45 protein-coding genes (1 of these 45 cut by a window edge) are annotated in these 46,836 nt (G+C 71.9%); 24 read left to right on the top strand and 21 right to left on the bottom strand.

The genetic code is table 11. The features are described from left to right. Nucleotides 1–126: 126 nt before the first annotated feature. Both ACFW01_RS03040 and ACFW01_RS03035 read right to left on the bottom strand, forming a co-directional pair. Complete coding sequence (locus ACFW01_RS03040) at nucleotides 127–435, bottom strand: small hydrophobic protein (RefSeq protein WP_234954678.1); 309 nt, start codon at nucleotides 433–435, stop codon at nucleotides 127–129. Between the two features lie 208 nt (nucleotides 436–643). After that, on the bottom strand, nucleotides 644–2,254 hold the full coding sequence (locus ACFW01_RS03035; RefSeq protein ID WP_234954290.1) for an MFS transporter: 1,611 nt from the start codon (nucleotides 2,252–2,254) through the stop codon (nucleotides 644–646). 126 nt (nucleotides 2,255–2,380) lie between these two features. Here ACFW01_RS03035 and ACFW01_RS03030 point away from each other — a divergent pair, with 126 nt between their 5' ends. From ACFW01_RS03030 to ACFW01_RS03020, 3 genes are all read left to right on the top strand, one after another. Then, nucleotides 2,381–3,052, top strand: coding sequence for a TetR family transcriptional regulator (locus ACFW01_RS03030; RefSeq protein ID WP_234954292.1), 672 nt, complete (start codon nucleotides 2,381–2,383; stop codon nucleotides 3,050–3,052). A gap of 54 nt (nucleotides 3,053–3,106) precedes the next feature. Then, nucleotides 3,107–4,324: an alpha/beta hydrolase gene (locus tag ACFW01_RS03025; RefSeq protein ID WP_234954294.1), complete on the top strand. Its 1,218-nt coding sequence runs from the start codon at nucleotides 3,107–3,109 to the stop codon at nucleotides 4,322–4,324. A gap of 66 nt (nucleotides 4,325–4,390) precedes the next feature. Next, the gene (locus ACFW01_RS03020) at nucleotides 4,391–5,254 is read left to right on the top strand and encodes a DUF4429 domain-containing protein (RefSeq protein WP_234954296.1); all 864 of its coding nucleotides are present in this window, start codon (nucleotides 4,391–4,393) and stop codon (nucleotides 5,252–5,254) included. On the opposite strand, the gene ACFW01_RS03015 is transcribed toward ACFW01_RS03020, so the two are convergent. Then, nucleotides 5,251–5,733, bottom strand: a complete 483-nt coding sequence (locus ACFW01_RS03015; RefSeq protein WP_234954298.1) for a MerR family transcriptional regulator — start codon at nucleotides 5,731–5,733, stop codon at nucleotides 5,251–5,253. The two genes, ACFW01_RS03020 and ACFW01_RS03015, sit on opposite strands and share 4 nt — an antisense overlap. A 104-nt stretch (nucleotides 5,734–5,837) precedes the next feature. On the opposite strand from ACFW01_RS03015, the gene ACFW01_RS03010 reads away from it, so the two are divergent. Next, a complete protein-coding gene (locus tag ACFW01_RS03010; protein WP_234954300.1) occupies nucleotides 5,838–6,308 on the top strand; it encodes a GNAT family N-acetyltransferase in 471 nt (156 codons plus the stop codon). A gap of 19 nt (nucleotides 6,309–6,327) precedes the next feature. Continuing rightward, the gene (locus ACFW01_RS03005) at nucleotides 6,328–7,143 is read left to right on the top strand and encodes a serine hydrolase domain-containing protein (protein ID WP_234954302.1); all 816 of its coding nucleotides are present in this window, start codon (nucleotides 6,328–6,330) and stop codon (nucleotides 7,141–7,143) included. On the opposite strand, the gene ACFW01_RS03000 is transcribed toward ACFW01_RS03005, so the two are convergent. After that, complete coding sequence (locus ACFW01_RS03000; protein WP_234954304.1) at nucleotides 7,140–7,793, bottom strand: pirin family protein; 654 nt, start codon at nucleotides 7,791–7,793, stop codon at nucleotides 7,140–7,142. The genes ACFW01_RS03005 and ACFW01_RS03000 overlap by 4 nt on opposite strands. 58 nt (nucleotides 7,794–7,851) lie before the next feature. Between ACFW01_RS03000 and fasR the strand changes: the two genes are divergently transcribed. The 5 genes from fasR (at nucleotide 7,852) to ACFW01_RS02975 (ending at nucleotide 12,844) form a co-directional block, all read left to right on the top strand. Further along, nucleotides 7,852–9,057, top strand: a complete 1,206-nt coding sequence (gene fasR / locus ACFW01_RS02995) for a fatty acid biosynthesis transcriptional regulator FasR (RefSeq protein ID WP_234954306.1) — start codon at nucleotides 7,852–7,854, stop codon at nucleotides 9,055–9,057. A gap of 89 nt (nucleotides 9,058–9,146) precedes the next feature. Next, the gene (locus tag ACFW01_RS02990; RefSeq protein ID WP_234954308.1) at nucleotides 9,147–10,067 is read left to right on the top strand and encodes an ACP S-malonyltransferase; all 921 of its coding nucleotides are present in this window, start codon (nucleotides 9,147–9,149) and stop codon (nucleotides 10,065–10,067) included. A gap of 16 nt (nucleotides 10,068–10,083) precedes the next feature. Next, on the top strand, nucleotides 10,084–11,115 hold the full coding sequence (locus ACFW01_RS02985; RefSeq protein ID WP_234954310.1) for a ketoacyl-ACP synthase III: 1,032 nt from the start codon (nucleotides 10,084–10,086) through the stop codon (nucleotides 11,113–11,115). Nucleotides 11,116–11,217: 102 nt separating this feature from the next. Beyond that, nucleotides 11,218–11,466, top strand: a complete 249-nt coding sequence (locus ACFW01_RS02980; protein WP_234954312.1) for an acyl carrier protein — start codon at nucleotides 11,218–11,220, stop codon at nucleotides 11,464–11,466. A gap of 100 nt (nucleotides 11,467–11,566) precedes the next feature. Beyond that, nucleotides 11,567–12,844 (top strand): beta-ketoacyl-[acyl-carrier-protein] synthase family protein, encoded by a 1,278-nt coding sequence (locus tag ACFW01_RS02975; protein WP_234954314.1) that lies wholly within the window; start codon nucleotides 11,567–11,569, stop codon nucleotides 12,842–12,844. Nucleotides 12,845–12,996: 152 nt separating this feature from the next. Here the strand turns inward: ACFW01_RS02975 and ACFW01_RS02970 are convergent, their stop codons facing one another. Continuing rightward, on the bottom strand, nucleotides 12,997–13,491 hold the full coding sequence (locus tag ACFW01_RS02970; RefSeq protein WP_122620312.1) for a DUF3145 domain-containing protein: 495 nt from the start codon (nucleotides 13,489–13,491) through the stop codon (nucleotides 12,997–12,999). A 256-nt stretch (nucleotides 13,492–13,747) separates the two neighbouring features. Between ACFW01_RS02970 and ACFW01_RS02965 the strand changes: the two genes are divergently transcribed. Together ACFW01_RS02965 and ACFW01_RS02960 are read left to right on the top strand one after the other, a co-directional pair. Further along, on the top strand, nucleotides 13,748–14,671 hold the full coding sequence (locus tag ACFW01_RS02965) for an SGNH/GDSL hydrolase family protein (protein ID WP_234954316.1): 924 nt from the start codon (nucleotides 13,748–13,750) through the stop codon (nucleotides 14,669–14,671). 25 nt (nucleotides 14,672–14,696) lie between these two features. Beyond that, nucleotides 14,697–15,677, top strand: a complete 981-nt coding sequence (locus ACFW01_RS02960; RefSeq protein WP_234954318.1) for an aldose epimerase family protein — start codon at nucleotides 14,697–14,699, stop codon at nucleotides 15,675–15,677. 90 nt (nucleotides 15,678–15,767) lie between these two features. Here the strand turns inward: ACFW01_RS02960 and ACFW01_RS02955 are convergent, their stop codons facing one another. Beyond that, complete coding sequence (locus tag ACFW01_RS02955; protein ID WP_234954320.1) at nucleotides 15,768–18,218, bottom strand: glycoside hydrolase family 3 C-terminal domain-containing protein; 2,451 nt, start codon at nucleotides 18,216–18,218, stop codon at nucleotides 15,768–15,770. Nucleotides 18,219–18,377: 159 nt separating this feature from the next. Between ACFW01_RS02955 and ACFW01_RS02950 the strand changes: the two genes are divergently transcribed. Next, nucleotides 18,378–19,670 (top strand): pyroglutamyl peptidase, encoded by a 1,293-nt coding sequence (locus ACFW01_RS02950; RefSeq protein ID WP_234954322.1) that lies wholly within the window; start codon nucleotides 18,378–18,380, stop codon nucleotides 19,668–19,670. Here the strand turns inward: ACFW01_RS02950 and ACFW01_RS02945 are convergent. Further along, on the bottom strand, nucleotides 19,642–20,469 hold the full coding sequence (locus ACFW01_RS02945; RefSeq protein ID WP_234954324.1) for an EI24 domain-containing protein: 828 nt from the start codon (nucleotides 20,467–20,469) through the stop codon (nucleotides 19,642–19,644). The two genes, ACFW01_RS02950 and ACFW01_RS02945, sit on opposite strands and share 29 nt — an antisense overlap. A gap of 149 nt (nucleotides 20,470–20,618) precedes the next feature. Between ACFW01_RS02945 and ACFW01_RS02940 the strand changes: the two genes are divergently transcribed. Further along, nucleotides 20,619–21,767 carry a serine hydrolase domain-containing protein gene (locus tag ACFW01_RS02940; RefSeq protein WP_234954326.1) on the top strand — a complete coding sequence of 383 codons (1,149 nt, stop codon included), beginning with the start codon at nucleotides 20,619–20,621 and terminating at the stop codon, nucleotides 21,765–21,767. A gap of 35 nt (nucleotides 21,768–21,802) precedes the next feature. Here ACFW01_RS02940 and ACFW01_RS02935 read toward each other — a convergent pair whose 3' ends face one another. Both ACFW01_RS02935 and ACFW01_RS02930 read right to left on the bottom strand, forming a co-directional pair. After that, nucleotides 21,803–22,222, bottom strand: a complete 420-nt coding sequence (locus ACFW01_RS02935; RefSeq protein WP_122620306.1) for an organic hydroperoxide resistance protein — start codon at nucleotides 22,220–22,222, stop codon at nucleotides 21,803–21,805. Between the two features lie 106 nt (nucleotides 22,223–22,328). Continuing rightward, nucleotides 22,329–23,351 (bottom strand): NADP-dependent oxidoreductase, encoded by a 1,023-nt coding sequence (locus ACFW01_RS02930; protein ID WP_384502233.1) that lies wholly within the window; start codon nucleotides 23,349–23,351, stop codon nucleotides 22,329–22,331. A gap of 105 nt (nucleotides 23,352–23,456) precedes the next feature. Between ACFW01_RS02930 and ACFW01_RS02925 the strand changes: the two genes are divergently transcribed. Further along, nucleotides 23,457–23,900 (top strand): MarR family transcriptional regulator, encoded by a 444-nt coding sequence (locus tag ACFW01_RS02925; protein WP_234954330.1) that lies wholly within the window; start codon nucleotides 23,457–23,459, stop codon nucleotides 23,898–23,900. A 6-nt stretch (nucleotides 23,901–23,906) separates the two neighbouring features. On the opposite strand, the gene ACFW01_RS02920 is transcribed toward ACFW01_RS02925, so the two are convergent. Together ACFW01_RS02920 and ACFW01_RS02915 are read right to left on the bottom strand one after the other, a co-directional pair. Further along, the gene (locus ACFW01_RS02920; protein ID WP_384502232.1) at nucleotides 23,907–24,665 is read right to left on the bottom strand and encodes a GntR family transcriptional regulator; all 759 of its coding nucleotides are present in this window, start codon (nucleotides 24,663–24,665) and stop codon (nucleotides 23,907–23,909) included. After that, nucleotides 24,662–25,204, bottom strand: a complete 543-nt coding sequence (locus ACFW01_RS02915) for a UTRA domain-containing protein (RefSeq protein ID WP_234954334.1) — start codon at nucleotides 25,202–25,204, stop codon at nucleotides 24,662–24,664. Before ACFW01_RS02915 ends, ACFW01_RS02920 begins: the two co-directional genes overlap by 4 nt. Nucleotides 25,205–25,361: 157 nt before the next feature. Here ACFW01_RS02915 and ACFW01_RS02910 point away from each other — a divergent pair, with 157 nt between their 5' ends. After that, nucleotides 25,362–25,784, top strand: a complete 423-nt coding sequence (locus ACFW01_RS02910; protein WP_384502231.1) for an ATP-binding protein — start codon at nucleotides 25,362–25,364, stop codon at nucleotides 25,782–25,784. 31 nt (nucleotides 25,785–25,815) lie between these two features. Here ACFW01_RS02910 and ACFW01_RS02905 read toward each other — a convergent pair whose 3' ends face one another. From ACFW01_RS02905 to ACFW01_RS02895, 3 genes are all read right to left on the bottom strand, one after another. Continuing rightward, nucleotides 25,816–29,889, bottom strand: coding sequence for a hypothetical protein (locus ACFW01_RS02905; RefSeq protein WP_384502230.1), 4,074 nt, complete (start codon nucleotides 29,887–29,889; stop codon nucleotides 25,816–25,818). After that, nucleotides 29,886–30,284: a hypothetical protein gene (locus ACFW01_RS02900; protein ID WP_234954340.1), complete on the bottom strand. Its 399-nt coding sequence runs from the start codon at nucleotides 30,282–30,284 to the stop codon at nucleotides 29,886–29,888. Before ACFW01_RS02900 ends, ACFW01_RS02905 begins: the two co-directional genes overlap by 4 nt. 149 nt (nucleotides 30,285–30,433) lie before the next feature. After that, nucleotides 30,434–31,153 carry a hypothetical protein gene (locus ACFW01_RS02895; RefSeq protein WP_234954342.1) on the bottom strand — a complete coding sequence of 240 codons (720 nt, stop codon included), beginning with the start codon at nucleotides 31,151–31,153 and terminating at the stop codon, nucleotides 30,434–30,436. Between the two features lie 214 nt (nucleotides 31,154–31,367). Between ACFW01_RS02895 and ACFW01_RS02890 the strand changes: the two genes are divergently transcribed. The 8 genes from ACFW01_RS02890 to ACFW01_RS02855 all read left to right on the top strand — a co-directional run bounded on the left by ACFW01_RS02890 (nucleotide 31,368) and on the right by ACFW01_RS02855 (nucleotide 41,680). Beyond that, nucleotides 31,368–32,534 carry a mandelate racemase/muconate lactonizing enzyme family protein gene (locus tag ACFW01_RS02890; protein ID WP_234954344.1) on the top strand — a complete coding sequence of 389 codons (1,167 nt, stop codon included), beginning with the start codon at nucleotides 31,368–31,370 and terminating at the stop codon, nucleotides 32,532–32,534. Then, entirely contained in the window at nucleotides 32,531–33,541 is a 1,011-nt protein-coding gene (locus ACFW01_RS02885; protein ID WP_234954346.1) for an alcohol dehydrogenase catalytic domain-containing protein, read from the top strand. The genes ACFW01_RS02890 and ACFW01_RS02885 overlap by 4 nt, the downstream gene beginning before the upstream one ends. 146 nt (nucleotides 33,542–33,687) lie before the next feature. After that, nucleotides 33,688–34,659 (top strand): hypothetical protein, encoded by a 972-nt coding sequence (locus ACFW01_RS02880; protein WP_234954348.1) that lies wholly within the window; start codon nucleotides 33,688–33,690, stop codon nucleotides 34,657–34,659. A gap of 98 nt (nucleotides 34,660–34,757) precedes the next feature. Next, nucleotides 34,758–35,867, top strand: a complete 1,110-nt coding sequence (chvE, locus tag ACFW01_RS02875; RefSeq protein ID WP_384502229.1) for a multiple monosaccharide ABC transporter substrate-binding protein — start codon at nucleotides 34,758–34,760, stop codon at nucleotides 35,865–35,867. 32 nt (nucleotides 35,868–35,899) lie between these two features. Further along, a complete protein-coding gene (gene mmsA / locus ACFW01_RS02870) occupies nucleotides 35,900–37,459 on the top strand; it encodes a multiple monosaccharide ABC transporter ATP-binding protein (RefSeq protein WP_234954352.1) in 1,560 nt (519 codons plus the stop codon). After that, on the top strand, nucleotides 37,456–38,700 hold the full coding sequence (gene mmsB / locus ACFW01_RS02865; protein WP_234954354.1) for a multiple monosaccharide ABC transporter permease: 1,245 nt from the start codon (nucleotides 37,456–37,458) through the stop codon (nucleotides 38,698–38,700). The genes mmsA and mmsB overlap by 4 nt, the downstream gene beginning before the upstream one ends. A gap of 112 nt (nucleotides 38,701–38,812) precedes the next feature. Next, nucleotides 38,813–39,961 carry an aldose epimerase family protein gene (locus ACFW01_RS02860; protein WP_384502228.1) on the top strand — a complete coding sequence of 383 codons (1,149 nt, stop codon included), beginning with the start codon at nucleotides 38,813–38,815 and terminating at the stop codon, nucleotides 39,959–39,961. 111 nt (nucleotides 39,962–40,072) lie between these two features. Beyond that, on the top strand, nucleotides 40,073–41,680 hold the full coding sequence (locus ACFW01_RS02855; protein ID WP_234954358.1) for a histidinol-phosphate transaminase: 1,608 nt from the start codon (nucleotides 40,073–40,075) through the stop codon (nucleotides 41,678–41,680). 37 nt (nucleotides 41,681–41,717) lie between these two features. Here the strand turns inward: ACFW01_RS02855 and ACFW01_RS02850 are convergent, their stop codons facing one another. The 7 genes in view from ACFW01_RS02850 to ACFW01_RS02820 are tightly spaced (at most 48 nt apart) and all read right to left on the bottom strand, a layout consistent with a single transcriptional unit that may run on beyond the window. Then, nucleotides 41,718–42,959: a lytic transglycosylase domain-containing protein gene (locus ACFW01_RS02850; protein ID WP_234954360.1), complete on the bottom strand. Its 1,242-nt coding sequence runs from the start codon at nucleotides 42,957–42,959 to the stop codon at nucleotides 41,718–41,720. A gap of 47 nt (nucleotides 42,960–43,006) precedes the next feature. Next, nucleotides 43,007–43,768, bottom strand: a complete 762-nt coding sequence (locus ACFW01_RS02845; protein WP_384502227.1) for a hypothetical protein — start codon at nucleotides 43,766–43,768, stop codon at nucleotides 43,007–43,009. 48 nt (nucleotides 43,769–43,816) lie between these two features. Beyond that, nucleotides 43,817–44,365 (bottom strand): nuclear transport factor 2 family protein, encoded by a 549-nt coding sequence (locus ACFW01_RS02840; protein ID WP_384502226.1) that lies wholly within the window; start codon nucleotides 44,363–44,365, stop codon nucleotides 43,817–43,819. A gap of 23 nt (nucleotides 44,366–44,388) precedes the next feature. Then, on the bottom strand, nucleotides 44,389–44,997 hold the full coding sequence (locus ACFW01_RS02835; RefSeq protein WP_384502225.1) for a hypothetical protein: 609 nt from the start codon (nucleotides 44,995–44,997) through the stop codon (nucleotides 44,389–44,391). Continuing rightward, nucleotides 44,994–45,509 carry a hypothetical protein gene (locus tag ACFW01_RS02830; protein ID WP_234954367.1) on the bottom strand — a complete coding sequence of 172 codons (516 nt, stop codon included), beginning with the start codon at nucleotides 45,507–45,509 and terminating at the stop codon, nucleotides 44,994–44,996. Before ACFW01_RS02830 ends, ACFW01_RS02835 begins: the two co-directional genes overlap by 4 nt. Further along, entirely contained in the window at nucleotides 45,506–46,786 is a 1,281-nt protein-coding gene (locus tag ACFW01_RS02825; protein WP_384502224.1) for an MCE family protein, read from the bottom strand. Before ACFW01_RS02825 ends, ACFW01_RS02830 begins: the two co-directional genes overlap by 4 nt. Continuing rightward, on the bottom strand, nucleotides 46,783–46,836 hold the end of the coding sequence (locus ACFW01_RS02820; RefSeq protein ID WP_384502223.1) for an MCE family protein. 1,113 nt of this gene lie beyond the right edge of the window; 54 of the gene's 1,167 nt are visible here — the last part of the coding sequence; its start codon lies off the right edge, out of view; the stop codon is at nucleotides 46,783–46,785. Before ACFW01_RS02820 ends, ACFW01_RS02825 begins: the two co-directional genes overlap by 4 nt.

The following is a 46,836-nucleotide window of genomic DNA, read 5'->3' as shown; positions in this document are numbered from 1 at the left end:
GTGTTGTTTTTTTTTTTACCCGCGCGGGGGCGGGGGCGCGGGGGCGGGGGCGCGCCCCGCGGGGGGGGCCCCGCCCGCCCCCCCCCCCCCCCCCTCGTCACTTCTCTCGTCGCGGTGCGCGGTCCGTCAGAGCATTCCGTTGTTCATGCCCGCGGACCCGGCCAGCCAGACGACCGCCAGCAGCGTGTCGATGGCTCCCAGCGCGAGGGCCACCACAGCGGGCGCCGGGCGCGAGCCCGCCCAGCTGCGTCCCATGGCCCACCAGCCGCAGACCATCGCGACGGGGCCCAGGATGATGCCCAGCGTGAAGAAACCCGCCACCGCGCACACGACTCCGATGATCCCGAGCGTCGCCCGGTCCGGCCCGGTCCGTGCGCCTGTCCGGCCACGTGAGCGGGGGTACCCGCGCGATCCCTGTCCGAAGCTCGCCATCATCAACTCCCTCGATTCCTCGTGGAGTTCGGGTACCCCCGCACGGCGCCTTATGCCTGCCAAGCGCGCTGCCCCCCTCCAGCAGCGCGCCGCGGCATGCCGTCCTCCATGTCCTGCGGAGGACTTGACCCACTGTGACCTGCGCGGCCCGCCGGAGGGGAGGGTTCGCCGGTCCTGTCACCCTGATGGGCGAACGGGAGCCGGCGGACCGTCAGATGTGCCCCATGCCGGCGCCGCCGTCCGCGTTCACCCCGCGCTTGGTGAGGAAGGCGACCCCCACGGCCACGACCGCGACGCCGGCGGCCACCAGCGAGGCCAGGCTCATGCCGTCGATGAAGGTGTTGTGGGCGACGTCGGCGATCTTCGCGGCGATCTGCTCCGGGGTGCCCGGGGCCACCGGCGGGACGCCGACCTGGACCGCCTCGGAGGCCTGGTGGGCCTGTTCCGGCGTCAGTTCCGGAAGTCCCGCGGCCGCCCAGTTACCCGCCAGGTCGCTGTCGACCTTGGAGGCCATGACCGCGCCGAGGACGGCGGTGCCGAGGCTGCCGCCGATCTGCATCGCCGACTGCTGGAGACCGCCGGCCACACCGGACAGCTCCATCGGCGCGTTGCCGACGATGACCTCGGTGGCGCCGACCATGACGGGCGCGAGGCCGAGGCCCAGCAGGGCGAACCAGATCGACATGACGGCGCTGCCGGTGTCCGTCTCCAGCGTGGAGATGCCGTACATGGCGATCGCGGTGCAGACCATGCCGCCGGCCAGCGGGACGCGCGGGCCGACCTTGGTGATCATCGCACCGGCCAGCGGCGAGGCGACGATCATCATGGCGGTGAGCGGCAGCAGGTGGAGACCGGCGTCGACCGGGCTCATGCCGTGGACGTTCTGCAGGTAGAAGGTGACGAAGAACAGGCCGCCCATGAAGGCGATGGCCATCAGGACCATCAGGACCACACCGGCCGACAGCGGCACCGAGCGGAACATCGCCAGCGGGATCAGCGGCTCCTTCACCTTGGTCTCCCACAGGGAGAACAGGACGAAGCCCACCACCGAGCCGCCGATGTACAGCCAGGTCTCGCCGGAACCCCATCCCCACTCGGGAGCCTTGATGAGTGCCCAGACGAGGGCGAACATCGAGGCCGACAGCAGCGCGATGCCGAGGAGGTCGAAGGAGCGCGGCGCGTTCTCGGCCCGGTGGTCCAGCAGGATCATGACGCCGAGGACGACGGCGAGGATGCCCACCGGCACGTTGATGAAGAACACGGACTGCCAGTTGACGTGCTCGACCAGCACGCCGCCGAGGATCGGGCCGCCCGCGGTGGAGGCGCCGATCACCATGCCCCAGATGCCGATGGCCATGTTGAGCTTCTCGGCCGGGAAGGTGGCCCGGAGCAGGCCGAGCGCGGCCGGCATCAGCAGGGCGCCGAACAGGCCCTGGAAGACACGGAAGACGATGACCGCGGCGATGCTGCCGGACAGTCCGATCGCTCCGGAGGAGGCGGCGAAGCCCGCCACGCCTATGAGGAAGGTCTGCCGGTGCCCGAAGCGGTCGCCGAGCTTGCCCGCGGTGATCAGGGCGACCGCGAGGGCGAGGAAGTAGGCGTTGGTGATCCACTGGACGTCGGCGAGGCTGGCGTCCAGGTCGTTCTGGATGGCCGGGTTGGCGATCGCCACGATGGTGCCGTCCAGGGCCACCATCATGACGCCGACCGCGACGGTGACGAGGGTGACCCACGGATGGCCGCGCAACCCCTTGGCGGGCGCGGAACCCGACGGGACGCCGTCCCCCGGTCCGGTCTTGTCGATGGTGGTCTGACTAGTCATACGGGGAGGCTAATGACAGCCACTGACAGTTGACAAACCAATTCACGTGTCAGTAACTGACATGTCATCTGCGTATAGCCTGAACTGCGGAAACAAACCGCGGCACCCTGGTGGAGGAGCGAACTTTTGGGCCTGCGGGAACTCAAGAAGCAGCGCACCCGGGACCTCCTGCTGCGCTCCGCCCTCAGGCTGTTCACCGAGCGCGGGTACGAGGAGACGACCGTCGACGACATCGCCGACGCCGCCGACGTCTCGCAGCGCACCTTCTTCCGCTACTTCGCCTCCAAGGAGGACGCGGCGTTCTTCGTGTCGCGGCTCGCGGAGTCGCACTTCGTCGAGGCCGTCCGCGCGCGCCCGCCCGGGGAGGCGCCGCTGGACGCGCTGCGCCTCGCCCTCGTGGAGAGCTGGAGCACCATCGGGGAGGCCGTCGAGCGGCTGATCCCGATGGAGCTGCACCTGCGCTTCTACCGGGTGATCGAATCGACGCCCGCGCTGCTCGCCGCGCATCTGCGGCGCGCGACGGAGCTGGAGGAGGAGATCGCCCGCCTCATCGCCGACCGCGAGGGCCTGGACGTGGAGGAGGATCCGCGGCCGCGGGTGGTCGTGGCCGTCTTCGGCGCGGTGATGCGGGTGACCGAACGGATCTGGTCGGCCCGGGACGACGCCGGTCTCGCGGCGCTGCGCGACCTGACGGCCTCCTATCTGGACCAGGTGGCACCGGCGCTCACCGGCGACTGGCGGGAGCGCCCGCTCGCCGAGCGTGCCGGATCAATCTCGCAGCGCAGCAGCGAAACGTGATCCGTGTCACTGGATTCACGCGAGACCGTCCCGTTCTCCTAGTGTGTCCTCCCAGTGACTTCCTTCGACACCTCCCCGCAGCTGAACGTCTGGCGCGCGCTGCTCGCCCTGGCCGTGGTGTTCGTGATGCTGGCGACCACCGGCTGGACCGCGCTGCGCAACCAGCGGGGTCCCACGGCGCTCGAGGCGTCGGTCTCGGCCTGGGAGCACGGCCGGGTCGGCGGGCGGTCGCTGCCCGACGCGCACACCGCACCCGCGCGGCTGGCCCGCTTCTTCGCCTCGCTCGGCGAGTGGCAGCGCGAGAGTCTGGCCCGCCGCTATCCGCTGGCCGTCGGCAACATGAACGGCGCCCCCGTCCAGCTGCGCTACCTCGCCAACCGGACGGCGATCGAGAAGGCGCGGTCGGTGGAGCGCGGGCGGATGCACGACAAACGCCTGTCCCTGTCCGGCCAGCGCGAGGCCGCGAAGCGCATGAACCACTACGACTCGCTGCTCGCACCCGGCCGGCACATCCTCGCCTTCGACCCGGCGGGCGCGGGCAAGGTCGCCGAGGTGTTCGGGAACCTCGACCACGCTGAACGCGTGTCCGTGGTGGTGCCGGGTGTCGACACCGAGCTGGTCACCTTCGAGCGCACCGCACGCAAGTACTCGGCACCCGTCGGCATGGCCGAGTCGCTGTACGAGGCCGAGCGCGCCGCGAGCCCCGACACGCGGACGGCCGTGATCGCGTGGGCCGACTACACCTCCCCCAGCGGCCTCGGCATGGAGGCGGCCACGGCGACCCGCGCCGAGCAGGGCGCCGTCCGGCTGAACGGGCTGCTGCGGGCGCTGCCCGGCCGGGCCCCGGTCTCGCTGTTCTGCCACAGCTACGGCTCGGTGGTGTGCGGCCTCGCCGCCGACACGCTGCCCCTGCGGGTGACCGACATAGCGGTGGCCGGCAGCCCCGGGATGCGCGCCGAGAACGCCTCCCATCTGCACACCTCCGCCCGCGTGTGGGCGATGCGGGACACCGACGACTGGATCGGGGACGTGCCCTACCTGGAGGTCGGCGGGCTCGGGCACGGCGCCGACCCGGTGTCGGCCGCGTTCGGGGCGCGGGTGCTGTCGGCGCGCGGCGCCCAGGGGCACAGCGGTTACTTCGTGCCGGGCACGGAGAGCCTGCGCAACTTCGCGGAGATCGGCGTTGGCGCATACCGCACGGTCGCCTGTGCGGGAGAAGGTGACACATGCCGGGCGGGTTTGTCCGTGGCGACGGCGGCCGGACGCGCGTAGAGGCGGATAAATTCCGGTTTGCACGGGGAGGGGACGGAGAGGCTCGTGCCGCATACGATGAGCCGCATGGGTGACGTACTGGCCGGATTTCATGCCGCCTGGGAGTTCGAGTCCGACTCCGTGCTCATCCGCTACGAACGGGGGATTCGAACACCGAAGCTCTTTCAGGCCCTGGGGGAACGCCGGGTGCCCCTGGAGGCCATCGCCGGCGTGACGCTCACGCCGGGCCGGCGCGGCAGCGTCGTGCTGCGCGTCGAACCGCGCGAGGGCGCCGATCCGCTGATCGAGGCGGCGGCCGGACAGCTGAAGGAGGGCTGCGACCCGTACCGGCTGGTACTGCCCGCCGAGCGGGAGACGCTGGCGGAGTACTACGCCGACGAGCTGCGCGGACTGCTGGCCGACTCCGCGGCGTCCGAACCGGCGGACCGGTACCTGGTGGCCGCGCCCGACGCGCCGCTGCACTTCAAGGCGTACGACGGGAAGGCGTCCTTCGACGGGAAGGCGGTGTCCTTCCGGTGGTCCTGGACCGGCGCGTCCTCGGCGAAGTGGAAGGCCGGCGACCAGAGCTTCCCGGTCGCCGGCCTGGGCGGGGTGGAGTGGCGGTCCCCCGAGGTCTTCGAGGGGTATCTGCGGCTGCTGCCGCGCGACGCCGCGGGGGCCGCTCCGCAGGCCGACCAGGACCCGGCGTCCGTCGTGTTCGGGCTCGGGTACGGGCCTGTGCACGAGTCGCTGCCGTTCGCCGCGGCGGTGTTGGCGGCGGTGCGGGAGCGGGGCGCCGGCGCCCCCGTTCCGGTTCCGGTGCCGGCGCCTCGGCGGGATCCCGCGGACATCGCCGAACGGATCCGGCATCTCGGGGAGCTGCACCAGCAGGGGCTGGTGACGGACGAGGAGTTCTCCTCGAAGAAGGCGGAGTTGCTGGCGGAGCTTTAGCCCGGCCGGCGCCGGCGGGGACGTCCGGCGTCCTCGTAGAAGCTGATCTTCCGGTCGAGCACGGCGAGGGTGTCCTGGAGTTCGGTGATCCGCGTCAGTACGTCACGGCGCGTCGACTCGAGGAGTTCCCGCCGGTCCAGGTAGGTGCTCTCGCCCTCCCGCACCAGCTCCGCGTACCTGACCATGTCGGCGACCGGCATGCCGGTCATGCGCAGCTTGCCGACGAAACCGAGCCAGTCCAGGTCGCGGTTGCTGTAGCGGCGCTGGCCGGTGTGCGAGCGGTCGATGTGGGACATCAGACCGATCCGCTCGTACCAGCGCAGGGTGTGCGCCGTCAGCCCGGTGAAGGCGACGACCTCGCTGATGGTGTAGTGGTCCTCTCCGTCGGGGCGCGGGTGGCGCGGGGGCGGAGCGGAGCAGATGTCTGTGCTGGTGGCGTTCGGCGCGAGCGGCTCGGCCGTGGTCTGCATCACCGTCATGCCCTCCACGCTATGACCTTGGAGTGCACTCCAGGCAAGCGACGGCTTCGGGAGGAGAGGAAAACCGCGGGACACGTGACGGGCGGGGTCACTAGCGTGCGGGCATGAGTCCCGTACGCCGTGCCGCCGCCGAGGACGCGGAGGAAGTGCTCCGTCTGCGCCAGGTGATGATCGACGCGATGCACTCCGCGTCGCCCACCGACTGGCAGGCCGCTTCCCTACCGGGCCTGAAGTCCCGGCTGGCCGACCCGGACGGGGAGTTCGCGGCGTTCGTCGTCGACCACCCGGAGCGGCCCGGCACGCTGGCGGCGCTGGTGGTGGGGACCCTGGAGTACCGCATCGGCGGGCCGGACCGGCCGCCCGGCGGACTGATCGGTTACGTGTTCAGCGTGGCGACCGACCCGGACGCCCGGCGTCGCGGCTACGCGCGCGCGTGCATGGACAAGCTGCTGGAGTGGTTCCGCGAGCGGGGCGCGAGCCACGTCATGCTCACCGCCTCCGAGGACGCCGAGCCGCTGTACGCGTCGATGGGCTTCACGCGGGACACCACCCCCTCGATGAGGCTGCACCTCTGAGCCGCTTAGGCTCGGTGGCATGTCCTTGAAGAGCCTCGCGTTGATCGAGAACTGGCCGGTCCCCACCGCCGCGGCGGGCGTCGTCCGGGCCGACGGCACGACCCTGGGCACCCACGGCCCGGTCGCGCACCGCTTCCCCCTCGCCTCGGTCACCAAGCCGCTCGCGGCCTATGCGGCGCTGGTGGCGTACGAGGAGGGCGCGATCGAGCTGGACGAGGCCGCGGGCCCGGCCGGGTCGACCGTCCGGCACCTGCTCGCGCACACCTCGGGGCTGGCCTTCGACGAGCACCGGGTGACCGCCCCGCCCGGCGAGCGCCGGCTCTACTCCAACGCCGGCTTCGAGCAGCTCGGCGACCACATCGCGAAGGCGGCGGACATGCCGTTCGCCGAGTACGCGCGGCAGGCGGTCCTGGAGCCGCTGGGCATGACGTCCACGGCCCTGGACGGCTCCCCGGCCAAGGACGGCGTCTCCACCGTCGAGGACCTGCTGCGGTTCGCCGCCGAGGTGCAGGCACCGCGCCTCCTCGACCCGCGCACGGTCGCCGCGGCGATGACGGTGCAGTACCCGGGCACGAAGGGCGTGCTGCCGGGCTACGGCCACCAGAACCCCAACGACTGGGGCCTCGGCTTCGAGATCCGGGACGGCAAGTCCCCCCACTGGACGGGCGCCTCGTCCTCCCCGCGCACCTTCGGCCACTTCGGCCAGTCGGGCACCTTCCTGTGGATCGACCCGGACGCCGGCCTCGCCTGCGTCGCCCTGGCCGACCGCGCCTTCGGCCCCTGGGCGACCGAGGCGTGGCCGGCTTTGACGGACGCGGTACTCGCCGAGGTCTAGGCCATCTCCCACAGGAGCAGCTCGGCCGCCGTCACCGCCACCGCGTCCATCCCCTCGGCGTCCGTGATCCGTGCCGCGTCCCCCGGCCCCAGCGCCTCCCCGCTCAGCGTCACCTCGCCCCGCACCACGTGGACGTACACGTACGCCCCGTCCGGCACCGCCGTCCGCTCCCCCGCCCCCAGGCGGCGTACGTGGAGCATGGCGGCGGCCTCGGGGACGGCGTACGGGGTGGAGTCGGCGATGCCGCGGACGATCTCGTAGGCGGGGTCGCCGCCGGGGTCGCGGGGGGCCAGCCACATCTGGACGAAGGTCAGGGGGACCGCGGCGTCGTTGCGTTCGACGTGGCGGACGCCGCCCGCGGAGCTGAGGCGCTGCACGTCCCCGGCGCGGACGACCGTCTCGTGGCCCGCGGAGTCCCGGTGGGTCAGCTCGCCCTCGACCACCCATGTGACGATCTCCGTGTGGCTGTGCGGGTGCTCGTCGAATCCGGCGCCGGGCGCCAGGCGTTCCTCGTTGCAGGCGATCAGAGCCCCGAAGCGGAGGTTGCCGGGGTCGTAGTGGGGGCCGAAGGAGAAGGCGTGGCGGGAGGCGATGCCCGCCGCCTCGTCACCCCCGGGATAGCGCTCGTCGGCGCGCCGTACGTCCGTCACGACGTCCACGGTAGACCCGGCGGCGCGTGCTCCCGTCCCGATAAGGCAGTCTTGTCCCGTGCCCGAACCCGAAACCAGCAAGCCCGAGCCCGCGGCGCACGCCGTCCATTCGCACACCGCGACGCTGAAGCGGCTGGAGCAGTCCGCCGGATCGCTCGCCGCGCAGGCCATCGCGCGCATGGACGAGACACTGCCGTGGTACCGGGCGATGCCACCGGAGAACCGTTCCTGGATCGGGCTGGTCGCCCAGGCCGGCATCGCCGCCTTCACCGAGTGGTTCCGGCGGCCGGACGCGCCCCAGGCCATCTCCACCGACGTGTTCGGCACCGCGCCGCGCGAGCTGACCCGCGCGATCACGCTGCGGCAGACCGTGGAGATGGTGCGGACGACCATCGAGGTGATGGAGTCCGCCATCGACGAGGTCGCCGCGCCCGGCGACGAGTCGGTACTGCGCGAGGCGCTGCTGGTGTACGCCCGGGAGATCGCCTTCGCGACCGCCCAGGTGTACGCGCAGGCAGCCGAGGCACGCGGTGCCTGGGACGCGCGTCTCGAGTCGCTGGTGGTCAACGCCGTGCTCAGCGGGGAGGCCGACGAGGGGGCGGTGTCCCGGGCCGCCGCCCTCGGCTGGAACTCGCCCGACCACGTCTGTGTCGTGCTCGGCACCGCGCCGGACGGCGACTCCGAGCTGACCGTCGAGGCCATCCGGCGCGCGGCCCGGCACGCCAAGCTCCAGGTACTGACGGGGGTGCTCGGGGACCGGCTGGTGGTCATCGCCGGGGGCCGCGACGACCCGCTGGCGGTGGCCAAGTCGCTGATCGGGCCGTTCGCTCAGGGGGCGGTCGTGGCCGGTCCCGTGGTGCCGGACCTGCTGGCCGCGACGCGGTCCGCGCACGCCGCCGCCGCCGGGCTCAAGGCCTGCGCCGCCTGGGAGGACGCCCCGCGGCCGGTGCTCGCGGACGATCTGCTGCCGGAGCGCGCGATCGCCTCCGACCCCGCGGCCCGTGAGCAGTTGGTGGAGGAGATCTACAGACCGCTGGAGGAGGCCGGGGCCGCGCTGCTGGAGACGCTCAGCGTCTATCTGGAGCAGGCGAGCAGCCTGGAGGGCGCTGCCCGGATGCTCTTCGTTCACCCGAACACCGTGCGCTACCGGCTCCGACGTGTGACTGACGTCACCGGATGGTCACCCTCTGATGTACGGTCTGCGTTCACACTGCGGATCGCGCTCATCCTGGGGCGTCTGGCCGATGGAGATCCGCAACTCTAAGCTTTTGTGGGGGGTCCACAAAACCCCCTGCTGTTCTTCGTCCTTGTCCCCACGGGCGGTCCCGGCCGTCCTCAAGAGAGAGTGTGAGAGTGCTCGTACTCGTCGCTCCCGGCCAGGGCGCCCAGACGCCCGGCTTCCTGACTGACTGGCTCGCCCTCCCCGGCGCCGCAGACCGCGTCGCCGCGTGGTCCGACGCCATTGGACTCGATCTCGCCCACTACGGCACCAAGGCCGACGCGGACGAGATCCGGGACACGGCCGTCGCCCAGCCGCTGCTGGTCGCCGCGGGCCTGCTGTCCGCCGCGGCACTCGGTGACATCGCGGAGATCGCACCCGGCGCGGTCGCGGGCCACAGTGTCGGCGAGATCACCGCCGCCGCCTTCGCGGGCGTCCTCGACGACACCGCCGCGCTGACCCTCGTACGCCGCCGGGGCCTGGCCATGGCCGAGGCCGCCGCGGTCACCGAGACCGGCATGTCGGCGCTGCTCGGCGGCGACCCCGAGGTGAGCGTCGCGCACCTGGAGAAGCTCGGCCTGACCCCGGCCAACGTGAACGGCGCCGGTCAGATCGTGGCGGCCGGCACCATGGAGCAGCTGGCCGCGCTGAACGAGGACAAGCCCGAGGGCGTGCGCAAGGTCGTCCCGCTGAAGGTGGCCGGCGCCTTCCACACGCGCCACATGGCGCCCGCGGTGGACAAGCTCGCCGAGGCCGCCTCCGCGCTCACGCCGGCCGACCCGGGGGTGACCTACGTGTCCAACAAGGACGGGCAGGCCGTCGCCACCGGCGCCGAGGTGCTGGACCGCCTGGTCGGGCAGGTCGCCAACCCGGTCCGCTGGGACCTGTGCATGGAGACGTTCGGCAAGCTGGGCGTCACCGCGATCGTCGAGGTGTGCCCGGGCGGCACGCTGACCGGTCTCGCCAAGCGCGCACTGCCGGGCGTGAAGACGCTGGCCCTGAAGACCCCCGCCGATCTCGACGCGGCCCGCGAGCTCGTCGCCGAGCACGCCTGACAAGGAGCGCGACAGCATGTCGAAGATCAAGCCCAGCAAGGGCGCCCCGTACGCGCGCATCCTCGGGGTCGGCGGCTACCGTCCGACCCGGGTCGTGCCGAACGAGGTGATCCTCGAGACGATCGACTCGTCCGACGAGTGGATCCGCTCGCGCTCCGGCATCGAGACGCGCCACTGGGCCTCCCCCGAGGAGACCGTCGCGGCGATGTCGATCGAGGCGTCCGGCAAGGCCATCGCGGCCGCCGGGATCTCCGCCGACCAGATCGGCGCCGTGGTCGTCTCGACCGTCTCGCACTTCAGCCAGACCCCGGCCGTCGCCACCGAGATCGCCGACCGGCTCGGCACGGACAAGGCCGCCGCCTTCGACATCTCGGCGGGCTGCGCGGGCTTCGGCTACGGACTGACCCTCGCCAAGGGCATGGTCGTCGAGGGTTCGGCGGAGTACGTCCTGGTCATCGGCGTGGAGCGGCTCTCCGACCTGACCGACCTGGAGGACCGGGCCACGGCGTTCCTGTTCGGCGACGGGGCCGGCGCGGTCGTGGTCGGCCCGTCGCAGGAGCCGGAGATCGGCCCGACGGTCTGGGGCTCGGAGGGCGACAAGTCCGAGACCATCAAGCAGACCGTCCCCTGGGACCGCTTCCGGATCGGCGACGTCTCCGAGCTGCCCCTCGACTCCGAGGGCAACGTCAAGTTTCCTGCGATCACGCAGGAGGGCCAGGCGGTGTTCCGCTGGGCCGTGTTCGAGATGGCGAAGGTCGCGCAGCAGGCGCTGGACGCGGCCGGGATCAGCCCGGACGACCTCGACGTCTTCATCCCGCACCAGGCCAACGTGCGGATCATCGACTCGATGGTGAAGACACTGAAGCTGCCGGAGCACGTCACGGTCGCCCGTGACATCCGCACCACCGGCAACACCTCGGCCGCCTCGATCCCGCTCGCGATGGAGCGGCTCCTGGCGACCGGCGAGGCCAAGAGCGGCGACACCGCGCTCGTCATCGGCTTCGGGGCGGGTCTCGTGTACGCCGCCACGGTCGTTACCCTCCCCTAGGCACTCCGTGCCGGATCACGCGGTCCGGAACGGAGAGCAGCAACACTCGCCGCGACGCGGCGGGCCGCCACACCCTCTGGACAACAAAGAAGGAGCGCCACCATGGCCGCCACTCAGGAAGATATCGTCGCCGGTCTCGCGGAGATCGTGAACGAGATCGCCGGCATCCCGGTTGAGGACGTCCAGCTGGACAAGTCCTTCACCGACGACCTGGACGTCGACTCGCTGTCCATGGTCGAGGTCGTCGTCGCCGCCGAAGAGCGCTTCGACGTCAAGATCCCGGACGAGGACGTCAAGAACCTCAAGACGGTCGGCGACGCGACCAAGTACATCCTCGACCACCAGGCCTGATCCGCCGATACTCGGGCATGTCCCGAGTATCCGGGCAGACTGCCCCGCCACCCGGCGGTGGCGCCGTACGAATCCGTATCCCGTTGGAGAAAGAATTCCCGTGAGCTCGACCAATCGCACCGTGGTCGTCACCGGTATCGGCGCAACCACACCGCTGGGTGGCGACGCAGCCTCGACCTGGGAGGGCCTGGTCGCCGGCAAGTCCGGCGTCAAGCCCCTGGAGCAGGAGTGGGCCGCCGACCAGGCGGTCCGTATCGCCGCGCCGGTCGCCGTGGACCCCTCCGAGGTCATCCCGCGACCGCAGGCCCGCCGTCTGGACCGCTCGGCGCAGTTCGCGCTGATCGCGGCCCAGGAGGCATGGAAGGACGCCGGGTACACCGGCAAGGCCGGGGAGACCGAGGGTGACGTCGTCGACCCCGACCGGCTCGGTGCGGTCATCGCCTCCGGCATCGGTGGCGTGACGACCCTGCTCGACCAGTACGACGTGCTCAAGGAGAAGGGCGTCCGCCGCGTCTCCCCGCACACCGTCCCCATGCTGATGCCGAACGGCCCCTCGGCCAACGTGGGTCTGGCCGTGGGCGCCCGCGCGGGCGTGCACACGCCGGTCTCCGCCTGCGCGTCGGGCGCCGAGGCCATCGGCTACGCCATCGAGATGATCCGCACCGGCCGTGCCGACGTCGTCGTCGCGGGCGGCACGGAGGCGGCGATCCACCCGCTGCCCATCGCCGCGTTCGGCAACATGATGGCGATGTCCAAGAACAACGACGACCCGCAGGGCGCCTCGCGCCCCTTCGACACGGGACGCGACGGCTTCGTCCTCGGTGAGGGCGCCGGCGTCCTCGTCCTGGAGTCCGCCGAGCACGCCGCCGCGCGCGGTGCCCGCGTCTACGCGGAGGCGGTCGGGCAGGGCATCTCCGCCGACAGCCACGACATCGTGCAGCCGGAGCCCGAGGGCCGCGGCATCTCCAACGCCCTGCAGAACCTGCTGGACCGCACCGACCTGGTCCCGGCTGAGATCGTGCACGTCAACGCGCACGCCACCTCGACGCCGGCCGGTGACATCGCCGAACTGAAGGCGCTGCGCAAGGTCCTCGGCGACGACGTGGACCACATGGCGGTCTCCGGCACCAAGTCGATGACCGGTCACCTCCTCGGTGGCGCGGGCGGCGTGGAGTCCGTCGCGACGGTGCTCGCCCTGTACCACCGGGTGGCGCCGCCGACCATCAACGTCGAGAACCTCGACCCCGAGGCCGAGGCCAACGCGGACATCGTGCGCGGGGAGGCCCGCAAGCTGCCCGTCGAGGGGCGGATCGCCGCGCTGAACGACTCGTTCGGGTTCGGTGGGCACAATGTTGTTCTGGCGTTCCGTTCGGTCTGACCGGCGTCGCTGAACGTATTGATGGCCCGAGCCCCGGTTGAGGGTTCGGGCCATCGCCGTTGTTCGTCCGAAACATGCCGGGTGCGGGCCGTTTGTGGCTGGTCGCGCAGTTCCCCGCGCCCCTTACGGGGCTCGTTTGCGAGGCGGCGTTCTCACACGACCTGGTGGAGCCAGCGGACCGGGGCGCCCTCGCCCGCGTGGCGGAAGGTCTCCAGTTCGTCGTCCCAGGGCTTGCCGAGGAGTCTCGCGATGTCGGACTCCAGGTCGGTCTCGCCGCGCTGGGAGCGGACCAGGGCGGCGCGCAGGCGGTCCTCCGGGATCAGGATGTCGCCGTGGATGCCGGTGACGGCGTGGAAGATGCCGAGGTCGGGGGTGCAGCTGTAGCGCTCGCCCTCGGCGCCCGCGGACGGTTCCGCGGTGACCTCGAAGCGCAGCAGCTGCCAGCCGCGCAGCGCGGAGGCGAGCTTGGAGGCGGTGCCCGCCTGGCCCTGCCAGGAGAACTCGGAGCGCCAGGTGCCGGGTGCCGCGGGCTGCCGGATCCAGTCCAGGCCGACGCGCGTGCCGAGCACCCCGGCGACGGCCCACTCGACGTGCGGGCAGAGCGCGCGCGGCGCGGAGTGCACGTACAGGACTCCACGTGTCGTCACCGGAACCTCCGGGCTGAGCGGGACATCTCGGAACGGGCGGACGGCCGTGACCGGGCGGGTCACGTTGAGGGCGAGGCTACCGTGCGACGGGGCAAGGAGTGTGACGTACCGTCGGTCCCGGTGCCGACAAAGCCGCGCCATTCACCCGGCAGGACGCTTGTACGGGTGTGAGGCGTCGCACCACCGCCCCCGGGAACCCGCGGCGGGGTGTCATGGGTTGAGGACACGGAGGCACGAGGCGAGGGGTGGGACGCGTATGGGCCAGGGGACGGACCGGGGGAAGGACCGGGAGACGCGCCGTGTCCGGCGCCGGGCGCGTGCCGCGCTCGCCGTCCTGACCGCCGCCGTGCTGGGCGTGGCGGGCTGCGACGCCGTGGGCGGTGACTCCCCCGCCCCGTCCGGCAGCGCGTCGAAGCGTCCGAAGCCCGCCCCGGTCTGGGACCGCAGCCCGGACTCGGTCGCCGCGGTGGGCGACTCCATCACGCGCGGCTTCGACGCCTGCTCGGTGCTGTCGGACTGCCCCGACGTGTCCTGGGCGACCGGTTCCAGCGCCGAGGTCGACAGTCTGGCCGTACGGCTGCTGGGGAAGGCGGAGGCGGCCGAGCGGAGCTGGAACTACGCGGTCACCGGGTCCCGGATGGCCGACCTGTCCGGGCAGGTGACCCGGGCGGCGGCGCGGAAGCCCGAGCTGGTCGCGGTGATGGTGGGGGCCAACGACGCCTGCCGTCGGACGCCCTCGGCGATGACCCCGGTGGCCGACTTCCGGGACCAGTTCGAGAAGGCCATGAGCACCCTGCGCCGCGAGCTGCCCAAGGCGCAGGTGTACGTGGCGAGCATCCCGGACCTGAAGCGGCTGTGGTCCCAGGGGCGCACCAACCCGCTGGGCAAGCAGGTGTGGAAGCTGGGCCTGTGCCCGTCGATGCTGGCCGACGCGGACTCCCTGGACTCGGCGGCGACCCTGCGGCGGAACACCGTGCGGGACCGGGTGACGGACTACAACGAGGTGCTGCGGGAGGTCTGCGCGAAGGACCGGCGCTGCCGCACCGACGACGGCGCGGTGCACGCGTACCGCTTCGGCACGGACCAGCTGAGCCACTGGGACTGGTTCCACCCCAGCGTGGACGGCCAGGCCAGGCTGGCCGAGATCGCGTACCGGGCGGTCACCGCCGAGCGGCCCTGACCTGGGCGTGTCCTAGAGTTCGCACATGAACGAACTCTTCGGCACACTTTCCGACGGCACGCCGGTACACCGCTGGACCCTGGAGCGGGCCGGCGTACGGGTCCGGGTGCTGTCGTACGGCGGGATCGTCCAGTCGGTTCAGGCCCCGGACCGGGACGGGAACACCGCGGGCGTGGTGCTGGGGTTCGCGGACCTGGACGGCTATGTGCGGCATCCGGAGCCGTACTTCGGCGCGCTCGTGGGCCGGTACGCCAACCGGATCGCGGGCGGCCGTTTCCCGCTGGACGGGCGGACGTACACGCTGGCGCGGAACGACGGGCCGAACTCGCTGCACGGCGGTGAGCGGGGCTTCGACAAGCGGGTGTGGGACGTGGAGCCGGTCGGGGACGACGGGCACGGCATCCGGCTGAGCCTGGTCAGCCCGGACGGCGAGGAGGGCTACCCGGGCCGGGTGGCGGTCTCGGTGACGTACACGCTGGAGGAGCCGGGGGCGCTGCGGATCGACTACGAGGCGGTCACCGACGCACCGACCGTGCTGAATCCGACCAACCACAGCTACTTCAACCTCGGCGGCTCCGGGCACGCGGGCGGCCACGAGCTGCGGCTGGCGGCCTCCCGGGTGACGCGGGTCGACGCGGGTCTGATCCCGGTGGGCGAACCGGCGGACGTGACGGGCACACGGTTCGACTTCCGGCGGGCGCGCAAGGTCGGTTCGGGCTACGACCACAACTTCTGCCTGGACAAGGGTGTGACGGAGGCCGCCGAGGAGGTCGCGGAGCTGTACGACCCGGCGTCGGGGCGGGTGCTGACGGTGGCGACGACCGAGCCGGGCCTCCAGGTGTACACCGCCGACCAGCTGGGCGAGCCGCACGCGCCCGGTGACGGCATCGCGCTGGAGACGCAGCACTTCCCCGACTCGCCGAACCGGCCGGACTTCCCGGGCACCGTACTGCGGCCGGGCGAGGTGTTCCGCTCGCGGACCGTGTACGGGTTCTCGGCGCGGTAGCGGACCGGGTGGGCCCGGCGAGCCCCGGCCCGGCCGTCAGGTCCCGGGCCGGGGCTGTTCGCGGGGGAAGGCCCTCGCGGGCGTCCCGGTTCAGACGGTAATCGCCGATGTGATCCGGCGGTCGGCGATCGAGCGCCCGATGCCGAGTTCGTACGAACCCTTCACAAACGCCCACGAGCCGGTCGCCTCGTCCCAGACCTCGAAGGCGCGGCGCGGCAGCTCGACGGTGACCTCGGTCCGCTCGCCGGGCCCGGCCTCGGCCCCGGCGAATCCGGCGAGGGCGCGTGCGGGGCGGGTGGGGTCGGGTTCGACGGGGGCGAGGTAGACCTGGACGACCTCGCGGCCGGGGCGGTCGCCGGTGTTGCGCAGGCGGACCGTGACGGTGGTGCCGTCGACGTGGGCCGACTCGTAGGTCCACTCGGTGTAGCCGAGGCCGTGGCCGAAGGGGTACGCCGGGGTGCGGGCGGCCCGGTCCCAGGCGCGGTAGCCGATGAACAGGTCTTCTGAGTACGGCAGTTCGCCGCCGGACGGGGTGACCCGGGTGACCGGGGCGTCGCCGAGGTCGCCCCAGGTGGTGGGCAGTCGGCCGCCGGGCTCGTGGGCGCCGGTCAGGACGTCCGCGAGGGCCGCGCCGCCCTCCTGGCCGGGGAACCAGCCGAGCAGCACGGCGGCGACGTCCTCGCGCCAGGGCAGCTCCACCGGGGAGCCGGAGTTGACGACGACGACCGTGTGCGGGTTGGCGGCGGCGACCGCGCGGACCAGGTCGTCCTGGCGGCCGGGGAGCCGCAGGTCGGTGCGGTCGAAGCCCTCGGACTCGACCCGCTCGGTGGTGGCGACGACGACCACGGCGGTGTCGGCGGCGGCCGCCGCGCGGGCCGCCTCGGCGATCAGCTCGTCCGGGTCCCGGCGCGGCCCTGCGTGCGCGAGGGCGAAGGTGACGACCTTCATCCGGTCGTCGTCGGGGAGGTCGACGACGTACCGGAGGGACACGTCGACGGGCGCTCCGGCGGTGAGCCGGACCTCGGCGCGGGGTTCGGGGGCGCCGAAGAAGGACAGGAACGGGTCGTCCTTGGCGGGGCGCTGGACGCCGTCGTAGTACGTGGTGCCGTCGACGGTGAGGGTGAAGTGGCCCAGGCCCTTGATGCCGAAGGTGTGCGGGCCGGTCTCGTCCGGGGTGAAGGTGCCGGTCAGCTCGACGGTGTGCAGCCGGTCGTGGGTGACGCCCTCGGGGAGGTCGGAGCCCATCCACTGGATGTGCCCGCTCGGGGCCGACCCGGTGCCGGTGACCTCGCCGTCGGCGTCGCGGCAGACGGCGCGCAGCGTGAAACCCCGGCCCGCGACGGCGAGTTCGGTGTTCGGGTCGGCGCCGACGCAGTAGCTCAGGCCCCCGTCGGGGAGGGCCGCGGTGAGGCCGTCGAGCGGGGAGACGACGTGGGCGGGGAAGACGGTCGCGGAGCCGCCGCCGAGGACGCGGGCGTCGCGGGCGGCGGCTCCGGACAGGGCGACGGTGCCGGGCCGCAGGGGCAGTGCGGGGCCCGTGCCGCCGACGGGCTCGTTGCGGACCAGGACGAAGGAGCGGCGGGCGATCTCGCGGGCGAGGGCCGGGCCGTCGACGGCGGCGGGCGGGTCGGTGACGGCCGGTTCGGCGCCGTCGAGGGCCCCGACGCGGGCGGCGAGCCGCAACACGTTGCGCACCGCCGCGTCGACCTCGGCCTCCGTGACCTCGCCGTCGCGCACCGCCCGTGCGAGGGCCGGGCCGTACACGGTCCTCGGGCCCGGCATGGCCACGTCGAGGCCGCCCCTCAGGGCGCCGGTGGTGGAGCGGGCGGCCTGCCAGTCGGAGACGTTGAAGCCGTCGAAGCCCCACGCGCCGCGCAGCACCTCCTGGACCAGGTGGTGGTGCTCGGTCATCGTCGGGCCGTTGACCGAGTTGTAGGCGGTCATGACGCCCCAGGGGCGCGCGTCCGCGGTGATGGCCTCGAAGGGGGCCAGGTACAGCTCGCGCAGGGCGCGTCCGGAGACCAGGTTGTTCACGGTGAAGCGGTCGGTCTCGGCGTCGTTGGCGACGAAGTGCTTGACGGTGGTGCCGACGCCGCCGGACTGGACGCCGGTGACGTAGCCGGTGCCGATCCGCCCGGTCAGGTACGGGTCCTCGCTGTACGCCTCGAAGTGCCGTCCGCCGAGCGGGGAGCGGTGCAGGTTGACGGTGGGGGCGAGCAGCACGTGGACGCCCTTGCGGCGGGCCTCCTGGGCGAGGAGCACGCCGGCCCGGTGGGCGAGGGCGGGGTCCCAGGAGGCGGCGAGCGCGGTGGGCGAGGGCAGCGCGACGGACGGGTCGTCGGCGGTCCAGCGGACACCGCGCACGCCGACCGGGCCGTCGGACATCACGAGGGACCGCAGGCCGATCTCCGGCAGTGCGGGCAGGCTCCACATGTCCTGCCCGGACAGCAGGCGGGTCTTCGCGTCCAGGTCGAGCGCGGCGAGCGCCGCCCCGACCACCGCCTCCCGGGCCGCGTCCCGGTCGTCCCGTACGTCCGCCATCGCGGGCCTCCTCGTCGAATGCGTGAACGTGTGCATCCTTCCTCGCCCGCCCGCGTTCGAACCGGGACCGCCGCCGCGCCGTAGCGCGCGTCCCTCCCGTCACGCGATACTGCGGCCGTCCGCAGCGCACCCCACGGCGACGGAAGGACCTGGACTCCCTTGAGACCCATACGTGTTCAGATCGGCGTACTCGGACTGGCCCTGGCGGCGGGGCTCGCCGCCCCGGGAACGGCCACGGCGGCGCCCCCGGGGGCCACGGCCGCCTCCCCCGCTCCCACGGCCGAGGAGCGGCGGCTCGACGGGGACGTACCCCGGGAGATCCTGCGCGGCTCCGGATTCGCCGCCGTGGCACCGGCGTTCGCGCACGGGCTCGGGCGGACGGACTCCTACCGCGAGGCCCGGCGCCTGGTCGAGCGGGAGGGCTCCGCGCTGTGGCGGCGGGCCGTGGACCGGGCGCAGGGGCGCGGCCCGTCGCACGGGGCCATCAGCCGTGACGACGACCGGCCGCTGTACTGGGCGCGGCTCTCGATGACACGGGAACTGCGCACCTGGGAGCCCCGGTTCGGGCTCGGTGAACGGCAGCGGGACGCGCTCCTGGACGCGCTGGAGCGCACCTCGCGCGGGCAGTCCGACATCCGCCTGCCGCGGCGGCACGACGGCGACCGGGGCAAGGGCGTGAAGCGTGTCCTGCTCACCGGCTTCGACCCCTTCACCCTGGACCGCGACATCCGCATCTCCAATCCGTCCGGGGCCGCCGCGCTCGCCCTGGACGGCACGGTGATCGACACCCCGGACGGGCCCGCGCGGGTGGAGACGGCCGTGTTCCCGGTGCGCTGGCGGGACTTCGCGGAGGGGACCGTGGAACGGGCGCTGCGGCCGTATCTGCCGGGGGTGGACCTGTTCACCACGGTGAGCCAGGGCCGGGTCGGGAAGTTCGACGTGGAGCGGACCAACGGGGCCTGGCGGGGCGGCTTCCCCGACAACGAGAACCTGTCCCGTACGGAGACGGTGCCCGTCGCCGACCCGGCCTCGCAGCCGCAGTGGACGACGACCACGCTGCCGTACGCGGCGATCACGGCGGCGGCAACCGGCCGCTTCCCGGTGTACGACAACACGAGCGTGACCGAGATCCCGGCGGGCTCCACCCAGGCGGTCGTACGGCCGGACGGGCCCACGCCCGGTTCGACGGCCCGGGAGGGCGGCGGCGGGAACTACCTCTCCAACGAGATCGCCTACCGGGCGACGCTGCTGCGGGACCGGCTCGGGCTGCGCGGCGCGCTGCCGGGCGGGCACGTGCACACGCCGGTGCTCCAGTTCGGGGCCGGGAACACCGATCCGGCGACGGGCACGGTCACCGACCCCGAGTTCGTGCGGAACCGGCTGGACATCGTGGCGCAGGTGCGGGCGATCGTGGCCGTGGCGGTCAGTGCGCCGGGGCCGGACCGGGGCTGACCGCGGGGTCGGCGGGGCCGCCGCCGGAGCGGTCGTCGTCGCGGCCGTCGCGGGTCTCCTCGCCCAGCAGCTCACGGGCGAGGAGCGTGGCGCCGGCGACCGCGCCCGGCATCAGGAACACGGCGACGAAGGGCACCAGGAAGGAGACGGCCAGCGGGGTGCCGAAGCCCCAGACCAGCGTCTTGCGGGAGCGCAGCAGGGCGAGGCGCTCGCGCAGCTCGACCCCGCGGCGCTGGAGGGCGACGGAGGTCAGCTCCTCGGTGAGGAAGAAGCCGGTCACGAAGAGGCCGATCACCGGGACCACCGTCTGCCCGACGAACGGGATGAAGCCGAGGGCGAAGAGCAGCACGCCCCACAGGGCGGCGCGGACGAGGATCCGCAGGCTGTCGCGGCCGGAGAGCCACACCTCGCGCCAGAGCGGCAGGTCGGACTCGGGGGCGGTGCCGTCCGGGGAGACGTCGCGGTCGACGCGCTCGGACAGGGCCTCGTAGAAGGGCTGCCCGATCAGCAGGGTGACCGCGGTGAAGGTGAGGACGGCCAGCAGCAGGGCGAGGGCGAACAGGACGACGGTCAGGAAACCGCGGAAGAGCCCGAGCCAGGGGCTCGACCAGTCGTCGGCGAAGGGGGTCGTCCAGGCGACGAAGTCCGTGCCCCACATCGCGAGCGCGACCAGCGCGGCCGCGTACAGGACCAGGGTGATCAGGCCCGGGACGAGCCCGAAGCCGTAGCTCTTGCCGTGCCGGGCCACCCAGCGCTGGCCCTTCAGGAGATGGCCGAATCCCGCCCCAAGATCGCGCATGGGCGGAACTCTACCGGTCGGCGCCGCCACCGCCGCGCCCCGATTGAGTCGAACCCGCTCGTCCCGCCGTACCGATCGGTGGACGTCCGGTGGACGCACCGACCGGTGACGGGCCACGGGCGGTCCGGCGAGTGGGTGAGGAGAAGCGGATGACGCAGGAGATCCACGGCACCGTCGCCGACGGCTTCGAACGGGTGCGTGAGGAGTTCACGGCCGTCGTGACCGGGGAACCGGCCGACCACGAGGGCCAGTTGTGCGTGTACGTGCACGGGCGCCGGGTCGTCGACCTGTGGACCGGCGACGGCGCGGGGGCGGATTCGCTGTACGCGGTGCACACCGCCACCCTGGGCGCCGCGCACCTGGTGGCCGCCCTGCTGGTCCAGGAGGGCACGCTGGAGCTGGACCGCAGGGTGACCTACTACTGGCCGGAGTTCGCGGCCGAGGGCAAGGGAGCGCTGACCCTGCGGGACCTGCTGGCGCACCGCGCGGGAGTGATCGGCACGGACACCGGGTTCAGTACCGCCGAGCTGGCCGACGACCGGGTGATCGCGGAACGCCTCGCGGACCAGCGTCCGTACTGGCGGCCCGGCACGGCCTTCGGATCCCACGCGCTGGTGCTCGGGGCCCTCGCGGGCGAGGTGGTGCGCCGGGCCACGGGCCACACGCTGCAGGAGGTCTACGAGGACCGGGTCCGCGCCCCGCACCACCTGGACTTCCACCTCGGTCTGCCGGCCTCGCTCGACCACCGTTTCCGCGCCGCGCGGCCGATGGTCCTCACGCCGGTGCAGCGGGCCGAGGCGGCGTGCCCGGACGGTCCGCGCTCCCTCGCGGCGATCGCGTTCAACCGGAACGCGGCGCACGGCACCTGCCTGGAGACCCTCCCCAACGAGCCCGCGGTCCGCGCCGGGGGCCCCGCGTCCGTCGGCGGGGTGGCCTCGGCCCGCGGTCTCGCGGGGCTGTACGCGGCGGCGATCGGCGAGGTGGAGGGCAGGGCGCCGCTGCTGAAGCCGGACACGCTGGCGGAGTTCGGCCAGTTCCACTCGGTGGGCTACGACCTGGTGACCCGGACGCACGGGTCGTACGGCATCGGCTTCGAGGCGACGGCGGACCTCTGGCACCCGTTCCTGGGCGCCGGGACGATCGGGCACGGCGGTGCGGGCGGCAGCCAGGGCTTCGCGGACCCGTCGGGCGGTCTGGCCTACGGGTACGCCCGGCGCCGTTCCGCCTGTCCGGGCGGGGCGGCGCCGGAGAACCAGCGGCTGGTGGCGGCGGTACACGCGGCGGCGTCGGCCTGCTGAGCACCGCGCGCGCCGCGTACCCGGGGCCGCCGCGGTCAGACGAGCGTCACGGTGATGTTGCCGCGCGTCGCCTTCGAGTAGGGGCACACCTGGTGGGCCTTCTCCACCAGGGACCGCGCGGTGGCGGCGTCCACCGCCGGGATCTCGGCGGAGATCTCGACGATGATGCCGAAGCCGTCGTCGTTCTTGCCGATGCCGACCTTGGCGGTGACGGTGGACCCGGAGATGTCGGCGCCCTCCTGACGGGCGACGACGCCGAGCGCGCCCTGGAAGCAGGCGCTGTACCCGGCGGCGAACAGCTGCTCGGGGTTGGTGCCGGCGCCGTTGCCGCCCATCTCCTTGGGCGGGTTCACGACCAGGTCGAGCTTGCCGTCATCGGTGGCCACCCGTCCGTCGCGGCCGTTCTCGGCGGTGGCGACGGCGGTGTACAGGACCTCGGACTGCTGGATGGGCATGCGGTGTCTTCCTCCTCGGTCCGCCGTGACTCGCGCCCACGACCACGACGGATTTCGGAATGACGCTACCGCATGCCGGAAGTGCAGTGAAGTCACTCGGTAAAGGTCACAGCTTGACGATCATCTTCCCGGTGTTGTCGCCGCGCAGGACGCCGAGGAACGCCTCCAGGTTGTTCCCGATGCCCTCGACGACCGTCTCGCGGTACTTCAGGGCGCCCGAGGCGACCCAGGGGCCGACCTCCTCGACGAACTCCGGCTGGAGGTCGTAGTGGTCGCCGACCAGGAAGCCCTCGATGCGGCCGCGGGTCTGGATCAGGCGGGCGAGGTTCTTCGGGCCGGGGGCGGGCTCGGTGTTGTTGTAGACGGAGATCGCGCCGCAGATGGCGATGCGGCCGTTCAGGTTGAGGGAGCCGATGGCCGCCTCCAGGTGGTCGCCGCCGACGTTGTCGAAGTAGACGTCGATGCCGTCGGGGGCGGCGGCGCGCAGCTGCTCGCTCACCGGGGCGTCCTTGTAGTTGAACGCCGCGTCGAAGCCGTACTCGTCGACGAGCAGCCGGACCTTGTCGTCCGAGCCGGCCGAGCCGATGACCCGGGCGGCGCCCTTGAGCTTCGCGAGCTGCCCCACCTGGCTGCCGACGGCACCGGCCGCGCCGGAGACGAAGACCGTGTCGCCCTCCTTGAAGGCCGCGGTGCGCAGCAGGCCGGCGTAGGCGGTGAGGCCGGTCATGCCGAGTACGCCGAGGTACGTCGACAGCGGCGCGGCGTCCGGGTCGACCTTGACGGCGCTCTGCGCGTTCACGGCGGCGTACTCGCGCCAGCCGAGGAAGTGCAGGACGTGGTCGCCGACGGCGAAGCCCTCGGCGTTGGAGGCGACGACCTCGCCGACCGCACCGCCCTGCATGGCCTTGCCCAGCTCGTAGGGGGCCGCGTAGGACTTGGCGGCGCTCATCCGGCCGCGCATGTAGGGGTCGACGGAGACGTACAGGTTGCGCACCAGGACCTGGCCCTCGCCCGGGGTGGGGACCTCGGTCTCGACGAGGGCGAAGTCCTCCGGCTTGGGCCAGCCGACCGGGCGGGTGACCAGGTGCCATTCGCGGTTGACGGCGGGGAGGGAGGGGGAGTCGGTCATGGGGCGCCTTTCGTCGTGGCCGAGATGGGCGAGATGCTTCAGGTTATGAAACAACCATGCGGCTGAACATTTCACCTTGTCAAACAAATGGGTACCCTGGATCGCATGGCCACACCACGCGACACCACGCGCCGACCCGACGCACTCACCCTCGAAGTCGTCGAGCTGATCGGAGAGGTCGTGGCCCGCTTCCACGCCGACTACGAGGAGGCGGCCGCCGAGCGCGCGCTGACCGGGGCGCAGGCCAAGCTGCTCAGCCTGCTGTCACTGGAGCCGCTGCCGATGCGGAAGCTGGCGCAGAAACTGAAGTGCGAGCCGTCGAACGTCACCGGGATCGTGGACCGGCTGGAGGCGCGAGGCCTGGTCGAGCGGCGCCCCGACCCCGCCGACCGGCGCGTGAAGGTCGCGGCGGCGACGGAGGAGGGCCGGCGGGTGGCACGGGGGCTCAGGGATTCCCTGCGGTTCGCGCGGGAGCCGCTGGCGGGGCTGTCGGAGGGGGAGCGGGTGGCGTTGCGGGACGCGTTGCGGAGGATGGTCGAGGAGAGCTGACCCTCCCTACGCTTCGAACTCGTACTGAAGCTCGTAGAGGTGCCCCGCCTTCACCATGACCGTCACCTCGACCGGGCGGCTCTCGTCGCCGTGGACGACCCGGAGGGTGCGCAGGACAGGCGTACTGCTGGTGAGGTGGAGGGCCCGGTACTGCTCCTGGGTCGGAATCCGCGCGGAGACCCGGTCCACGCTACGGCGCGCGGGATGCCCCAGTTCCGCCAGTAGTGCGGGTGCGCCGCCCTTGATCCGGCGACGCTCCATGAGCGCCGTGCCCCTGGCGACGTCCAACGGGTAATAGCAGTCGACGAGTTCGGCGGGTTCGTCGTCGATCAGGAGAATCTGACTGCGCAGCAGTGCCGTGCCGTCCGCGGGGAGGCCGAAGGCGGAACGGACGTCGGCGGGTGGGCGGACCTCCGCGACATCGCGGAGAACACTGCGGGCGTGGGTGCCGTGCTTGGCGGCCTCCGTGAGCCACCGGTCGGCAGTCTGGAGCGCGGCCGGTGACACCGTACGCTGACGGTGCTCGCGGACGGTGACCGAGGCTCCCGCCCTGCCCACCACGAGACTCTCCTCCTTGAGGAGTTGCAACGCCTTCTGCACCGTGGCGTTCGACGCGTCGAACCGCTCCTTGAGCCGCGCCGTCGAGGGAAGGCTCGCCCCTGGCGCCAGTTCACCGCTCATGATGTCGTCGCGCAGATCGGCGGCGATACGCTCGTGGAGGGAGCGACGGTCGACGCCTTCCGTTTCTGCCTGGGGCACGGTCATCCGATCTCGATCTGATAGCGCAGTCTCTGCCGTAGGGCAGGCATCACCATACGATCCACTTGGATCGGGCGGTCCTCGCGGTCGAGCGTCAGCCGGGTGAGCCGCAGAACCGGCTCACCGGGGGCGGTCTCCAAGGTCCGGCGCTCGCCCTCGTCCGGCATCGTGGCCGTGACGTCCTCGCGCACCAGGGCGCCGACGTAGCCGAGTTCGGCGAGCAGGGTGACGGCACCGCCACGGATCTTGGCGGTGCGTGACAGAGCGGTGCCAGCGGCGATGACCAGCGGGTAGAACGTGTCGGTCAGCTCGTTCGGCCGCTCGTCGAGGAGGATCAGTCGCCGGCGCACGACGACCGGCCCCCCTTCGGCTACGCCGAGCAGATTCGCGACCTCGGCGGGCGCGGGCACCTCACCGGCGTGCAGGATGCGCTGCGCCCCCCGGCGGCCCTGCGCCTCGGCCTCGGCGCTCCAGGCGTCACCGCGTCCCTCCTCCTGCGGCATCAGATACGGGAGAGACGTGCTGACCCAACTGCTCGCGCTCATACGGTCCTCCTCGCGGCCGACGCTTGCCCATATCAGGGCCCAACGTTAAGCGACTTCGCCCATGCGTTCCTCACCATCCTGCCACCTAGCTGCTTTTCGTGAAAAGCGATACGATCGCCTTCCTGTCGGACGCTCCAGCTCCCGGAGGTGGCCCCTCGTGCCCTTGTCACGAGCCCGTCGATTCCCGTGCTCGCGCGCCTCAGTGCGCGACGCCCGCGCCTTCGTCCGTGAGGTTCTGACGGACTGGGGTCACACCGATCGGCTGGACGACATAACCCTCTGCGTCTCGGAGTTGGCCACCAACACGCTCCTTCACGGAGCACCGCCCGGCAGGGAGTACTGCGTGAGCCTCGCGCTCGATGGCTCGGTGATCCGCCTCGCGGTACGGGACAGCGGCGACCGACAGCTCAATGTCGACGCCCCGGAGGCCGACTCGGAGGCGTGTTCCGGACGCGGTCTACTCCTGGCCCGGGAGCTTGCCGACGACATGGGGGTCACACAGGAGGTCGTCGGGAAGAGTGTGTGGGTGGCTTTCAAGAGCGCGGCGCCGGGTGAGTGTGCCGGGGACGTTGCCTACTGACTCACAGACCGGTTCGCCTGTACTTCCGTAATCATGACGCCGTCCGTCGCACGCACGTCAGGGCCTCGTTCAACGCCTCGCCAGATACCATCGCCAATTCCTCCAACGCCTCCTCATGGGTGTCCAGGGACAGTGCCCAGCGGAGCAGTGATCTCGCCTCGGGGGAACGGCCACGGGCCCGAGCCAGGGCCGCCAGGGCGGAGGCGTGTGCGGACGGTTCGGTGATGGTGCCGGCGACCTCGGTGGCCTGGTGGAGGCGGTCCGCCTTGACCAACGCCTTCACCACGCCGGCCAGTGCCGAGGCGCGCTTGGAGGGGTTCGGTGTTGCGCGTACCAGGTCGGCCGCTCGGTGGGCGAGACGGACGGCCTCCTCCGTGTGCTCCGCGTCCGCCAGTTCTCCCGCCAGTGCTGCCAGGGATCCGGCTACGTCTGCCAGCGTCATGGCCTGTTCGTCCTCGATGAGGCTTTCGGTAATCTCGGTGGCGTCGTCCGGTTTCCCGACCGCCACCAGCGCCCGAGCCGCGCTGGTGAGTGCCACGACGCGGTAGAAGGTGGTCGTGGCGGTACCCGCCAGTTGGACTGCCGTACGCGCGAGACGAACGGCATCGTCCGTCCGGCCCGCCTTGACCAGTTCCCGGGTCGCGCCCACCAGAGCCGCCACACGGTCGTCGGGCTCGGTGATGGTTTCCGCGAGCCGGATGCTCTCGTCGGCCCGACCTGCCTTGGCCAGCGCGTCGGCGACGCGCGCCAAGGCCGAGGAGCGCCAAGTACGGACAGACGTCGCACGTGCGAGGTCGGCGGCGGTGTGGGCGAGACGGACAGCTTCCTCGGTCCACCCCGCCCCCGCCAACGCAACAGCCACGTGCGCCAAGACAATCGCCTGGTCATCGGGATCAACATGTCCTCGGCTCACTCGAACGTAGGTATCGACGAGTTGGACCGCTTCCGCGGCCTGTTCCGTCTCCACGAGCAAAAGCGCGGCATGGCCCAACAGCCCGGCCCGGGATGCGGGTAGCTTGACTGCCATCGCCATGTCGACAGCGGTCCGCGCGACTTCCCTGGCTTCCTCCGTACGATCCACCTGGGCCAGTGCCCTAGCCACTTGCAGGCTGCTTGAGACCGTCCGGACGACGTCTGGCGCGGTGCGGGCCACTTCGATGGCGATGTCCGTGTACCGGGTCGCGTGGTCCGCCTCCCCTGCGTCCGCCATCAAGCGAGCCGCGTCCACCAAGGTCGAGGCACGGGGTCGGGGATCGTTGATCGTGGCTGCCACTTCGGCGGCACTACGGACCAGACGGACGGCGTCCTCGGTCTGTCCCGTCCGCGTGAGAACGCGCGCGACGCGCAGGAGTCCGTCGGCCCGTGTCGCGGCGTCGCCCACAATGCCGATCGCTTGGGCAGCGGCGATGCCACGCCCCGCCGCCTCGTCCGTGTGACCGGCCTTCGCCATGGTCAACGCCACGTCGCCCCATGCCATGGCCCGGTGCCCAGGATCGCTGATGGAGTCCATGAGACGGACCGCTTCCTCCAGCCGCTCCGCAGTCACCAGCAACTGAGCCACCTGGCCGAGCGCGTCGGCCCGCCCCTCCGGCTTGGTGAGATCGCCCGCCACCTCGACGGCATGCGGGACAAGGGCGATGGCCCTCTCAGACAGTCTCGCCTTGACCAGCGCTGACAGCACATCGATCACCACCGAGAACCTGTGCTCGGGCCTACTGATCGTGCGCGCAAGGCGGATTGCGTCCTCTCCCCGTCCCGTCTTCGCGAGCACGTCGGCCAGTTCGGCCATCACGTCTGCCCGCTCATCCAGGTCACTCAGGTCGTCGGCCGCCTCTACTGCGTCACGTACCGAATCGACGGTCGCCTCCGACAGCCCCACCTCTGCCGACGCCTCGGCCACTCTGACCAGTACTGCGCACCGACGCCCCGGGCCATCGATGGTCAACGCGCATCGGGAGGCTTCGTCGCCTCGCCCCGCCTTCGCCAGCACACACGCGACCTGTCGCAGTACCATGACCCGCTCTTCCAGATCGCCCAGGCCACCGGTACCGTTCGCGGCGTCACGAGCCAGGTCGACAGCCTCCTTCGTCCGCCCTGCGTTCATCAGCGCCTCAGCCACCACGGCTGACGCCCAAGATCGCCGAGGGGAGTCGGTAAGTGCGCGAACCACATCGACCATCTCGGTGACCAGGGAGGCGGCTTCCTCCGTGTGCCCCGCCTCCATCTGTACTTGCATCACGGCGGCCATCACCTCGACTCGACTCGCCGGGTCACCGAACGCACGCGCCGTCTCGGCCGCTTCGCGGGTAACGTCAACGGTCCAATTCGGTCGGCCTGCTCGGACCAGTTTCCGCGCCGCCTCGACGAATGCGGTGCTCCGCATCCTCACATCGCTGATCGTGCGGGCCAGTTCCGCGGCGTCAGCAACCTGTTCCGCATCCGCCAACGCAACGACGCAGTGAAACAGCGCCTGGTCACGGACCGCAGGGCGGATCAAGGCATGTACAGCCCTCAAGACCAACTGTTCTTCCCCGATCACCAATGCTTCGCGGAGAACGTTCGTGAACAACCAGCACTCCTGCGGGGAGAATTCGACCCTGGCACCGAGCAGCGCCGCTGCCTTGCGGACGTGCCCGAGCTTGGCCAGCACGTGGATGGCCTCGATCGGAAAGCTCAGTGCTTTGTGCTTGAGTTCGTCGCGGAAGTACGAGAGGCGCACACAGGAAACGAGGTCCGCTTCCGGCTCCGCCCTGTGCAGCGTGAAGGCATCGGCGATCTCGGTGAGGGCTTCGGTGTCGCTTCCGGTGGTGTGCCACAGCCGCTCGTGCCGTGCCGGATCGGTCGCCAGCCGCGTAAGCCGTGCGGTGTCCCGCTGTTCGCGCAGCATCTGCGGGTAACCCTTCAGCGCGTATTCGGGAGTGTCCTGAGGCCACCCTCTGTCCCGGTACGCGTCGATCAGGTCGTGCACACGTGTCCGGTAGGCACTCAACACAGAAGGACGCAGCAGGTGCCTGGCACTCACCACGAGTTCCTGGTGGGCGAAGGAGTACAGAGAGGGACGTCGGCCGTCGCTGAGAGGCCACTGCGCGGGGCGAAGCTGGAAGGACCGTCCTGTCGCACCGCTGAGAACCGCCTCGATCTGCCGAGGGGTCCGGTCCCCGACCAGAGGGGCGTAGTCGGCTGCGCTGAGTCCGCCTCCTGCGGCGGAGGTCAGACCGACGAGATCGAGGGGGAGGTCGCCTGCGACGATCATGTCGTTCAGATTGCGTTCGGCATCCTCTCGTACCGCACGGGCGGCGGGTGACTCGGCGAGGTCGTGGCTGATGTGGCTCGCATGCAGCGGATGACCACGGGGCACATCGCCAGGGACCGGCGGATTGGGCCGACCGGCAACGATCACTCGCAGGCCGTCCGGCGGGGTGGCGGGCAGAAGTCCAGCGATGCTGTACCCGGCGAACGCGGATTCGACGCCGCTGTCCTCGTCCATTCCGTCGACTACCAGCACGAGCCGTTGCCCCCGGCCGAGTGCCCGTTGGGCGGCGCGGCGCAGGGCGTCATGGAAGCCGCCGTAGCCGTCACAGTCGAGGTCGCTGTCCTCCAGGTAGGCGCGCAACTGCTGTTGCAGCATGGACAGGAAAGCAGTGCGGTCGGAGCGGCCGGCCAAACGCGCGGTGATGAAGAAGGCCAGTACGTGCACGCCGTCCGGAGGGTTCAGGGCGAACTGGGCCATGAGCGCCGTCTTGCCCGACCAGGCCGGGGCTAGCCATCGCCAGTAGGACGGACCGTGCGCGTGGTCGCCGAGAGCGAAGGTGCTCATCTCGGCGAGTTCCTTCTCTCTGCCCTCGAAGTGGGTGGCGGCCAATATGCGGATCTCCGCCTCGTACACCGAGAGCGGCGCCTTGCTCGCGCCGTTCACGATCACGTCTCCCATGATCGTGGTGGTGCTGTTGTGGTCGCCCGTGACGACCACGCCGAGATCCCCGTCGGCGTCGACCGCCCGCTTCCCCAGGGACACTCCCCGCTGGGCCGACGTCCTGACCGTGTCGGCAGGAGCGTCCTGGGCCGGGGCTTCAGCGGGCTTGCGCAGGCCCCGCCACCACTTCACACGTCCTCGTTCTCGTCGCCGGTGACGGCCTGGCCGATGCCACCGGAGGCGGAGACCCCTCGCTCGCCGGGTACGGCGTTGCCCGGGGAAGAAGCGGAGGCCGACGGGGCGGTGGGGGCCGACACGGGCCCGAGACGGTTGCGGTCGCCGGTGACCGCGCGACCAATGACCCCGCCGGACTGGACCGACCGGGCCCCTGCGGTCGGAGAGCCGTTGCGGAGCAAGGCGATCACCGACACCAGCAGGGCGAGGAGGCCGACCACCGCGCCCGCCACGCTCGCCGCCTGCCCCGCGGTGTCCAGGTCCGCCAGGACCGCCACGAGCACCAACGCCACCGAGGCCAGTCCCGCCGCCACCGCTGTCACGACGATCCAGGCCCGCGCCGTCCCTGACATGGCCATATCCCCACCGACTTCCCCGTGCCGCCCGGTCCGGACGAGATGAGCAGGAGGAGAGTTGCCGGTGAGCGCCCCCGTCAACTCCCGTTACGCAAACCGTATCCGCTCAGCCGCACCTATCACCATGGAAAGGCGTCCGGAGGGGGCTACGTGCACCACCACAGAAAGCGGTCGCACGTTTCCGTCGGCGTCGGGTCCGGCTCGTCCGGCTGTGTGGGGGTGGTGGTCGCGGGTGGGTCGTCGGAATCGGGGGACGACGGGGCGGGATCCGGGTCGCGGGTCGGGGTGCCCGCCTGGGCCGGGGGGCGGGACGCGGCGGGGGTGTCGGATTCGGGGGGTGGGCCGGAGGCGTCCGCGTCGGGGGACTTCGACGGGGACGCCGATGCCGAGGCGGAGGCGTCCGGGGACGGGGTGGCCGAGGCGGTGGTCCGGTCCGAGGTCGCGTCGGCCGGGAGTGCCGAGCCCTCCCCCGCCTCCTTCGTCGCCCCGCCGTCCGGTGACTCTCCCCCGGCGGCGGCCGGGCGGGGTGGTGAGTGCGGGGCGTCCGTGCCGAGTTCGGCGAGGCTCAGTCCGCCGGCCGCCAGGACGAAGCCCGCGGTGACGAACAGGGTCCGGCGGCGGCGCCGGCGGTGCGCGGCGGCCTTGCGGTCGCGGCGGCTGGAGCGGGCGCCGGGTGGAGGGTCGTCCGGGGGGTCGTCCGGGGCCTCGTCGGACGCGCCCGTGTCGTCGGCGGGCCCGGGCGAGGGGGCCGCCCCGGTCGCCGTCAGGGGCGGTTCGGCGGTGCGGAGTTGTTCGACGGGCGTACCGCACCCGGGGCAGGCGAGAGCGCCGTTGAGGTGCCGTCGGCACGGGTGGCAGTAGTCCATGACGCGGGAAGGTTAAGTTCCGGGACGGCCGTGTTCCTAGAGGCGGCTGTGAAGGTTGTGTGGGAAAGCGTCCCGGGCCGGTCCGCCCGCACCTTCGAAATCGCCGAAACCGTTATGTGTGCGACCCATTGACACCCCGACCACCCCGTCCTTACTGTCACGCCAGCATTTCGAACGAGTGACGAAATATCGAACAGAGCGAGGGGCAGCCGCCGTGCGCATCACCGGAATCAGCACACACGTGGTCGGGACGCCGTGGCGGAACCTGACCTACGTCCAGGTGCACACCGACGAGGGCGTCACCGGCGTCGGCGAGACCCGGATGCTGGGGCACACCGACGCGCTCGTCGGCTATCTGCGGGAGGCCGAGGCGAACCACGTCCTCGGCTCCGACCCGTTCGCCGTCGAGGACCTGGTGCGCCGCATGAAGTACGGCGACTACGGCCGCGCCGGCGAGATCGTGATGTCCGGCATCGCCGTCGTCGAGATGGCCTGCTGGGACATCAAGGGCAAGGCGCTCGGGGTCCCCGTGTGGCAGCTGCTGGGCGGCAGGGTGACCGACAAGGTGAAGGCGTACGCCAACGGGTGGTACACGACCGAGCGGACGCCGGAGGCGTACCACAAGGCCGCGCAGGGGGTCATGGAGCGCGGGTACCGGGCGCTGAAGATCGACCCGTTCGGCACCGGGCACTTCGAACTGGACCAGCGGCAGACGAACTACGCCGTGTCGCTGATCGAGGCCGTGCGGGACGCCATCGGGCCCGACGCCGAGCTGATGCTGGAGATGCACGGCCGGTTCTCGCCCTCCACCGCCGTACGGCTCGCCCGCGAACTCGCGCCGTTCAAGCCGGCCTGGCTGGAGGAGCCGGTCCCGCCGGAGAACCTCAAGGCGCTGCGGAAGGTCGCCGAGAAGGTGGACATCCCCGTCGCCACCGGTGAGCGCATCCACGACCGGATCGAGTTCCGCGAGCTGTTCGAGGACCAGTCGGTGGACGTCGTCCAGCCCGACGTCGGCCACATCGGCGGCATCTGGGAGACCCGGAAGCTGGCCGCCACCGCCGAGACGCACTACACGCTCGTCGCACCGCACAACGTGGGCGGGTCCGTGCTCACCGCCGCCAGCCTCCAGGTCGGGTTCACCTCACCGAACTTCAAGATCCTGGAGCACTTCAACGACTTCGCGGACGCGGAGATCAAGAAGGTCGTCAAGGGCGCCCCGCAGGTCGACCCGGAGGACGGGTGCTTCCACCTGTCCGACGCGCCCGGCCTCGGCGTCGAGCTGGACACCGACGCGGCGGCCGAGTTCCCGCAGCAGCAGGCCCGGTTCGACCTGTGGGCCGAGGGCTGGGAGCAGCGCAAGCCCAAGGGGACGCAGGGATGAGCGGCGCGGTCGCGGTCGTCGTCGAGGCGCCGGGGGCGCACCGGCTGGTGGAGCACGAGCCCGCCGAACCCGGCCCCGGCGAGGCGCTGGTGCGGGTGCACTCCGTCGGGATCTGCGGCAGCGACCGCGAGGTCTACCAGGGCAACCGGCCCGAGGGGTACGTGCGTTACCCGCTCACCCCCGGCCACGAGTGGTCCGGGACCGTGGAGCGGACCGGCGCCGGGGTGCCCGCGTCGCTGGCCGGCCGGAAGGTGGTGGGCGAGGGGTTCCGCAACTGCCAGGTGTGCGACCGCTGTCACGCGGGTGAGACGACGCTGTGCACGGCGGGGTACGAGGAGACGGGGTTCACCCGGCCGGGCGCGATGGCGCCCACGCTGACCCTGCCCGCGCGGCTGCTGCACGTGCTGCCCGACGACGCCGACCTCACCGCCGCCGCGCTGCTCGAGCCCGCGGCCTGCGTCGCCGCCGCCGCGCTGAAGGCCGGCGCCCGGCCCGGCGAGCGGGTCGCCGTCGTCGGCACCGGCACGCTCGGCATGTTCGCCGTGCAGTTCCTGCGCGCCGCCTCCCCGGCCGAACTGCTGGTCGTCGGCACGCGCGGGGACCGGGAGACGCTGTCGCGGCGGTTCGGCGCGAGCGACTTCCGCACCAGGGACCGCCCGCTCCCGGACGACTTCGACCTCGTGATCGAGACCGCCGGGTCGGCGGACGCCGCCCGTACGGCCGCCGCGCTGCTGCGCAGGGGCGGGCGGCTGGTGCTGACCGGCATCCCCGCGCCGGGCGCCGACGGTCTCGACCCGACCGACCTGGTGGTGCGGCAGCTGGAGGTGCACACCGTCTTCGGCGCGCCGCCGGACGCCTGGGCGCACACGGTGCGGGTCTTCGCGGCCGGCCTGCTCGATCCGCGTCCGCTGGTGACGCACGAACTGCCGCTCGACCAGTTCCCGGAGGCCATCGAGCTGGTGGGGTCCGGCGATCCGAAGGTCGGCAAGGTGCTGCTGCGGCCCTGACCGCGTCCCCCGGCTCCGGCTCCTGAGCCGTACGCCGGTGCGGGGGCGACCTGACGGCCTCCGTACCGGCGTACACCCACCGGACCGCGCCGCTCGCGCCCGGAGCCGCGAACTTCGTCCGACATACCGAACGCTAAGGACAGCTTGTGACCGACGCTTCCGCCCCGGCCTCCGTACGCAGGCCAGGTGAGCCGGCGCTCACCGCTCTCGGGCTGGCCGCGCCCGCCCCCGATCCCGCCGACGCCTCGCCGCACTCCTTCCCGGACGGTGGCCGCTGGCGCACCGAGATCCCCTCCTGCGAGGGGCCGGAGGCGCTGGCGGTGGTACTGAAGGAGTCCTCGCGGCTGGACGTGCCGATCCACCGGATCAGCCAGGGCAGCGGTGTGTGGATGCTGACCGACGCCGAGATCACCGAGATGGCCGAGGCCACCGCCGAACGCGACATCGAGCTCTGCCTGTTCACCGGCCCGCGCGGCACCTGGGACATCGGCGGCTCCACCCGCACCGACTCGGGCGGGGCGGGCCTCAGGGCGCGCGGCCACGACGCGGTCGCCGGCTGCGTCGAGGACGCCGTCCGCGCCACGGAGCTGGGCGTGAGGTGCCTGCTGGTCGCCGACGAGGGCGTGCTGTGGACGCTGCACCGGGCGCGGGCGGCCGGACTCGTGCCCGCCGACACCACGCTCAAGCTCTCCGCGCTCGTCGGCCCGGTCAACCCGGCCTCGTACGCGGTCTACGAGCGGCTCGGCGCCGACTCCATCAACGTGCCCAGCGATCTGACACCGGATCACCTGACCGAAATACGGCGGGTTTCGGCCGCGCCCATGGACCTGTACATCGAGGCCCCCGACGACCTGGGCGGCTATGTGCGCATGTACGAGATCGCCGAGCTGATCCGGCGCGGCGCCCCGCTGTACCTGAAGTTCGGCCTCGCCAAGGCGCCCGGCATCTACCCGTACGGCCACCACCTGCGCGAACTGACGCTGGCCACCGCCAAGGAGCGGGTGCGGCGCGGGCGGCTCGCGCTCGACCTGCTCGCCCGGCACGGGGCGGACGGGGACATGGCACCGCCCGGCACGCGGCTGCCCGGGCCGCTCAACCGGTTCGAGATCTCGTCATAACGTTCCGGAAACTCCCTTCACAAAAGAAGACACAGCCGCGCACAATCCCACACACCTGCTCTCGGACCGAGCCCTGACCCACATCAAGGATGATGACCATGCGCAACCGCAGAGCCGCTCTCGCCGCCATAGCCTCCGCCGCCTCCCTCGCCCTGACGCTGACCGCCTGCGGCCAGAACAGCGAGGGTGGCAGCGAGGAGGACGAGGGCGGTGCCGACGGCGCCACCGTCGGCATCGCGATGCCGACCAAGTCCTCCGAGCGCTGGATCACCGACGGCGCCAACGTCGAGAAGGAACTGAAGGCCAAGGGGTTCGAGACCAAGCTGGTCTTCGGCGAGGACGACCCGGACCAGCAGGTCTCGCAGCTCGAGAACATGATCACGCAGGGCGTGGACGCGCTGATCGTGGCCGCGATCGACAACAAGTCCCTGGGCAACGTCATGCAGCAGGCCAAGGACGCCGACATCCCCGTCATCTCCTACGACCGGCTGATCCTCGGCACGGAGAACGTCGACTACTACGCCTCGTTCGACAACGAGAAGGTCGGCGAGCTGCAGGGCGGTTACATCGTCGACAAGCTCGGCCTGAAGGAGGGCAAGAAGGGCCCCTTCAACATCGAGCTGTTCGCCGGCTCCAACGACGACAACAACACCAGGTACTTCTTCCAGGGCGCGATGAACGCCCTGAAGCCCTACATGGACAAGGGCCAGCTGGTCGTGCGGTCCAAGCAGACCGACCTCAACCAGGTCACCACCCTGCGCTGGGACGGCGGCACCGCGCAGAAGCGCATGGACGACCTGCTCACCTCCAGCTACCGCAGCGCCCGGGTCGACGCGGTGCTCTCGCCGTACGACGGCATCTCCATCGGCATCCTGTCCGCCCTGAAGTCGGACGGCTACGGTTCCGGCAGCAAGCCCATGCCCGTCGTCACCGGCCAGGACGCCGAGATCGCCTCGGTGAAGTCGATCAAGTCGGGCCAGCAGACCCAGACCGTCTTCAAGGACCTCCGCCAGCTCGCCAAGGTCGCCTCGAACATGGTCGACGCGGTCCTGAACGACAAGAAGCCCGAGGTCAACGACACCAAGTCCTACGACAACGGCTCCAAGGTCGTGCCCGCCTACCTGCTCGAGCCGGTCAGTGTCGACAAGTCCAACTACGAGAAGGTCCTCGTCGACGGCGGCTACTACAGCGCGGACGACCTCAAGTAACCGGGCTCCCTCAAGGATTGGAAGGCACGACCATGGCGGGACCCGTCCTGGAAATGCGCTCGATCGTCAAGACCTTTCCCGGCGTCAAAGCGCTGTCGGACGTCACGCTGACCGTCCGCCAGGGCGAGGTCCACGCCATCTGCGGGGAGAACGGCGCCGGCAAGTCGACCCTGATGAAGGTGCTCTCCGGCGTCCATCCGCACGGCAGTTACGAGGGGGACATCCTCTTCGAGGGCGACACCTGCCGGTTCAAGGACATCCGGGCGAGCGAGCAGCACGGCATCGTGATCATCCACCAGGAGCTGGCGCTGGTGCCGTACCTCTCCATCGCGGAGAACATCTTCCTCGGCAACGAGCACGCCAAGCGCGGGCTGATCAACTGGAACGACACCCTCAGGCACGCCGCCGAGCTGCTGCGCCGGGTCGGTCTGGACGAGCACCCGGAGACCCGGGTCGCGGACATCGGCGTGGGCAAGCAGCAGCTCGTGGAGATCGCCAAGGCGCTCTCCAAGAAGGTGAAGCTGCTCATCCTCGACGAGCCGACGGCGGCGCTCAACGACGAGGACAGCGGCAAACTCCTCGACCTGATCCTTCAGTTGAAGGAACAGGGCATCACCTCGATCATCATCTCGCACAAGCTGAACGAGATCCGCCGGGTGGCCGACTCGGTCACGATCCTGCGCGACGGGCGCTCCATCGAGACGCTCGACGTGAAGGCGGCCGGGACGACCGAGGACCGGATCATCAGCGGGATGGTCGGCCGCGACCTGGAGAACCGCTTCCCGGACCGGACGCCGCACCACCCCGAGGAGGGGGCGGCGCCCGCCCTGGAGATCCGCAACTGGACCGTGCACCACCCCATCGACCAGCAGCGCAAGGTGGTCGACGACGTCTCCATCGAGGTCCGGCGCGGCGAGATCGTCGGCATCGCCGGGCTCATGGGCGCCGGCCGCACCGAGCTGGCGATGAGCGTCTTCGGCCGCACCTACGGCCGGCACGCGGCCGGCACCGTCCTCAGGGACGGCACCGAGATACGTACCAGGACCGTCCCCGAGGCGGTCCGGCACGGCATCGCGTACGTCACCGAGGACCGCAAGCACTACGGCCTCAACCTCATCGACACCATCAACCGGAACATCTCGCTGACGGCGCTCGGCAAGGTGGCCAAGCGGGGTGTCGTCGACGAGCACGGCGAGCGGCAGGTCGCCGAGGAGTACCGCAAGTCCATGAACATCAAGGCGCCGACGGTCTTCGAGCCGGTGGGCAAGCTGTCCGGCGGCAACCAGCAGAAGGTCGTCCTCAGCAAGTGGATCTTCGCGGGTCCCGAGGTGCTGATCCTGGACGAGCCCACGCGCGGCATCGACGTGGGCGCCAAGTACGAGATCTACACGGTCATCGACCGGCTGGCCGCCGAGGGCAAGGCGGTCGTCTTCATCTCCTCCGAGCTGCCGGAGCTGCTCGGCATGTGCGACCGCATCTACACCATGGCCGCGGGACGGCTGACGGGTGAGTTCTCGCGGGCCGAGGCATCGCAGGAAGCGCTGATGCGTCGGATGACGAAGGACAAGACGGACAAAGAGGTAACGCGATGAGCACGGACGTGACCGCCAAGACCCCGGCCCCCGCGCCGCCCGGGAAGGGCGGATCAGCCGCCGGCGACGGCCTGTTGCGGCTGGTGCTCGACGGCATGCGGCGCAACATGCGCCAGTACGGCATGCTGATGGCCCTCGGCCTGATCGTGGTGCTGTTCGCCGTGTGGTCCGACGGCGACCTGCTGCTGCCGCGCAACGTGTCCAACCTGGTGCTGCAGAACAGCTACATCCTGATCCTCGCGATCGGCATGATGCTCGTCATCATCGCGGGCCACATCGACCTGTCCGTCGGCTCGCTGACCGCGTTCATCGGCGCGATGGCCGCCGTGCTCATGGTCGACAACGACCTCCCCTGGCCGCTCGCGGTGGTGCTCTGCCTCGCCATCGGCGCGGCCGCGGGGGCGGTGCAGGGGTTCTTCATCGCGTACCTCGGCATACCGTCGTTCATCGTGACCCTCGCGGGCATGCTGCTCTTCCGCGGTCTGACGGAGATCTTCCTGAAGGGCCAGACGCTCGGCCCGTTCCCCAAGGACCTCCAGAAGGTCGCCAACGGCTTCCTGCCCGAGGTCGGTCCGAACACCAACTACCACAACCTGACGCTGCTGCTGGGCTTCGCCCTGATCGCCTTCGTGGTCTACCAGGAGGTCCGCGACCGCAAGCGGCAGCAGGAGTTCTCCCTCGACGTGCTGCCGGCCAAGCTGTTCTGGCTCAAGGTGGTCGCGCTGGTCTCCGCGGTGCTCGTCGTCACGCTGCTGCTCGCGAGCTACAAGGGCGCGCCGGTGGTGCTGCTCATCCTGGGCGTGCTGGTCGTCGGCTTCGGCTACCTGATGCGCAACGCGATCCTCGGCCGCCACATCTACGCCATCGGCGGCAACCTGCCCGCGGCCAAGCTGTCCGGCGTGAAGGACAAGAAGGTCACCTTCCTGGTCTTCCTGAACATGGGCATGCTCGCGGCGCTGGCCGGCCTGGTCTTCGCCGCCCGCTTCAACGCGGCCTCCCCCAAGGCGGGCCTCAACTTCGAGCTGGAGGCCATCGCCGCCTCGTTCATCGGCGGTGCCTCGATGAGCGGCGGCGTCGGCACGGTGCTCGGCGCGATCATCGGCGGTCTGGTCCTGGGCGTGCTGAACAACGGCATGAACCTCGTCGGGATCGGCACCGACTGGCAGCAGGTCATCAAGGGCGCGGTGCTGCTGGCCGCGGTCGGGTTCGACGTGTGGAACAAGCGGCGCGTCGGTTCATAGAGAAGCGGTCCATTCGGGCCGTACGGAGACCGCGGGCCGGTGGTGGCCGGCCGCGCGGTTCGCCGCGCCCCCTGAAGGGGCGCTTCCCTCACCCCACTCGAGGAGTTGCCGGATGGAACTGAACAGGCGCACGGTCATCGCCGGCGCAGCCGCCGCCGGTCTCACCGCCGCCACCCTCGGCGGCACCGCACACGCCACGGGAGGCACGAAGCCGGTGAAGGAACTCTTCGGCAGACTCGCCGACGGGACGAAGGTGTACCGCTGGTCGCTGGAGAACGGCGGCACGCGGATGAAGGTGCTCTCCTACGGCGGAGCCGTGCAGTCGCTGGAGATCCCGGACCGCCGGGGCCGCCACGCGAACGTCTCGCTGGGCTTCGGCAACCTCGACGACTACGTGGCTTCCAGCCCCTACTTCGGTGCCCTGATCGGCCGTTACGGCAACCGCATCGACAAGGGCCGCTTCACCCTGGACGGCAAGGAGTACCACCTCTCCGTCAACGACGGCGAGCACAGCCTGCACGGCGGCGCGCGAGGCTTCGACAAGCGGGTGTGGGACGTCGAGCCGTTCACCGACGGCCCCGACGTCGGCCTGGTCCTGCACTACACCGGCGTCGACGGCGAGATGGGCTACCCGGGCACGCTCCGGGCGCGGGTGACGTACACGCTCACCCGGCGCGGGGACTGGCGTGTCGACTACGCGGCCACCACCGACCGGGCCACCGTCGTCAACCTCACCAGCCACGTCTACTGGAACCTGGCCGGTGAGGGCAGCGGCACGGTCGAGGGCCACGAGCTGTCGATCGCCGCCTCCCGCTACACGCCCACCGACGCGGGCCTGATCCCGACCGGCGAACTGGCCCGGGTGTCCGGGACGCCCTTCGACTTCCGCCGGGGCAAGCCCGTGGGCCGGGACATCCGGGACGACCACCCGCAGCTGGTCACGGCCAAGGGCTTCGACCACAACTGGGTGCTGGACAAGGGCGTCACCGACCGCCCCGAGCACGTCGCCACCCTGCGCGACCCCGTCTCGGGCCGCACCCTGCGCATCGCCACCGACCAGCCCGGCCTCCAGTTCTACTCGGGCAACTTCCTGGACGGCACCCTGACCGGGACCGGCGGCGCGCTCTACCGCCAGGGCGACGCCCTGTGCCTGGAGACGCAGCACTTCCCGGACTCGCCGAACCAGCCGTCGTTCCCGTCGACGGTGCTGCGGCCCGGACAGACGTACCGGACGTCGACGGTGCACTCGTTCGACGCCTGAGGCCGGGCGGGCACACTTTCTTCACACGCGTTGAACGACGCCCCTCCCGCCTCCGTATGTAAGGGCGGCCCGCACCCTCCCCGCGCGGGCCGCCCACCTACGGAGGTCCCTTTGTCCGGCAACGTCACCTCGCTGTTCCGCAGCACCGCGGCGCACAGCCCGTCGATGGCTGCGCTGACGCGGGAAGGCGGGGACGAGGCGGGCGCCGGCCCGGTGGACTTCTGCATTCCGTGCAATCCGTACTTCCCCACCCCGGCGATGTTCGACGAGATGGCCGGCCGGCTGCGGGACATCATCACGTACTACCCGAGCAGCGCCGACACCATCACCGCCGAGCTGTGCAGCCTGCTCCAGCTTCCGCCGCAGTGCGTGGCGATGGGCAACGGCTCCACGGAGCTGATCACCTGGATCGACCACCTGCTGGTGCGGGAGTCCCTCGCCGTCCCCGTCCCCACCTTCGGCCGCTGGACCGACCAGCCCATGGAGACCGGCAAGCGGGTCGACATGTTCCCGCTCCAGGAGTCCAGCGGCTTCGCCCTCGACCTCGCCCGGTACGCCGAGTTCATCCGGGCCCGCGGCACCCGGGTCGCCGTCGTCTGCAACCCCAACAACCCCGACGGCGGCTATCTGCACAAGCAGGCGCTGGTGCAGTTCATGGACGCGATGGCGGACCGGGACCTGGTCGTCGTCGACGAGTCGTTCCTGGAGTTCGCCGACGCGGAGGCGGAACCCAGCGTGGTCCAGGAGGCGATGCTGCGGCCCAACGTCGTCGTGCTGCGCAGCCTCGGCAAGAACTTCGGCCTGCACGGCATCCGCTTCGGCTACCTGGTCGCCAACCCGGCGCTCGCGGGCCGGGTGCGCGCCATGCTCCCCAAGTGGAACCTCAACTCCTTCGCGGAGCACGTGGTGTTCATGCTCCGCGACCACGGCGCCGAGTACGCGCAGAGCCTGCACCAGGTCCGCCGCGACCGGCTGGAGATGGCCGGCCAGCTGTCCGCGCTGCCCGGACTGACCGTCTACCCCTCCCAGGGCAACTTCCTCTTCGTGCGCCTCCCGGTGGGCGCGGAGGGCACCGTCGTCCGGGACCGCATGCTCACCGAGCACCGTGTCCTGGTCCGCGAGTGCGGCAACAAGATCGGTTCGTCCAGCCGCTTCCTGCGTCTCGTGGTGCGCCCCCAGGTGGACGTACGTCGCCTGGTGTCCGGCCTGGAACAGGTGCTCTACGGGTCCAGGAGGGGAGCCGCCGTGCCCGAGCCGGCCACCGGGACCGGCTACAGCTCGGGCACGGCGGCGGTGGACCGCCTGATGACCCAGACCAACGGGGCCGGCATGCGGGCGATCGCCGCCCAGGCCGCCGGTGCCGGTGCCCCGGGGTTCGCCGACGCTCCGGCCGCCGGCACCGGCATCCCGCTCCCCGCCGCGGTGCCCCCGCAGGTCCCGCCCCCGGCGCCGGTCCCCCAGCCGGCGCCGTACCCCGGGCCGGTGCCGGTCCCCCAGCCGGCACCGGTCCCCCAGCCCATGCCGGCGCCGGCGCCCATGCCGATGCCCGCGCCCGCCCCGGCGGCGGCCGCGGCACCCTACCCGCCCACGGGTCCCACCCCGCCCGGCGTCCCCGCCCACGGTGGCCTCACGGCCGCCCAGGTCAGGGGCACCAACGGACTGGAGTCGGTCCCGGCGACGGGCTGGCCGAACGCCGCCGGGATGGGCCGGGCGGGCTGAGCGCCGGGCTCCGGGGGCGCGGCGGCCGTGGCCCTGCCTACTCCGTCGCGGTCGGCGAAGGGCTCGGGCAGGCCGTGCCGTCCGGGGAGGCGCTGGGGTCGGGCGTCGGGGTTCCCGGTTCCGGGGAGCAGTCGTCCGTCGGGGTGGGCGACGGGCCCGGGTCGGTCGGGTCCGGCGAAGGTGACCCGGTGGGGCTCTCGGTGGGCGGCTCCGTGGACGGGTCGGAGGGCTCCTGGCTCGTCGGGGGCGCCGTCGGGGTGGAGGGGTCCTGGCTCTTCGTCGGTACCGGGCGCGAGGGCGAGGGGGCCGGCCTCGACGGTGTGGTCGTCGGGTCCGGGCCGATGTCGATGCCGTCCTCCCGGCCCACGGGGTCCTTGCCCCCGCCCTCGACGGGCTCGGTCGCGGGGGTGTCTCCTCCCGCGCCGGGGCTCTTCGGGACGACGCCCTTGCCGTCCGGCACGGTGTGGACGCCCCGGCTGTAGAACTCCAGCCAGTACCGCACCAGTTCGACGTAGGCCCGGGAGTTGTTGTAGCTCAGGACCGCCCGGTCCAGGTCCGCCGCCCGGCCCAGGTCCCGGTCGCCCGCGCACAGGTAGTGCCCGGCCGCCAGGGCCGCGTCGAAGATGTTGTTCGGGTCGGCGCGGCCGTCGCCGTTGCCGTCGGCGCCCCAACGGGCCCAGGTGGAGGGCAGGAACTGCATCGGGCCCACCGCCCGGTCGTAGACCGTGTCGCCGTCGTGGGCGCCCCCGTCCGTGTCCCGGATCAGGGCGAAACCCCGGCCGTTCAACGGCGGCCCGGTGATGCGGCTCAGCGTCGTGCCCTTCCGGTCGACCGCCCCACCGCGCGCCTGGCCGGACTCGACCTTGCCGATCGCCGCGAGCAGTTCCCAGGGCAGCCGGCAGCCGGGGTCCGTCCTGCCGACGGCGGCCTCGGCGGCGCGGTAGGCGCGCAGCACGGTGGCGGGGATGCCGGACTGGGCGCGGACCTCCCGCCCGAGGACCGGCGCGAGGGCGGGTGTGCCGTTCCGTGCCGCCAGGGGCGGGAGTTCGGTGTGGTAGGAGCCGTCACCGGGTGGCGCGAGGGCGGCGAACGGGCCGCCCGGCGGCGAGAGGTTCAGGTCGTCGGCGGCCGGTCCGGTGGGGGTGTCCTTCGCGTCCCCGGTGAGTCCGGGGGCCTGGGAGGCGGTGAGGGCGGCCATGGCCGCCACGGCGAGAGCGGTGGTGCGCAGTCTCCTGCGGCTCCGGCCGGCGTACCGGTGCCGGGCACGGCGTACGGACATGGTCGTCACTCCTGTCGGATCCGTCGGAGACGATGTGGGGGGTGGCCTCAGCGGCCGAAGGTGTCGAGGGCGGAGACCAGCCAGCGTCCGTCGCGGTGCACGACGTCGACGGCGAGCATGGCCGCCGCGTACACGCCCTGGTCCTCGGCGGCGTCCTTCCCCTGGCCGCCCTTCTCGCCCGCCTTGGTGCCGGTGGTGGCGACACTGCTCTGGTCGGCGTAGACGAGGACCCGGGCCCGGTCGCCGTCGATCCGTTCCACCGCGCTCTCGGTGACCGTCGTGGTGATCACCGCTTTCTGCCGGTCGGCCCGTTCGCGGACGTCGGCGAGCAGCTCCCGGTGCTGAGCGACGGCCTTGCCCGTCAGGAGGTCCCGGGCCGCCTTGTCGAGGGCGCCGGCGTCGGCGTGGTCGTAGGAGAAGAGCCGGTCGACGGCCTTGGTCGTCTGTCCCTTGATCTCGCTGGTGCGGGCGAGGTCGGTCAGCGCGGTGTTGCCGCGCGCGGGCTCGTCCCGGAGCGCCCCGGCCTCCGCGTGCGCCCAGCCCGCGAAGACGCCGAGGAGCACGGTCAGCGCGCAGAGGAGTACGAGGCCCAGGGGCCGCCGCCGTCCGGGCGCAGTGGTCTTCGCCCGCTCGGCCTCGGCGGTGGCCGGCCTCGGCTGCGGCCCCGGCCTCGGCTTCCGTGCGGCGGACGGCGGCGGCGCTTCGGCGGCCTCCGGGGACGTCAGGACGGCCGTGCCACCGGAGGCGGGCCGGGTCTCGCGGGCCTGGCGGCGCCGCTGGCGGTTGATGTGGTGACGGGTCGTCGACATGTGCGGAGTCCTCCTCGCTGCGGCCGGCTTCTGCGGGTACGGGACCGGTCAGCCGGCCGGTGCGCCGCCCACGGGTGCCTGGCCCAGGGCGCTCAGCTTCCACCGGCCGTCGGTCCGGGTGAGTTCGCCGAGCATGCGGCTGTCCTTGTCCGACTTCGATCCGTCGGACGCCTTGACGGTGACCCGCAGGGCGACCAGCACCCGCGCACGGCCGGCGCGGTCGTCGAGTTCGGTGACGGCACCCGAGAGCACCCGGGCCGTGCTGACCGTCTTCGCCTCCCTCACCTGGTCGGCGAACTCCGCCCGGCCCGAGGCTAGTTGTTCGTGCAGCTCGCCGGTGGTCGAGGACTCCCAGAGGTCCAGGCCCCGCTGCAGCTCGCGGTGGTCGAGGGTGTTGAGGTTCTGCACGGCCTGCTCCCCGGCGCTGAGCGCCGCGTCCCGCTGCTCGGCGTAGGCGGCCTGCTCGTCGTGGGCCGCCCCGTACCAGTCCTGGCCCGTCCACGCCGCGAAGCCGCCCGCGACGAGGGTGAGCGCGAGGGCCAGGGCCGGCAGCGGCCGGAGGCGGAGTGCGGTGCGGACGCGGGCCGCGCGATTCATGGGTACTCCCGTCTGCCGCATGTTCAGCGGGCCTTGAGGTCGACGATCCGCCAACGGTCGTCCTGGAGCCGTGCGGTGACCGTGAGCTGGGCCGCGGCGGTGGTGGTCGCGTCCTTGGCCTCGTCCTTGGCCTTGGCCTCGTCCTTGTCGCTTCCGCGGTGCGAGGTCTGGTCGAGGAAGACCAGCAGGCGGGCCTCGTCGCCGTCGAGTTCGATCACTCCGGTGCGGACGGCCCGGGTGCTCAGGGTGACCCGCTGTTCGGTGAGGTCGTCGCGGACCCGGGCGAAGAGGGTTTCGTACTGCCGGGCGGCGCGGCCGTCGAGGACGATGCGTGCGGTGCGCTCGGCGGCCTCCGTGCCGTCCGGTGTGTAGGAGAAGATCCGGGCGAGGGCGTTGCCCACGTCGCCGGCGACGCGGGTGGTGGCCTCGGTGTCGGTGAGCGCGTGGTTGCGGGCGGGTGCGGCCGACCTCACCTGGTGGGCCGCGTAGAAGAAGCCGCAGCCGCCGAGGACGAGGACGGCGGCGGTGGCGGCCGGCACGGCGCGCCGCAGGCGTCCGCTCGGCGGGCGGCCGGCGGGGTCGTCGCCGGGCGCCTGGGCCGGGGCGGTCTCGAGGACGGGCTCCGTCGTCATCGCTCCTCTCCCTCCTTCTCCCCCTCGACCGGTACGGCGCTCAGCGCTCGCACCTTCCACTCCCCCTCGCCGGTGCGGGCCAGGACCGCCTCCAGGCGCTTGCGGTCGGTGGCCGGCTTCTTCGTCGTGGCGGGCGTGACCTCGACGCGGACCGTGGCGATGAGCTTGGCCGTGCCGGACCGGGTGTCGAGCGCGGTGACGGCGGCCTCGGTGACCGTGGCCCGCGCCGAGGAGCCCGCGGCAGGCTCGGTGTCGCCGAGTTCCGCGCGCAGCGGCCCGGTGGAGACGGCGCGCCATTCCCGGATGCTCCGCTCCGCGCGCTGCCGGGTGGAGGCGTCGAGCGTGGTGAGTACGGCGATGCCCTCACGGCCGTCGGCGAGCGCCTCGTCCCGCTCCCGGCCGTACGCGAGCGAGTCGTCGGTGCGTGCCTGGGCGTACGTCCAGGCACCGGTGGTGCAGACGCCGAGGGCCAGGGCGAGCGCCGCCCCGGTGAGGATCCGCGCCCGCCTCACCGCGCACCGCCGGTGGCCGGGGCGAGGAGCGCGGACAGGCCGGAAGGGGCCTCGCCGCTCTGTCCGGGCAGGGCGAGGGCGCCGGGGAGTGCCGCGCCGCCGCCGCTGCCCGTGGTGCCGGCACCGCCCGAGGGCAGGGAACCGGGCCGGGCCGGTTCCGGTACCGCGCCTCCCTTCGGGGCGTTCCCCGAGCCGCGTACGTTGGACCCGCTGGAGGCCGGGGCGGTGCAGGCCGCGTCGGTGTTGAGGGCGGGCGCGGTACCGAGGTCGAGGCCGTTGCGGTAGCGCGTGCCGCCGTATCCGTCGGTGCAGGGCAGGGGCGCGAAGAAGGTGACGGCCATGCCGAGGTTCAGCTTCCCTCCGTCGACGGCGGTGGCACCGGCGGAGACGGCCGCCGGGTACTTCACGAGGAGTTCCTCGATGCCGCGCTGCCGGGTGACGGCGACCTCGGAGGTGGTGAGGAGGTTGGCGAGGACGACGCCCAGGCTCGGGTCCAGGTCCCGCAGCAGGCCGCTGACCTGGGTGGCGGCCTCGGGGGTGACCGCGAGGAGCCGCCGCAGGTCGGCGTCCGAACCCTTGAGGGCGGCGGCCAGTTCCTCGGCCCCGACGGCGAAGCCGCGGATGGCCTCGGCCTCCTCGGCCTGGGTGCGCAGGACGGTCTCGCCGTCGTTGATGAGCAGCGTGGTGGACGGCAGGGCCCGGTCGGCGGCCTCCACGAAGTCGCTGCCGCTGTCGAGCAGCACCTGGAGGTCGTCGCCGTGCCCCTCGAACGCCTTGCCGAACTCGTCCACGACCGTGCGCAGATCCTCCAGGGGGACGGAGCCCACGAGGTCGTCGACGCTGGTGAGGACGTCGGTGACGGGTGCGGGCACCCGGGTGTCGGCCTGTTCGACGCGGGCGCCGTCGGCCAGGTAGGGGGAGCCGTCGCTCTCGGGCCGCAGGTCGATGTACTGCTCGCCCACGGCGGAGAGCCCGGCGACCACGGCCTTGGTGTCGGCGGGGATGCGGGGCGCCGACTTCTTGATGCGCAGTTCGGCGACGACGCCGTCGGCGGTGAGGTCGATCGGGCCGACGCGGCCCACCGAGACGCCCCGGTAGGTGACGTCGGAGTGGGTGAACAGCCCCCCGGTGCGCGGGAGTTGCACATCGACGGTGTAGTAGTCGGCGACGCCCACGTACCGGCCGAGATCGGCGTAGCGGATGCCGAGGTAGGAGAGGGCGAGGACGGCGACGAGCAGGAAGGCGAGGTTCTTCAGCCGTACGGCGAGGGTGATCACCCGCGCTCACCTCCGGGCTCGGTCACGGAGGGCAGCGGCAGGGGTGAGGA

The organism is Streptomyces sp. NPDC058985 (assembly GCF_042740985.1).
Lineage (GTDB): Bacteria > Actinomycetota > Actinomycetes > Streptomycetales > Streptomycetaceae > Streptomyces.
Note: the sequence above shows the minus strand (reverse complement) of the source record. Positions and strands in the feature narration are given on the sequence as shown.

Bases quoted from the DNA above. Each gene is read 5' to 3' on its own strand.
- ACFW01_RS03040 (WP_234954678.1), bottom strand. From the start codon at position 435: ATGATGGCGAGCTTCGGACAGGGATCGCGCGGGTACCCCCGCTCACGT.
- ACFW01_RS03035 (WP_234954290.1), bottom strand. From the start codon at position 2,254: ATGACTAGTCAGACCACCATCGACAAGACCGGACCGGGGGACGGCGTC.
- ACFW01_RS03020 (WP_234954296.1), top strand. From the start codon at position 4,391: ATGGGTGACGTACTGGCCGGATTTCATGCCGCCTGGGAGTTCGAGTCC.
- ACFW01_RS03015 (WP_234954298.1), bottom strand. From the start codon at position 5,733: ATGACGGTGATGCAGACCACGGCCGAGCCGCTCGCGCCGAACGCCACC.
- ACFW01_RS03010 (WP_234954300.1), top strand. From the start codon at position 5,838: ATGAGTCCCGTACGCCGTGCCGCCGCCGAGGACGCGGAGGAAGTGCTC.
- ACFW01_RS03005 (WP_234954302.1), top strand. From the start codon at position 6,328: ATGTCCTTGAAGAGCCTCGCGTTGATCGAGAACTGGCCGGTCCCCACC.
- ACFW01_RS02985 (WP_234954310.1), top strand. From the start codon at position 10,084: ATGTCGAAGATCAAGCCCAGCAAGGGCGCCCCGTACGCGCGCATCCTC.
- ACFW01_RS02980 (WP_234954312.1), top strand. From the start codon at position 11,218: ATGGCCGCCACTCAGGAAGATATCGTCGCCGGTCTCGCGGAGATCGTG.
- ACFW01_RS02965 (WP_234954316.1), top strand. From the start codon at position 13,748: ATGGGCCAGGGGACGGACCGGGGGAAGGACCGGGAGACGCGCCGTGTC.
- ACFW01_RS02960 (WP_234954318.1), top strand. From the start codon at position 14,697: ATGAACGAACTCTTCGGCACACTTTCCGACGGCACGCCGGTACACCGC.
- ACFW01_RS02955 (WP_234954320.1), bottom strand. From the start codon at position 18,218: ATGGCGGACGTACGGGACGACCGGGACGCGGCCCGGGAGGCGGTGGTC.
- ACFW01_RS02945 (WP_234954324.1), bottom strand. From the start codon at position 20,469: ATGCGCGATCTTGGGGCGGGATTCGGCCATCTCCTGAAGGGCCAGCGC.
- ACFW01_RS02940 (WP_234954326.1), top strand. From the start codon at position 20,619: ATGACGCAGGAGATCCACGGCACCGTCGCCGACGGCTTCGAACGGGTG.
- ACFW01_RS02935 (WP_122620306.1), bottom strand. From the start codon at position 22,222: ATGCCCATCCAGCAGTCCGAGGTCCTGTACACCGCCGTCGCCACCGCC.
- ACFW01_RS02930 (WP_384502233.1), bottom strand. From the start codon at position 23,351: ATGACCGACTCCCCCTCCCTCCCCGCCGTCAACCGCGAATGGCACCTG.
- ACFW01_RS02925 (WP_234954330.1), top strand. From the start codon at position 23,457: ATGGCCACACCACGCGACACCACGCGCCGACCCGACGCACTCACCCTC.
- ACFW01_RS02920 (WP_384502232.1), bottom strand. From the start codon at position 24,665: ATGACCGTGCCCCAGGCAGAAACGGAAGGCGTCGACCGTCGCTCCCTC.
- ACFW01_RS02915 (WP_234954334.1), bottom strand. From the start codon at position 25,204: ATGAGCGCGAGCAGTTGGGTCAGCACGTCTCTCCCGTATCTGATGCCG.
- ACFW01_RS02900 (WP_234954340.1), bottom strand. From the start codon at position 30,284: ATGTCAGGGACGGCGCGGGCCTGGATCGTCGTGACAGCGGTGGCGGCG.
- ACFW01_RS02895 (WP_234954342.1), bottom strand. From the start codon at position 31,153: ATGGACTACTGCCACCCGTGCCGACGGCACCTCAACGGCGCTCTCGCC.
- ACFW01_RS02885 (WP_234954346.1), top strand. From the start codon at position 32,531: ATGAGCGGCGCGGTCGCGGTCGTCGTCGAGGCGCCGGGGGCGCACCGG.
- chvE (WP_384502229.1), top strand. From the start codon at position 34,758: ATGCGCAACCGCAGAGCCGCTCTCGCCGCCATAGCCTCCGCCGCCTCC.
- mmsA (WP_234954352.1), top strand. From the start codon at position 35,900: ATGGCGGGACCCGTCCTGGAAATGCGCTCGATCGTCAAGACCTTTCCC.
- mmsB (WP_234954354.1), top strand. From the start codon at position 37,456: ATGAGCACGGACGTGACCGCCAAGACCCCGGCCCCCGCGCCGCCCGGG.
- ACFW01_RS02860 (WP_384502228.1), top strand. From the start codon at position 38,813: ATGGAACTGAACAGGCGCACGGTCATCGCCGGCGCAGCCGCCGCCGGT.
- ACFW01_RS02850 (WP_234954360.1), bottom strand. From the start codon at position 42,959: ATGTCCGTACGCCGTGCCCGGCACCGGTACGCCGGCCGGAGCCGCAGG.
- ACFW01_RS02845 (WP_384502227.1), bottom strand. From the start codon at position 43,768: ATGTCGACGACCCGTCACCACATCAACCGCCAGCGGCGCCGCCAGGCC.
- ACFW01_RS02840 (WP_384502226.1), bottom strand. From the start codon at position 44,365: ATGAATCGCGCGGCCCGCGTCCGCACCGCACTCCGCCTCCGGCCGCTG.
- ACFW01_RS02835 (WP_384502225.1), bottom strand. From the start codon at position 44,997: ATGACGACGGAGCCCGTCCTCGAGACCGCCCCGGCCCAGGCGCCCGGC.